This window comes from Massilia sp. UYP34 (genome assembly GCF_056279385.1).
On record NZ_JBWBRF010000019.1, the window covers coordinates 1 to 57,671 of the forward strand.

At 66.5% G+C, this 57,671-nt stretch carries 39 protein-coding genes and 1 other RNA gene (1 of these 40 running past the window's edge); 22 read left to right on the top strand and 18 right to left on the bottom strand.

Going from position 1 to position 57,671, the window contains the following annotated elements; all coding sequences use genetic code 11:
- Window positions 1–130: 130 nt before the first annotated feature.
- The gene (locus ACZ9AQ_RS20405; RefSeq protein ID WP_429206604.1) at window positions 131–3,058 is read right to left on the bottom strand and encodes an alpha-L-rhamnosidase-related protein; all 2,928 of its coding nucleotides are present in this window, start codon (window positions 3,056–3,058) and stop codon (window positions 131–133) included.
- Window positions 3,055–4,920: a glycoside hydrolase family 13 protein gene (locus ACZ9AQ_RS20410; RefSeq protein ID WP_429206603.1), complete on the bottom strand. Its 1,866-nt coding sequence runs from the start codon at window positions 4,918–4,920 to the stop codon at window positions 3,055–3,057. The genes ACZ9AQ_RS20405 and ACZ9AQ_RS20410 overlap by 4 nt, the downstream gene beginning before the upstream one ends.
- A gap of 433 nt (window positions 4,921–5,353) precedes the next feature.
- On the opposite strand from ACZ9AQ_RS20410, the gene ACZ9AQ_RS20415 reads away from it, so the two are divergent.
- The 13 genes from ACZ9AQ_RS20415 to ACZ9AQ_RS20475 all read left to right on the top strand — a co-directional run bounded on the left by ACZ9AQ_RS20415 (window position 5,354) and on the right by ACZ9AQ_RS20475 (window position 30,968).
- The gene (locus ACZ9AQ_RS20415; RefSeq protein WP_429206602.1) at window positions 5,354–8,227 is read left to right on the top strand and encodes a TonB-dependent receptor; all 2,874 of its coding nucleotides are present in this window, start codon (window positions 5,354–5,356) and stop codon (window positions 8,225–8,227) included.
- A 113-nt stretch (window positions 8,228–8,340) separates the two neighbouring features.
- The gene (locus tag ACZ9AQ_RS20420; protein WP_429206601.1) at window positions 8,341–9,852 is read left to right on the top strand and encodes a tryptophan halogenase family protein; all 1,512 of its coding nucleotides are present in this window, start codon (window positions 8,341–8,343) and stop codon (window positions 9,850–9,852) included.
- Window positions 9,853–10,285: 433 nt separating this feature from the next.
- On the top strand, window positions 10,286–11,521 hold the full coding sequence (locus ACZ9AQ_RS20425) for a dienelactone hydrolase family protein (RefSeq protein WP_429206600.1): 1,236 nt from the start codon (window positions 10,286–10,288) through the stop codon (window positions 11,519–11,521).
- Between the two features lie 168 nt (window positions 11,522–11,689).
- On the top strand, window positions 11,690–12,904 hold the full coding sequence (gene hmpA / locus ACZ9AQ_RS20430; RefSeq protein WP_429206599.1) for an NO-inducible flavohemoprotein: 1,215 nt from the start codon (window positions 11,690–11,692) through the stop codon (window positions 12,902–12,904).
- A 540-nt stretch (window positions 12,905–13,444) separates the two neighbouring features.
- On the top strand, window positions 13,445–16,114 hold the full coding sequence (locus ACZ9AQ_RS20435) for a TonB-dependent receptor (protein WP_429206598.1): 2,670 nt from the start codon (window positions 13,445–13,447) through the stop codon (window positions 16,112–16,114).
- Between the two features lie 212 nt (window positions 16,115–16,326).
- Window positions 16,327–18,189, top strand: a complete 1,863-nt coding sequence (locus ACZ9AQ_RS20440; RefSeq protein ID WP_429206597.1) for a DEAD/DEAH box helicase — start codon at window positions 16,327–16,329, stop codon at window positions 18,187–18,189.
- 424 nt (window positions 18,190–18,613) lie between these two features.
- On the top strand, window positions 18,614–19,948 hold the full coding sequence (locus tag ACZ9AQ_RS20445) for an MFS transporter (RefSeq protein ID WP_429206596.1): 1,335 nt from the start codon (window positions 18,614–18,616) through the stop codon (window positions 19,946–19,948).
- Window positions 19,949–20,084: 136 nt separating this feature from the next.
- Complete coding sequence (locus ACZ9AQ_RS20450) at window positions 20,085–21,716, top strand: alpha-D-glucose phosphate-specific phosphoglucomutase (RefSeq protein WP_429206595.1); 1,632 nt, start codon at window positions 20,085–20,087, stop codon at window positions 21,714–21,716.
- Window positions 21,717–21,751: 35 nt separating this feature from the next.
- On the top strand, window positions 21,752–23,437 hold the full coding sequence (locus ACZ9AQ_RS20455; protein WP_429206594.1) for an alpha-amylase family glycosyl hydrolase: 1,686 nt from the start codon (window positions 21,752–21,754) through the stop codon (window positions 23,435–23,437).
- 251 nt (window positions 23,438–23,688) lie between these two features.
- Entirely contained in the window at window positions 23,689–25,545 is a 1,857-nt protein-coding gene (locus tag ACZ9AQ_RS20460) for a putative bifunctional diguanylate cyclase/phosphodiesterase (protein WP_429206593.1), read from the top strand.
- Between the two features lie 78 nt (window positions 25,546–25,623).
- The gene (locus ACZ9AQ_RS20465; protein ID WP_429206592.1) at window positions 25,624–26,649 is read left to right on the top strand and encodes an alpha/beta fold hydrolase; all 1,026 of its coding nucleotides are present in this window, start codon (window positions 25,624–25,626) and stop codon (window positions 26,647–26,649) included.
- Between the two features lie 144 nt (window positions 26,650–26,793).
- On the top strand, window positions 26,794–28,671 hold the full coding sequence (locus tag ACZ9AQ_RS20470) for a glucokinase (RefSeq protein WP_429206591.1): 1,878 nt from the start codon (window positions 26,794–26,796) through the stop codon (window positions 28,669–28,671).
- A gap of 446 nt (window positions 28,672–29,117) precedes the next feature.
- The gene (locus ACZ9AQ_RS20475; protein WP_476108349.1) at window positions 29,118–30,968 is read left to right on the top strand and encodes a sensor domain-containing diguanylate cyclase; all 1,851 of its coding nucleotides are present in this window, start codon (window positions 29,118–29,120) and stop codon (window positions 30,966–30,968) included.
- A gap of 31 nt (window positions 30,969–30,999) precedes the next feature.
- On the opposite strand, the gene ACZ9AQ_RS20480 is transcribed toward ACZ9AQ_RS20475, so the two are convergent.
- The gene (locus ACZ9AQ_RS20480) at window positions 31,000–33,717 is read right to left on the bottom strand and encodes an alpha-1,6-glucosidase domain-containing protein (RefSeq protein WP_429206590.1); all 2,718 of its coding nucleotides are present in this window, start codon (window positions 33,715–33,717) and stop codon (window positions 31,000–31,002) included.
- Window positions 33,718–33,840: 123 nt separating this feature from the next.
- Window positions 33,841–35,421, bottom strand: a complete 1,581-nt coding sequence (locus ACZ9AQ_RS20485; protein WP_429206589.1) for a POT-type proton-dependent oligopeptide transporter — start codon at window positions 35,419–35,421, stop codon at window positions 33,841–33,843.
- A 257-nt stretch (window positions 35,422–35,678) separates the two neighbouring features.
- Here ACZ9AQ_RS20485 and ACZ9AQ_RS20490 point away from each other — a divergent pair, with 257 nt between their 5' ends.
- Window positions 35,679–37,319, top strand: a complete 1,641-nt coding sequence (locus ACZ9AQ_RS20490) for an alpha-glucosidase family protein (protein WP_429206588.1) — start codon at window positions 35,679–35,681, stop codon at window positions 37,317–37,319.
- Window positions 37,319–39,178 carry a glucokinase gene (locus ACZ9AQ_RS20495; RefSeq protein WP_429206587.1) on the top strand — a complete coding sequence of 620 codons (1,860 nt, stop codon included), beginning with the start codon at window positions 37,319–37,321 and terminating at the stop codon, window positions 39,176–39,178. The genes ACZ9AQ_RS20490 and ACZ9AQ_RS20495 overlap by 1 nt, the downstream gene beginning before the upstream one ends.
- 30 nt (window positions 39,179–39,208) lie before the next feature.
- Here ACZ9AQ_RS20495 and ACZ9AQ_RS20500 read toward each other — a convergent pair whose 3' ends face one another.
- On the bottom strand, window positions 39,209–39,679 hold the full coding sequence (locus ACZ9AQ_RS20500; RefSeq protein WP_429206586.1) for a hypothetical protein: 471 nt from the start codon (window positions 39,677–39,679) through the stop codon (window positions 39,209–39,211).
- Between the two features lie 336 nt (window positions 39,680–40,015).
- On the opposite strand from ACZ9AQ_RS20500, the gene ACZ9AQ_RS20505 reads away from it, so the two are divergent.
- Window positions 40,016–41,191: a PEP-CTERM sorting domain-containing protein gene (locus tag ACZ9AQ_RS20505; RefSeq protein ID WP_429206585.1), complete on the top strand. Its 1,176-nt coding sequence runs from the start codon at window positions 40,016–40,018 to the stop codon at window positions 41,189–41,191.
- A gap of 124 nt (window positions 41,192–41,315) precedes the next feature.
- Here the strand turns inward: ACZ9AQ_RS20505 and groL are convergent, their stop codons facing one another.
- Together groL and groES are read right to left on the bottom strand one after the other, a co-directional pair.
- Complete coding sequence (gene groL / locus ACZ9AQ_RS20510; protein ID WP_429206584.1) at window positions 41,316–42,962, bottom strand: chaperonin GroEL; 1,647 nt, start codon at window positions 42,960–42,962, stop codon at window positions 41,316–41,318.
- Between the two features lie 41 nt (window positions 42,963–43,003).
- Window positions 43,004–43,294: a co-chaperone GroES gene (groES, locus tag ACZ9AQ_RS20515; RefSeq protein WP_137171720.1), complete on the bottom strand. Its 291-nt coding sequence runs from the start codon at window positions 43,292–43,294 to the stop codon at window positions 43,004–43,006.
- A 377-nt stretch (window positions 43,295–43,671) separates the two neighbouring features.
- Here groES and ACZ9AQ_RS20520 point away from each other — a divergent pair, with 377 nt between their 5' ends.
- The 5 genes from ACZ9AQ_RS20520 (at window position 43,672) to ACZ9AQ_RS20540 (ending at window position 45,873) form a co-directional block, all read left to right on the top strand.
- A complete protein-coding gene (locus ACZ9AQ_RS20520; protein WP_429206583.1) occupies window positions 43,672–43,971 on the top strand; it encodes a hypothetical protein in 300 nt (99 codons plus the stop codon).
- The gene (locus ACZ9AQ_RS20525) at window positions 43,968–44,279 is read left to right on the top strand and encodes a cell division protein ZapA (protein ID WP_429206582.1); all 312 of its coding nucleotides are present in this window, start codon (window positions 43,968–43,970) and stop codon (window positions 44,277–44,279) included. Before ACZ9AQ_RS20520 ends, ACZ9AQ_RS20525 begins: the two co-directional genes overlap by 4 nt.
- A gap of 46 nt (window positions 44,280–44,325) precedes the next feature.
- Window positions 44,326–44,507: non-coding RNA, 6S RNA (ssrS, locus tag ACZ9AQ_RS20530), on the top strand.
- A gap of 91 nt (window positions 44,508–44,598) precedes the next feature.
- Window positions 44,599–45,069 (top strand): EVE domain-containing protein, encoded by a 471-nt coding sequence (locus tag ACZ9AQ_RS20535; protein WP_429206581.1) that lies wholly within the window; start codon window positions 44,599–44,601, stop codon window positions 45,067–45,069.
- On the top strand, window positions 45,070–45,873 hold the full coding sequence (locus tag ACZ9AQ_RS20540) for a sulfite exporter TauE/SafE family protein (protein ID WP_429206580.1): 804 nt from the start codon (window positions 45,070–45,072) through the stop codon (window positions 45,871–45,873).
- Here the strand turns inward: ACZ9AQ_RS20540 and ACZ9AQ_RS20545 are convergent.
- The 6 genes from ACZ9AQ_RS20545 to ACZ9AQ_RS20570 form a co-directional block, all read right to left on the bottom strand.
- Window positions 45,866–48,052: a xanthine dehydrogenase family protein molybdopterin-binding subunit gene (locus ACZ9AQ_RS20545; protein WP_429206579.1), complete on the bottom strand. Its 2,187-nt coding sequence runs from the start codon at window positions 48,050–48,052 to the stop codon at window positions 45,866–45,868. The two genes, ACZ9AQ_RS20540 and ACZ9AQ_RS20545, sit on opposite strands and share 8 nt — an antisense overlap.
- Entirely contained in the window at window positions 48,049–48,528 is a 480-nt protein-coding gene (locus ACZ9AQ_RS20550; RefSeq protein WP_429206578.1) for a (2Fe-2S)-binding protein, read from the bottom strand. Before ACZ9AQ_RS20550 ends, ACZ9AQ_RS20545 begins: the two co-directional genes overlap by 4 nt.
- On the bottom strand, window positions 48,525–49,823 hold the full coding sequence (locus ACZ9AQ_RS20555; protein WP_429206577.1) for a c-type cytochrome: 1,299 nt from the start codon (window positions 49,821–49,823) through the stop codon (window positions 48,525–48,527). Before ACZ9AQ_RS20555 ends, ACZ9AQ_RS20550 begins: the two co-directional genes overlap by 4 nt.
- Window positions 49,824–49,911: 88 nt before the next feature.
- Window positions 49,912–50,721, bottom strand: a complete 810-nt coding sequence (gene lgt / locus ACZ9AQ_RS20560) for a prolipoprotein diacylglyceryl transferase (protein ID WP_429206576.1) — start codon at window positions 50,719–50,721, stop codon at window positions 49,912–49,914.
- Between the two features lie 13 nt (window positions 50,722–50,734).
- The gene (locus ACZ9AQ_RS20565; protein WP_429206575.1) at window positions 50,735–51,637 is read right to left on the bottom strand and encodes a LysR substrate-binding domain-containing protein; all 903 of its coding nucleotides are present in this window, start codon (window positions 51,635–51,637) and stop codon (window positions 50,735–50,737) included.
- Window positions 51,638–51,717: 80 nt separating this feature from the next.
- Window positions 51,718–51,942, bottom strand: coding sequence for a TIGR04438 family Trp-rich protein (locus ACZ9AQ_RS20570; RefSeq protein WP_429206574.1), 225 nt, complete (start codon window positions 51,940–51,942; stop codon window positions 51,718–51,720).
- 181 nt (window positions 51,943–52,123) lie between these two features.
- Between ACZ9AQ_RS20570 and ACZ9AQ_RS20575 the strand changes: the two genes are divergently transcribed.
- Window positions 52,124–52,432 carry a c-type cytochrome gene (locus ACZ9AQ_RS20575; RefSeq protein WP_429206573.1) on the top strand — a complete coding sequence of 103 codons (309 nt, stop codon included), beginning with the start codon at window positions 52,124–52,126 and terminating at the stop codon, window positions 52,430–52,432.
- A gap of 138 nt (window positions 52,433–52,570) precedes the next feature.
- On the opposite strand, the gene ACZ9AQ_RS20580 is transcribed toward ACZ9AQ_RS20575, so the two are convergent.
- The 5 genes from ACZ9AQ_RS20580 to ACZ9AQ_RS20600 all read right to left on the bottom strand — a co-directional run.
- Complete coding sequence (locus tag ACZ9AQ_RS20580; RefSeq protein ID WP_429206572.1) at window positions 52,571–52,987, bottom strand: hypothetical protein; 417 nt, start codon at window positions 52,985–52,987, stop codon at window positions 52,571–52,573.
- A 288-nt stretch (window positions 52,988–53,275) separates the two neighbouring features.
- Window positions 53,276–54,412: a CHAD domain-containing protein gene (locus tag ACZ9AQ_RS20585; protein ID WP_429206571.1), complete on the bottom strand. Its 1,137-nt coding sequence runs from the start codon at window positions 54,410–54,412 to the stop codon at window positions 53,276–53,278.
- Window positions 54,413–54,516: 104 nt separating this feature from the next.
- The gene (locus tag ACZ9AQ_RS20590; RefSeq protein WP_429206570.1) at window positions 54,517–55,242 is read right to left on the bottom strand and encodes an SIMPL domain-containing protein; all 726 of its coding nucleotides are present in this window, start codon (window positions 55,240–55,242) and stop codon (window positions 54,517–54,519) included.
- A 110-nt stretch (window positions 55,243–55,352) separates the two neighbouring features.
- Window positions 55,353–56,894: an FAD-dependent monooxygenase gene (locus ACZ9AQ_RS20595; RefSeq protein ID WP_429206569.1), complete on the bottom strand. Its 1,542-nt coding sequence runs from the start codon at window positions 56,892–56,894 to the stop codon at window positions 55,353–55,355.
- Between the two features lie 113 nt (window positions 56,895–57,007).
- Window positions 57,008–57,671, bottom strand: partial view of an NHL domain-containing protein gene (locus ACZ9AQ_RS20600; protein WP_429206568.1) — the end only. It continues 1,478 nt past the right edge of the window; 664 of the gene's 2,142 nt are visible here — the last part of the coding sequence; the start codon falls outside the window, past its right edge — the gene reads right to left on this strand; its stop codon occupies window positions 57,008–57,010.

Consider the following 57,671-nt stretch of genomic DNA (forward strand, 5'->3'; position numbering starts at 1 on the left):
CGGGGGGGGGGGGCGCCCCCCCCCCCCCCCCCCCCCGCCCCCCCCCCCCCCCCCCCCCCCCCCCCCCCCCCCCCCCCCCCCCCCCCCCCCGACCGAAAATGCAACGCGCAGCAGGTTTTTCGACGTGCCCTTATTTCACCCGCAGCAGCCGCACGCCGTAGATATCGAACCGGTTCGACGGCTCGGCGCCGCCGGCGCCGCTGAAGCTGCGGTTACTCTCGAGATAACTCATATTGTAGAAGTCCGTCATCTCGAGACGGTAGCTGCCCGCCTCGACGCGCGCCGCCAGCGGCGTCGAATACACGCTCGGCGTGTCCTTCTGCAGCAGCGGCGCATGCGGCAGCTGGATCACGCCCTGGGCCACGACACGGCCGCTGCCATCCTTCAGCGCCAGCCATTTCACGCCGCCGCTGATGCCCAGGTTCACCTGGTTGGCGCCGTTGTGGTAACGCACCTGGATGCGGTAGTTGCCCGGCTGCTCGATGCGGATGTCTTCGACGGCGAAGCGGTCGCCGGGCTTGCCCCAGTCCTCGAGATGGGCCTGGGTGAAGCGCGCATCGGGCGCGGTCGCCTTCAGGTTTGAGGCGACGCGGGCGTCCAGCACGGAAATCCCGATGCCCGCGTCGACGCAGCGCGGCTGGCTGTGGTGGCTGACGTTGCCGCTGTCGGTGTACAGGGCCGCCACCGCATAACAGGAGGTGGCGCCGGCGCCGGGGTCAAGCCAGGCCCCGGCCGGCAGCTTGTCGGCCACCAGCTTGCCGTCGCGGTAGACGCGGTAGCGCACGTTGGCGGCGTTGCCGTTGGCGTCGATCTGCAGGGTGACCGGGCCAGATGCCGCGCGCGCCAGGCTGTCGATGGTCGGCTCGCGCGGGCCGAAGACGGCGCTCCCCTTGTCATGGGGATTGGCGTCGACGCGGCGGATGTCGTGCCGGCCGGGCACCAGCTTACCCAGCGTGATCTCGATGCGGTTGCTGTCGGTCAGATCGATCAGGCCGATGGTGCCGGCGGCGCCGGCGACCTGCCGGCCGTTCAGGACGATGCGCTCTACCTCGTAATAGCCATCGTGCTCGCTCGCGGCAGGCAGTCGCAGGCGCACGTCGATGCGCTTGCCGTGCAGGCGCAGGTCGTGCAGCGCGATCTCGTTCGTGCCGCCGAAGGTGTCGCGGCGCAGTTTCGCCGTCACGAACGGCCGCAACGCGATGCCGTCGTCCAGCATCTGCACGCCGAACACGTTGTTGACCACCATGCCGAGATAGCCGCCGACCGACCACAGCTGGCGGCGCGAATTGATTACCGGACCGCTCAGGTCCGGATCGTGTTCGTCGAGCAGCAGCGGCTGGCCGGACAGCCATTCGAGGTTTTCCATGTTCGACAGATTGACCGCCGCCCCGCGCATCAGGGAAGCATAGGCCACGTCGGCCACCGCCGCGTTCTTGCCCTGGGCCGCCGCGCGCAGGCCATACGCGGTCACGAACGGCCAGATCGAGCGGTTGTGATACACCGGCACCCCAATCTGCTGCGGCCAGATCGTCGGGGCGCCCAGCGGGCCGTGCGGATAGCGCGCCAGGATCGAGCGCGCCTGGTCGTCGTCGGCCACGCCGCTGACGATGGCAAGCGCCTGGCCCAGCCAGTCGAACTTGTGCAGCGGCGCGTCGTCCAGGTGGCCGGCGGTGAGGCTGCTGTACATGCCCGCGTCCTTCAGCCACAGGCGCGCGTTGATCGCCCGCTTCAGGTCTTGCGCCCAGCGCGCGTAGCGCTGCGCCTTGTCCGGCTGCTGGTGCTCGCGCGCCAGCTTCGCGGCCAGGTTCAGCGCCTGGTAAACCACGACGTTGGTCGACAGCGCCTTCGAGCTCGCCATCGAGGCCAGGTCGCCCGGGATCCAGGCGGCATAGGTCTGGTCGCGCCAGTCGAGGAAGGATTCCTCGCCCGTGTACAGGCCGGACACCGGATCGAAGGCCGCCACGCGGTCGATCTCGAGCGTGTTCGACAGCGCCTTCAGGGCGCGCGCGGCAAATTGGGCACGCTCATTATTGGCGCCATTATCGGTCTCATGAGCGGGCAGGGTGCGTAGCGTCTCCTCGGCCGCCAGGGCCCAGGTCAGGCGGTCGGTGCTGACCGGCCAGCTGCCGCCGCTGCCGGTGTCCTGCACGATCTGCAGGCCGTCCGGCGTGCCCGGGACCTGGGCCGCAGCGGTGATGCCCGGGCGCCAGCCCGAGAGCTTGAAGTCCAGCGAATTGCGCACCCGCCGCGGGTCGAGCAGGGCCAGGCCCAGGTCGGCCGCATACGCCAGGTCGCGGGTCCAGACGTAGGCCCACTTTTCTCCGGTGGCGAAGCAGTCGCAGTCGATCGCCTTGCCGCCGTTGTAGTTGCCGTCGTTGATCTGGCTGACCGAATTCTGGCGCATCTCGCGGCCGGCCAGCGCGAACAGGGCGTCGAAGGCCAGGTTGCCGCTGCGTACCCGCGGCAAGCCGTCTTCTTCGGCGTATTCGACGTGCTGCGGGCCCGGATCGCGCAGCAGCATGGTGCTCGACTGGACGTAGCGGCGCAGCAGCGCGTCCGCATCCGGCGTCGAGTAGCGCACGGTTTCTACCTTGCCGTCCCAGGTCGGCCATTGCTGCGACGCCTGGGCCGCGTGGCCGGCATGCGGATCGGGGCCGGCGCCGCGCTGGGCGTCGGCGATGCGCGCCACCTTGAGCACCGGCGTCGACTTGTCGCGCGCGTCGATCGTGAAGCGGTAGGTGCCCGGCTGGCGCACGAACAGGAAGGTCTCGGGACCGGACTGCGGCTTCAGGCGGTAGTCGGTGTCGGGCTTGACGCTCGTGCTTCTATCCGGATCGATCACCCATTCAACGCCCCAGTCGCCCGTCCCCAGCTTGAAGGCATGGTTGCCGGGCATGACCTCGACGTCGGCCTGGTAGACGCCATCGCCTTGCGCCGCCAGCGGGCTGGCGGTGCCCCAGCCATTGAAGGCGCCGCGCACGTACAGGCCGTCGACGTCCTGGGCGAGGACACCGCCGCAGGAGAGCAGGGCGGCCAGGGCGATGGCATGGCGCTTCATCGCGGCGTCGCCAGTTCGAGCACGATGGCCGCGCGGGCGGGAAGCACCAGCTTCTCGCGCAGGTCGTAGGTCTTGCCGGTCAGGGCGTCGGTGCCGCTGGCCACGCCGGAGAGCATCTCGCGGAAGCGCTCGACGTCGAGCGACATCTCCTTGGCGTTGTTGTTGAAGGCGACCAGCACCTTCTTTGCATCGCGCCGGTCATCCAGATAGCGGAAGTAGACCCAGGTGTTGTCCTGCGGGCCGTAATGCATCATCTTGCCGTGATGGATGACCGGCTGGCCCTTGCGCCAGTTGGCGAGCTTGCGCACGAACTCCTGCGCATTGCGCTGCTTCGTGCTCAAGCCGACGCCCTTGAACGCGTCGACCTTGTCGCCCGCCCAGCCGCCCGGGAACGGCGTGCGGTAGGTGGCGTCGTTGCGCTCGCCGACGGCGCTGGTCATCAGGATCTCGTCGCCCGTGTAGAACTGCGGGATGCGCGGCGCCGTCATCATGAAGATCATCGCCATGCGGTACTTGTCGAAGTCTTCGCCCACTTCGCTGTAGATGCGCGACATGTCGTGGTTGTCGGCGAACAGCACCAGGTTGCCCGGCTCCGGATACAGGTAGTCGAGCGACAGCGTCTCGTAGACGTCGGTGAAGACGTTGCCGCCTTTCTTGTCGGCCAGCGCACGGCGCATCGCCTCGGCCACCGGGAAGTCCATCAGGCTTGGCGTGTAGGCCTGGTAGCCGTCGAAGTTCTGCTTGCCGCGCTGCCAGTAGGCCACCACCGGCACCTTGGTTGACCATTCCTCGCCGACCAGGTTCAGGTTCGGGTATTCCGCCATCAGGCGCTTCGTGTACTCGCTCAGGAAGGCCTTGTCCGAATAACCGAAGGTGTCGATGCGCAGCCCTGACAAGCCCGCGTACTCGATCCACCAGATATTGTTCTGGATGAGGTAATTCGCTACCTGCGGATTGGACTGGTTCATGTCGGGCATGCTCTTGACGAACCAGCCGCGCGTGAAGTTGTCGGCGTCTTCCTTCGCGCCGTACGGGTCCTGCACCGCCGTGTGGTAGTGCTGGGTCGGAACGAACTTGTCGCCGTAGTTGATCCAGTCCGGTGCCGGCAAGTCCTTCATCCACCAGTGGTGGCTGCCGATGTGCGACAGCACCACGTCCTGGATGATGCCGATGCCGCGCTTTTTCGCTTCCTGCGACAGGCGCCTGAAATCCTCGTTGCTGCCGTAGCGCGGGTCGATCCGGTACAGGTCGGTGGCCGCGTAGCCATGGTAGGAGTAGCCCGGCATATTGTTTTCGACGAGCGGCGTCGGCCACAGCTGGGTGAAGCCCAGGCCGGCCACATAGTCGAGGCGGTCGATGATGCCCTTGATGTCGCCGCCGTGGCGGCCCAGGCCGCCCTTGCGGTCGAGCCGGTCGGGCATGCCGTCGACGCTGTCGTTGGACGGGTCGCCGTTGGCGAAGCGGTCCGGCATGATCTGGTAGATCGCGTCCTTGCTGGAAAAGCCCTGGCGTTCGGCGGACCCAGCCTCGCGTTCCAGCAGGCGGTAGGTATGGCTGGCGGTGCGGTTGGCGCCCTTGAAGGCGATCTCGAAGCTGCCGGGCTTGACCTTCGGGTCGAGCGCCAGGTCGATGAACAGGTAGTTGCGGTTCGGGGTGCGGGTCACCGAGGCGATGCGCACGCCCGGATACGCCAGCGACGGCTCCAGGTCGGCGATCCTGTCGCCATACACCATCAGCTGTACCTGGGGATGCTGCATGCCGGCCCACCAGAAGGGCGGCTCCATGCGGGCGATGTCGGGGGTCTGGGCGTGAACGGCGAATGCAGCGCCGCCGAGTACGATGCTGGCGAGGAGTTGTCTCATGATATAAGGCGTCGCACCGTCACTGCTGCATAGGTAGTAAGACTACAAACCCATGCGGCCGGCATACGGCGGGGTCGCTAAGTGTTGTTGTGTTGGCGAAAGAGTACTATAGAAACCAACCAGCGCCAATCCATACACCTGCTGCGCGCTCTAGGAGAACTACAGCGTTGGTGGCCTCGCAAATCTTAAGATTTCCTTTAGAAACAACCGGAATGTCTTATTGATATGTATAAATATGCGGATTTTTGTAGCTCGGCTACAACGAGCGCGCCGCTGTTTTTTCTGAAACCTGCGATCATTGTCGATACACACAGTTTTCCGGCCGCAACATCTAGTTTTAGTACAGTTGCTCAGCCGAAGCTGATAAAAATTGTCGAGGCAACGACCCCGGCAGCGCAATGCCGCTGAGGGCTGCCTTCCACCGAGGAGACACATGAAAGCTACCGCCACCAGGCGCGCCGGCAAGTCGGCGCGTACCGCATTTCCGTTGAACCCGCTCGCCGCGGGCTGCGCCGTCCTGCTGTCGGCACTGGCCGGTCAGGCCTTCGCGCAGGCATCCGGCAGCGAAGCGCAGACCGCCGTCGCGCCGAATACCCCGACCGCGGCCGCCACCAGCGAAGTCATCGCCACCCCGGCGCCAAGCGTGTCCACCGTCACCGTGACCGGCATCCGCCAGGGCATCGAGGCGGCGATCTCGGTCAAGCGCAATTCCAATTCCATCGTCGAAGCGATTTCGGCCGAAGACATCGGCAAGCTGCCCGATTCCTCGGTGGCCGAATCGATCGCGCGCCTGCCGGGCGTGACCGCCCAGCGCAGCCGCGGCTCGGGACGCGCGTCCGAGATTTCGGTGCGCGGCCTGTCGCCGAGCTTCAACGGCACCCTGCTCAACGGCCGCGAGATGGCCTCGACCGGCAATGCCCGCAACCCCGAATTCGACCTGTTCCCGTCCGAGCTGATGGGCGGCGTGGTGATCTACAAGACCCCGGACGCGAGCGTGATCGGCCAGGGCCTGGCCGCGACCATCGATCTCAAGACCGTGCAGCCGCTCGACTTCGGCAAGCGCGTCATCGCCGTCAACTACAAGAAGAGCCGCCTGGGCGTGCGCACCGCCGAAGAGGGCGACGGCGACCGCGTCTCGCTGTCCTACATCGACCAGTTCGCCAACCGCACCATCGGCCTGGCGGTCGGCCTGACTTCGTACGACGAGACCGGCGGCGAGCAGCGCAAGTACGACGCCTGGGGCGGCAGCATCGCCGAATTGCCGTACAACGGCCAGAACGTGCGCCTGCCGCTGGGCTTCACGGCCGACACCGAAACCGGCTACCACAACCGCGACGGCGCCTTCGCTTCGCTGCAATGGCGGCCGAACCGCAACTTCCGTTCGACGGTCGACCTGTTCTATTCGGCCGGCGAGACCGGCTTCAAGCGCAGCGGCCTGGAAGGCGCGGTGGGCGCCAATACCTCGGGCCTGTACGACCCGGCCGGCGTGCTGCAGAACGTGGTGGTGCAGAACGGCGTCGCCGCCAGCGGCACCCTGACCAACTACAAGGCGGTGGTGCGCAACCACATCGAAGCGGCGAAGGACGACCTCAAGACCGTCGGCTGGAAGAACGAGCTGCGCGTGGGCGACTGGGACACCAGCGCCGACATCACCTGGTCCAAGGCGACCAAGCTGAGCTCGCGCTACGAGACCACCGCCGGCCTGCCGGGCAATGCGGCCAACCTGGACACGATCTCGTGGACGGGCTTTAACGGCGGCAACTTCACCGACATCGCCTGGCGCACCGGCCTGAATTACGCCGACCCGAACGTCGCCCAGCTCACCGACGTGAACGGCTGGTCGGGCACGGCCGACAATCCGCTGGCCCAGGCCGGCTACCTGGCCCAGCCCTACATCGACGACAAGCTCAAGGCGATCCGCCTGAACGCCAAGCGCGACGTCGAATGGGGCCCGGTCTCGGCCATCCAGTTCGGCTACAACTACACCGACCGCGAAAAGACCCGCAGCGGCGAAGAAGGCCGCCTGATGATCGCCGGCGGCGACCGCTTCGGCGCCGTGGCGATGCCGGGCGCGTCCGCGAACACGGCCGGCACCACCGGCATCCCGATCGCCACCTGGAACCCGCTCGGCTCGCTCGGCTCCGTGTATGAACTGGCGCCGAAGGTGAATGCCGACATCCTCACCAAGATGTGGGACGTCAAGGAAACCGTGCAGACCGCCTATGTGATGGGCAACCTGAACGGCGAGCTGTTCGGCCTGGAATACCGCGGCAACGTCGGCACCCAGTTCGTGCACACCAAGCAGATGGGCGGCGGCTACAACAGCGGCAACTGCACCGGCGAGACCGCCGACACCTGCCCGGTGCTGCGCGCCGCCGGCGAACACGACTACTGGGACGTGCTGCCGAGCCTGAACCTGTCGTTCGACCTGAAGAACGACCAGCTGCTGCGCATGGGCGTGGCGCAAGTGCTGTCGCGTCCTACCCTGGACGACCTGCGCGGCGGCCTCGGCTTCAGCGTCAACACCGGCGTGGCCAATCCCTTCCTGAGCGGCGGCGGCGGCAACCCGATGCTGGAACCGTTCAAGGCCAAGTCGTTCGACCTGTCGTACGAAAAATACTTCGGCAAGAAGGGCTATGTCAGCGTCGCCGGCTTCTACAAGAAGCTCGACAGCTTCATCCTGCGCACCCCGTCGGAATACGACTTCGCGCCATGGGTCACCTCGACCACGCCGCTGCCGACCACGGGCCCGTACGCCGGTTCCACCATCGGCGTGCTGAACCGTCCTGAAAACGGCGAAGGCGGCAGCATCCGCGGCTACGAGCTGGCGGTGAACATTCCGCTGGAACTGGTGAGCTCGTGGCTGGACGGCTTCGGCATCCTGGCCAACCACTCCGACACCCGTTCGAAGATCGACCTGCCGGCCCTGGGCTTCGGCAACGTGCAGGTGCCGGCGCAGTCGATCCCGCTGCCGGGCCTGTCGCGCAAGGTCAGCAACCTGCGCCTGTACTACGAAAAGAACGGCTTCCAGATCGCCGCCGCGGCGCGCAAGCGCTCGGACTTCCTGGGCCAGTCGCCGGACTTCTCGGACACGCTGCAGTACACCTTCGTGAAGGGCGAGACCATCGTCGACTTCCAGGTCTCGTACGAGATCCAGTCAGGCTTCGCCAAGGGGCTGTCGGTGTTCGCCCAGGCCAACAACTGGAACAACGCGCCGTACCAGGAATACACGGTGAGCAGCGATTCGGTCACGCGCCGCGTGGAATACGGCCGCACCTACCAGTTCGGCGCCAACTACAAGTTCTGATCGCAGGCGCGCAGGACTACAGGGCACGTCGAACAGGTGCCCTACAATGCAACCCTCGCGGCCTTCGGCCCCGGGGGTTGTTTTTCTTGAAAGAGACGGCAGGAACACAGCATATGGAAAATCAGGCAATCAGGGACATCGTGATCGTCGGCGGCGGCACCGCCGGCTGGATGACGGCGGCGGCGCTGTCGAGCATGCTGGGCGGCCGCTACAACATCCGGCTGGTCGAGTCGGATGAGATCGGCATCGTGGGCGTCGGCGAGGCGACCATTCCGATGATCCAGCGCTTCAACCGCGTGGTCGGCATCGACGAGAACGAATTCATGCGCGAGACGATGGGCAGCTTCAAGCTGGGCATCGAGTTCGTCAACTGGGGCCGGCTGGGCGAGCGCTACATGCACGGCTTCGGACGCATGGGCCAGGACCTGGCCACCGTGCCCTTCGAGCAGTACTGGCACAAGATGCGTGCGCTCGGCAAGGCCGCGCCGCTCGAGGAATACTCGATCACGCGCATGGCGGCCAAGGCCGGCAAGTTCATGCCGGCGCGCCACGACGTGCCGAATTCGCCGCTGCGCGACATCGCCTACGCCTATCACTTCGACGCCAGCCTCTACGCGAAATACCTGAGAAAACTGTCCGAGGCGCGCGGCGTAGCGCGCATCGAGGGCAGGATTGCGCGCGCGATCCAGCGCGAGCCGGACGGCTTCGTCACGGCGGTGGAGCTCGACAGCGGCCAGCGCATCGAAGGAGAATTGTTCATCGACTGCTCGGGTTTTCGGGGCCTGCTGATCGAGCAGGCGCTCGCGACCGGCTACGAGGACTGGACCGGCTGGCTGCCGGCCGACCGCGCGCTGGCCGTGCCCTGCGAATCGGCGCCGGCCATCACGCCGTTCACGCGCGCCACCGCGCACAAGTCGGGCTGGCAGTGGCGCATCCCGCTGCAGCACCGTACCGGCAACGGCCACGTCTATTGCAGCCGCTTCATCAGCGACGACGAGGCGGCGGCCACGCTGCTGGCCAACCTCGACGGCCGCGCGCTGGCCGAGCCACGCCTGATCAAGTTCCAGACCGGCATGCGCAAGCAGGCCTGGAACCGCAACGTGGTGGCGATCGGCCTGTCGGGCGGCTTCCTGGAGCCGCTCGAGTCGACCAGCATCCACCTGATCCAGTCCAGCATCGCGCGCCTGGTCGAGCTGTTCCCGGACCGCCGTTTCAGCGACGTCGACCGCGATGAATTCAACCGCCAGTCGCGTTTCGAATACGAGCGCGTGCGCGACTTCATCATCCTGCACTACCACCTGAACCAGCGCACCGATTCGGCCTACTGGCTGGAATGCGCCAACATGGCGATTCCCGAGACGCTGCGCCAGAAGATGGACCTGTACCGTTCGCGCGGCAAGGTCGTGCGGGTCGATAACGAGCTGTTCTCGGAAGTCGGCTGGCTGCAGGTGTTCGAGGGGCAGAACATGCCGCTCGACGGATATCACCCGCTGGCCGACACCCAGTCCGAGGCCGACATCGCCGAGTACATGGAGAGCGTGCGCGAGGTGATTCGCAAGTGCGTGGACGTGATGCCGTCGCATGACGGGTACATCGCGCAGCATTGCGCGGCGCGCAAAGCCTGAGCCGCAGCCGGGCCGGCACGATCCGTGCATACGGGTCAGCAGGACTTGTGGACGTCCAGGGCGCCGCGCGCGCGTAAGCGCCCGACGCATGTGACCCGCTAAAAATCCGGCCAAGGCGTCAAGTGGCATCCTGCACTCGCCGCCGCCGTCCGCTGTGTAGTACAGCCCGCTGACCTTCCATCGCCGGCCCGTGTGAGGTCCTGCGCACAGTTTCGCACGTCAACATGAGAAGGTTGACAGGCAGCCATGGCTCTACCAACCCGCTTCGGCGGGTTTCTCATTTGTACTTTCGCAAGAGTGCATGCCTCGCCGGCCTGGTATCCGATTTCACATCCCTGTGCGGGCGATCGCAGGTAGTTTTTTGTCAACGCGTTTCTGTCACAATCTGATTGGAGGCAACTGCCCTGGTTCATCATTTTATGGAGTAATACGAATGGCGCATTACATCGATATCCCGGCCAAGGACGGCTCGGGAAGCTTCAAAGGCTACCTGGCGTTGCCAAGCGGAGGCAGCGGCCCCGGACTGGTGGTGGGGCAGGAAATCTTCGGCGTCAACCAGAACATGCGCGACGTGGCCGATATGTACGCCGAAGAAGGGTATGTAGCCCTGGTGCCGGACCTGTTCTGGCGCATGCAGCCGGGCGTCGACCTGGGCTATACCGAGGAGGACTTCAAGCTTGCGCTCGGCTACTTCACCCGGCTCGACGTCGACCGCGCGGTCGAGGATATCGCGGCGGCAATCGACGCACTGCGCGGGCTGCCGCAGGTGTCGGGGCCAGGCGTGGGTTATGTCGGCTTCTGCATGGGCGGCAAGCTGGCCTACATGACCGCGGCGCGCACCGATGTCGCCTGTGCGGTGGCCTACTACGGCATGGGGATCGAGGACATGCTGGACGAGGCCGTCAACATCAAGGGCAAGCTGGTGCTGCACTTCGCCGAGAACGATGCCTACTGCGACGCTGCTGCGCGCGAGAAGATCATCAAGGGACTGGCCGGGTTGCCGAAGGCTGAGTTTTACACCTACCCCGGCGCAGACCATGCGTTCGCCCGGGTCGGCAGTATGCACTTCGATAAACCGTCGGCGCTGATGGCGCATGGCCGAACCATCGCCGCGCTCAAGGCGACGATCGGCCCGGATTTCAATTTGTCGGACCTGTGGGAGCAGCACGTGTACCAGGAGTTCGTCAAGCGTGACGTGCCGGCGACGATGGCGACCATGGTCGCCGAGCCCTACGTGAATCATATCCCGACCCTGACGGGCGGTGTCGGGTCCAGGCAGCTGGCGCGCTTCTACCAGCATCATTTCGTGCATGGCAATCCGGCGGACATGCGCATGATCCCGATTTCGCGCACGGTCGGGGCACTCCAGGTAGTCGACGAATTCATCATGTGCTTCACCCATGATCAGGAGATCGACTGGATGCTGCCGGGGGTGGCGCCAACCGGCAAATACGTCGAGATCCCGATGATCGGCATCATCAGCTTCCGTGGCGACAAGCTGTACCACGAGCATATCTACTGGGACCAGGCCAGCGTGCTGGTGCAAATCGGCCTGCTGGACCCGGCGCTGTTGCCGGTGTCCGGGATCGAGCAGGCCCGCAAGCTGCTCGACGAGACCATTCCGTCGAACCGGCTGATGGCGCGCTGGAGCAGCAGCGAAGGGCTGTAACGGGAGCGTGTGCAAGACGGCCCGGTCTGATAGAGGCGCGGCCACGTGCCCCGCAGGCTGCCGGGCCGATTCGCATGAACAATCCTGTTCCCTGGTCTGGAGTATAGTGGCCTGCCATCAGCATGTAAGCGCGGGCGAGCCGGATCTCGCACAGAGGAGGGAACAGGCATGCTTACTCAACGGACGAAAGACATCGTCAAGGCCACGGCACCGGTCCTTGCGGCGCACGGTTATGACATCATCAAGCACTTCTACCGAAGCCTGCTGAGTGCCCATCCCGAGCTGAAGAACGTCTTCAACATGCGCCACCAGGAGCGCGGGCAGCAGCAGGAGGCCCTGGCGCGTGCGGTGTATGCCTACGCCGCCAACATCGAGGATCCATCCAGCCTTGCGGCGCTGCTGGAAGGGATCGCCAACAAGCATGCCAGCCTGGACGTCAGGCCTGAGCAGTACCCGATCGTCGGAGAGCACCTGCTGGCATCGATCAAGGCCGTGCTGGGCGATGCGGCGACTGCAGACATCATCTCGGCCTGGGCGCAGGCCTACGGCAACCTGGCCGACATCCTCATGGGACGGGAGAGCGAACTGCGCGAGCGCACGGCCGAAGCACCAGGCGGCTGGGTTGGCTGGAGGGAGTTTGTCGTCACCGCCAAGCAGCCCGAGAGCGATGTCATCACGTCGTTCGTGCTGGAGCCGGCTGACGGCGGGCCGGTCGTCAACTTCGAGCCGGGGCAGTACACCAGTGTCAACGTGCCAGTGCCGCGTCTCGGGCTGCGCCAGATCCGCCAGTACAGCCTGTCCGACGCGCCGAACGGGCGCAGCTATCGCATCTCGGTCAAGCGCGAGGATGGGGTCGATCCCGGGCAGAAGGGTTATGTATCGACCCTGCTGCACGACGAGGTGCAGATTGGCGACAGGATCCAGCTCGCTGCACCGCACGGTAATTTCTTCATCGATGTCACTGCGACGACACCGGTGGTCCTGATCAGCGGCGGGGTCGGCCTGACGCCCATGATCAGCATGCTCAACCGTGTGCTGCAATCGCCGGGACGCGAGATCGTGTTCGTGCACGGCGCGCGCAACAGCGGTGTCCATGCCATGAAGGATCGTCTGCGCGTGGCAGCGGCGCAGCATCCGAACTTCAAGACCTTTATCTTCTATAACGAACCTCTGCCCCAGGACCAGGCGGGCAGGGATTTCGACTATCGCGGCCTGGTCGACATCGGCACGATCGCGGCTTCGGTCCTGCTGCCCGACGCCGACTACTACATCTGCGGCCCGATCCCGTTCATGCGGCAGCAACATGATGCCCTGATCGCGCGCGGCATCGCGGAAACACGGGTGCATTACGAGGTGTTCGGTCCGGATCTGTTCGCGGAGTAGGACAAGCCCGGTCCCGTGCCCGCGCGGCAGGTGGGCGCGCGCGGCGCTATCCCGAGCCCACGCTATGAGTGGGAATGCCCTCAATTCCGGTAAATAACCGAATTCAATAGGTAATCTTACGGGCCGCTGATCATCTGGATGATCAGCGGCCTTTTTGTTGAGCATGACCCGCAGGTCATCACAGCTTGCTTTGTAGCAAATTTTCATGACGCGCCCGGCGATCCGGACGTTCTGAATGATTTACTACGTGATATGCACTGTAATGGTGCATTAAGGAAAATATACGCCGGTTTTTAGAGCATTTGTAGCGTGACTACAGAATCGGAGAAGTTGTCATGTAGCTCATATACAACGGGAAACCCTTGAATTTACGGCCTGCTAGGCGAAAACATGCCATGATCATTGCTGCAAGTAACTCCCGTTGACAGTGCATCTAGTTTTAATACAGAATCGCGACCAACGTTGATTTTGTCGCAAAAAGCCGATCCCGACCGGCCGAGGGCTGTTTTCGGGAATACATCGTTCTATCTGAGGGGACACATGAAAAACATCGCCACCAAGCGTGCCGCATTCCAGCTGAGCCCGGTTGCCGCCGGTTGCGCCATCTTCGTCACGGTCCTGGCCGGCAGCGCGCAGGCGCAGACCGCCAGTACCGGCGAAACCGCCAACCTGAACCCGGACGCGCCGGTGACCACCGTGACCGTGACCGGCATCCGCCGCGCGATCGAAGATGCGATCGCCGTCAAGCGCGAATCGACCGGCATCGTCGAAGCCATCTCGTCGGAAGACATCGGCAAGCTGCCGGACGTGTCGATCGCCGAATCGCTGGCGCGCCTGCCGGGCCTGTCGGCCCAGCGCGTCAACGGCCAGGCCCAGTCGATCAGCATCCGCGGCACCTCGGGCGACCTGTCGACCGCGCTGCTCAACGGCCGCGAGCAGGTCACCACCAGCTCGGACCGCACCGTCGAATACGACCAGTACCCGTCGGAACTGATCAGCGCCGTCACCGTGTACAAGACCGGCGACGCCAGCGTGATCGGCCAGGGCCTGTCGGGCACGGTCGACCTGCAGACCATCAAGCCGCTGTCGCTGCGCGAGCGCGTCGTCACCGTCAACGTGCGCGGCGAAAAGAACTCGAAGGGCTCGGTCAGCGCCGGCTCGCCGGACACCGGCAGCCGCATCAGCGCCTCTTACATCGACCAGTTCGCCGACCGCACGCTCGGCGTGGCGATCGGCTATGCGCGCCAGGACAAGCCGAACGTGCACCAGCAGTTCGAGACCTGGGACTGGGTGGACGACACCAATGTCGTGCCGGGCTCGACCGTTAAAGTGCCGAAGGGCATGAAGTCGATGGCCATCACCGGCGACCAGGTGCGCGACGGCCTGATGGGCGTGCTCGAATGGCGCCCGAACCGCAACTTCAGCTCGACCTTCGACGTCTATCACTCGCGCTTCGACCAGGAAGAAATCCGCCGCGGCATCGAGATGCCGCTGAAGGATGACGGCACGGTGCGCTTCTCGAACGCGACCGTGGTCAACGGCACCGCGATCGCCGGCACCGCCAACGACGTCAATCCGGTCGTGCGCAACAACCGCATGACGCGCGACGACAAGCTGACCGCCTTCGGCTGGAACAACCGCTACAGCTCGGGCGACTGGGTCGGTATCGTCGACATCAGCCGTTCCAAGGCTGACCACAAGGAACAGCTGATCGAGATCAACGCCGGCCGCGCCGCGCGCCAGACGCTGGGCTACAGCTACCACGGCGGCACCATTCCGCAACTGTCGCTGTCGGGCGTGTACGACGATCCGTCGCAGATCGCCATCGGCGGCCAGTTCGGCGAAGGCTACGTGAACGCCCCGAACATGACCGACAAGATGACCTCGTTGCGCGTCAGCCTCGAGCGCAAGTTCGCCGACGGTCCGTTCAGCAGCCTGGAAGTCGGCTACAACCACTCCAAGCGCGAGAAGGAAAAGGAACACCTGGAGACCGGCTTCTCGAAGCTTGGCGACGGCACCTTCGCACCTAACGTGCTGAACGGCTCGCAAGGCTTGTATGCGCTCCAGAACTCGCTGAGCTGGGACATCGACGCCGTGCTGGCCAACAACTTCGGTCCGTTCACCCCGACGGTCCTGGTGCCATGGGGCGCGACCAAGAACTGGTCGATCGAAGAAAAGGTCAAGACCGGCTACGCCAAGCTGAACATCGACACCGAATTGATGGCGATGCCGCTGCGCGGCAATATCGGCATCCAGGTGATCGACACCGACCAGAGCTCGACCGCGAACACGCTGCGCGCCTGGCCGTTCGCCGATCTGGTGCCGCTCACCGACGGCAAGAAATACACCGACTACCTGCCGAGCCTGAACCTGGCCTGGAGCCTGCCCGACCAGCAGTTCATCCGTTTCGGCGCCGGCAAGACACTGGCGCGCGCCAAGCTGAACCAGCTGAACGCCGCCCTGGAAGTGGGTCTGACCGCACAGACCACCGGTACCCCATGGGGCAACGGCGGCAACGCCCAGCTCGATCCATGGCGCGCCAAGCAGGTCGACCTGTCGTACGAAAAATACTTCGGCAACAAGGGTTACATCTCGGCCGCCGGCTTCTACAAGGACCTGTCCTCGTACATCTACAGCGTGACCGTGCCGCGTGACTTCTCGGAGTACAACCTGCAGGGCGCCCTGACCAATATCGGCACCATGACCCAGCCGATGAACGGCGAAGGCGGTACCCTGAAGGGCCTGGAGTTCGCGGCCTCGGCCCCGCTGGACATGATCCACCCGATGCTGGACGGCTTCGGCATCACCGCCAACGCCTCGTTCACCAGCAGCGAAATCTCGATCGTCGACCAGCGCTTCGGCAGCCTCGCGATCCCGCTGCCGGGCCTGTCCAAGCGCGTGTTCAACGTGACCGCCTACTACGAGAAAGACGGTTTCTCGGCCCGCGTCAGCCAGCGCTACCGCAGCGACTTCGTGGGCGAAATCGGCGGCATCGGCGGCGCAACCGAGCTGACCTACGTGAAAGCTGATAAAGTAGTCGACCTGCAGCTCGGTTACGACTTCAAGCAGATCGAGGGCCTGTCGGTGCTGTTCCAGGTGAACAACCTGACCGATACCGCCTTCCGCAGCTACGCCGGCACCGAAGACCGTCCGCGCGGCTACAGCAAGTACGGCCGCCAGATGCTGCTCGGCCTGAACTACAAGCTGTAAGACACGCTGTATCATCGGCACGCCGCCCAGCGCGGCGTCTGCCAGCCCTTGCAGGTTTTGCCTGCAAGGGCTTTTTGTTTTGTTCGGATTCTGTGGTTTTGGCCCCATAATCCACGCCTGTTTAGTCCGCGCATCGTCCTATTTGGCGCCTTGCGCGGGGCGACGGTGTAAACTATCGCTTTCGTTTCTACTTATTTAAGAGCAACTCCTTTATGTCCGACACCCCAATCCCATCGTTTTCCGACCTCAATCTTTCGGCACCTGTACTGAAAGCATTGAAAGACGTCGGCTACGAAACGCCGTCGCCGATCCAGGCTGCCACCATTCCTTTGCTGCTGGAAGGGCGCGACGTGTTGGGGCAGGCCCAGACCGGGACCGGCAAGACCGCGGCCTTCGCGCTGCCGATCCTGTCGAATATCGACGTCAAGAAGACCGTGCCGCAAGCGCTGGTGCTGGCGCCGACGCGTGAACTGGCGATCCAGGTCGCCGAAGCCTTCCAGAGCTACGCTGCCCACATCAAGGGCTTCCATGTGCTGCCGATCTACGGTGGCCAGAGCTATGGCCCGCAGCTGTCGAGCCTGCGCCGCGGCGTGCACGTGGTGGTAGGCACCCCGGGCCGCGTCATCGACCACATCGAAAAGGGCTCGCTCGACCTGTCGCAGCTGACCACCCTGGTGCTCGACGAAGCCGACGAAATGCTGCGCATGGGTTTCATCGACGACGTCGAGCAGATCCTGCAGCAAACCCCGGCAGGCCGTCAGACCACGCTGTTCTCGGCGACGATGCCGCCGGCGATCAAGCGCATCGCAAAAACCTATCTGCGCGATCCGTCCGAAGTGACCGTGGCGGCCAAGACCGGCACCGCCGACAACATCAAGCAGCGTTACTGGCTGGTGGCCGGCATGCACAAGCTCGACGCGCTGACCCGCATCCTCGAGGCCGAGCCGTTCGACGGCATGATCATCTTCGCGCGCACCAAGCTGGGCACCGAAGAACTGTCGACCAAGCTGCAGGCGCGCGGCTTCGCGGCCACCGCCATCAATGGCGACATGGCCCAGCAACAGCGCGAGCGCACCATCGAGCAGCTCAAGAACGGCAAGATCGACATCCTGGTGGCGACCGACGTCGCCGCGCGCGGCCTCGACGTGGAGCGCATCAGCCACGTGATCAACTACGACGTGCCGTCCGATCCCGAGAGCTACACCCACCGCATCGGCCGCACCGGCCGGGCGGGACGCAGCGGCGACGCGATCCTGTTCATCACCCCGCGCGAGCGCGGCCTGCTCAAGGCGATCGAGCGCGCCACCCGCCAGCCGGTTGCTCCGCTCGAGCTGCCGACCGTCAAGGCGGTCAATGAAGTGCGCATCACCCGCTTCAAGGACCAGATCCGCGCTACGCTGGCCGAAGGCGGCCTGGACGTGTTCCGTTCGCTGATCGAAGACGTCGAGCGTGAAGACAATGTGCCGGCGATCGATATCGCGGCCGCGCTGGCCAAGCTGGCGCGCGGCGACGAACCGCTGCTGCTGCAAAAGCCCGACCGTGACGCGCGTCCTGAGTTCGTGCCGTCGCAACGCGAATTCGGGCAAGAGCGCAGTGGCGGCCAGGAGCGTGCGCCGCGCGCGCCGCGTGGCGACTGGGAAGAGCGTCCGGCGCGTCCCGCACGCGAACCGGGCTTCAAGAAAGAGCGGGTGATGCGCGACCCCGAGCCGGGCATGGCCACCTTCCGCATCGAAGTCGGCTTCGCCCATGGCGCCAAGCCGGGCAATATCGTCGGCGCGATCGCCAACGAAGCCAATATCCCGTCCAAGCATATCGGCCGCATCGAGATCTATGACGATTACTCGACACTGGACCTGCCGGACGACATGCCGAAGGACCTGGTGGATCACCTCAAGACCGTCTGGGTCGCGGGCCGCCAGCTCGCCATCACGCGCGACGGCGAAACGCCGGCCGGGGCCGGCAATGCCGCGGCGCCGAAAAAACCGTACGCCGCCAAGAAGGGCGTCGAACGTCGTCTGAACGAAAAAGCGGCGCCCGGCAAGAAGCCGCATCGCAAGGGGCCGAGCCAGGGCTGACCTTGTCACCCGCTGCTCGAACACGTCGTTCCCGCGAAGGCGGGAACCCAAGCACGTCGAATCGCTGCAAGTGCCTAACGCCGGCGGTCTGCATGCAAACTGGGGTTCCCGCCTTCGCGGGAACGACGTGCGTGGGCGGGAGGCCAGGATTCCAGTCACGGTGTTCTGTTGTTTGACTACAAAACCCTGTATTTACCGTTAGGTGGCGCGGCGTTCGCACTATGGGAACGTCGCGATTGACACCTAGAAATCACCATGTTATTTTGCTACAGATTCGCTAGCCGGACTGTAGTCGTCGTTTTTCGTCCCTTCCGGCCCCGCGCCGCATCCTGCACAAGGCATCATTGGCACGCTCATGATCGGGCGGCCATGCAGTCACATACGAAAAAAGCCCGCTGACGTCGGGCCAGATTGGGGACACACAATGGATATGCAACCGGCCGTGCTCAAGCCACGCCTGTCGTTCTGGCAACTGTGGAACATGAGCTTCGGTTTCTTCGGCATCCAGTTCGGCTTCGCGCTGCAGAACGCCAACACCAGCCGCATCTTCGCCACGCTCGGCGCCGACCCCGACAACCTGGCCCTGTACTGGCTGGCCGCGCCGGTCACGGGCCTCCTGGTTCAGCCCATCATCGGCTACCTGAGCGACAATACCTGGCACCCGAAATGGGGCCGCCGCCGTCCGTTCTTCTTCATCGGCGCCGTGCTGGCCGCGATCGCGCTGTTCCTGATGCCGAACTCCACCGCGCTGTGGATGGCGGTCGCCGTGCTGTGGATGATGGACGCGGCCATCAACGTGTCGATGGAGCCGTTCCGCGCCTTCGTGGGCGACAAGCTCGACCCGGCCCAGCAGACCGCGGGTTACGCGATGCAGACCTTCTTCATCGGCTGCGGCGCCGTCATCGCGTCCTTGCTGCCGACCTTCTTCGAAAGCATGGGCGTGTCCAACGCCGCCGTCGGCGGCGTGATCCCGGACACCGTGCGCTACTCGTTCTACGCCGGCGGCCTGGTGTTCTTCCTGGCCGTGAGCTGGACCGTGCTGTTTTCGACCGAACTGCCGCCGCCCGACATGGACGCCTTCCACAAGGAGCGCAAGGCCTCGCGCGGCATGGGCACGATGTTCGTCGAGATCCTGGGCGGCTTCGGCAAGATGCCGCGCACCATGGTGCAGCTGGCCTTCGTGCAGTTCTTCACCTGGATCGCGCTGTTCGCGATGTGGATCTATACCGGCACTGCGATCGCCGACAACGTCTACGGCACCCTTGATGCGCAATCGAGCGCCTATCAGGACGCCGGCAACTGGGTCGGCATCATGTTCGCGGTCTACAGCGGCGTGTCGGCGCTGGCCGCCTTCATCCTGCCGGTGTTCGCCCGCGCCACCAGCCGCAAGACCGTGCATGCCACCTGCCTGGTCATCGGCGGCCTGTCGCTGGCCAGCATGTTCCTGATCACCGACAAACAGACGCTGGTGCTGCCGATGATCGGCATCGGTATCGCCTGGGCCTCGATCCTGACCATGCCGTATGCGATCCTGGCGGGTTCCCTGCCGGCCAAGCGCATGGGTTACTTCATGGGCCTGTTCAACTTCTTCGTCGTGATCCCGCAGATCGTCAGCGGCCTGCTGCTGGGCAGCATCACCAAGCACCTGTTCGACGGCCATGCGGTGCTGACCCTGGTGCTGGGCGGCGTCTGCATGCTGATCGCGGCGGTGCTGACCCTGTTCGTCACCGACAAGGCGGCGCCGGTCGCGAAGGCCTGATCCACGCTGTTTCCAGCACTGCGCGCCGTCATTTTCGCGGCTGTCGTATCGTAATGTTTTACTAACATATTCACCCGCGGCCGAGCCGGCCCCGGGTGCTTGTGTGAGCACAAACTTACCCAGACAGGAGCACAGCATGACCATCCAGACCGTCGCGACCACCCCGTTCGCCGGGCAGCGTCCCGGCACCTCGGGCCTGCGCAAGAAGGTGTCCGAATTCCAGCAGCCCGGCTACCTCGAGAATTTTGTCGAATCCATCTTCCTGACCCTGGGCGAGGGCAAGTGCCGTCACCTGGTGGTGGGCGGCGACGGCCGCTATTTCAATCGCGAGGCGATCCAGACCATCCTGCGCATGGCCGCCGCGCACGGCGTCGAGAAGGTGCTGGTGGGCCGTGGCGGCATCCTGTCGACGCCGGCGGTGAGCTGCGTGATCCGCAAGCACGCCTGCGACGGCGGCATCGTGCTGTCGGCCAGTCACAACCCGGGCGGTCCCGAGGGCGACTTCGGCATCAAGTACAACATCGAGAACGGCGGCCCGGCGCCCGAAAAGATCACCGACGCCATCTACGAGCACACCAGGACGCTGACGCAATACCGCATCGTCGATGCGCCGGCGGTGGATCTCGACAAGCTGGGCAGCGCCCGCATCGGGAACATGACGATCGAGGTGATCGATCCGGTGGCCGATTACGCCGAGCTGATGGCGCGCCTGTTCGACTTCGGTGCGATCCGCGCGCTGTTCGCGAGCGGCTTCCGGATGCGCTTCGACGCCATGCACGCGGTCTCGGGACCGTACGCCAGGGCGGTGCTGGAAGACATGCTCGGCGCGCCCGCCGGCACGGTGGTCAACGGCCAGCCGCTGGAAGATTTCGGCGGCGGCCATCCCGACCCGAACCCGGTCAATGCGGCCGACCTGATCGCGGCGATGGCGGGGCCGGATGCGCCCGACTTCGGCGCCGCCTCGGACGGCGACGGCGACCGCAACATGATCGTGGGCCGCGGCATCGCCGTCACGCCGTCGGACAGCCTGGCCATCATCGCCGCCAACGCCACCGTGGCGCCGGGCTACGCGGGCGGCATCAAGGGCATCGCACGCTCGATGCCGACGTCGCAGGCGGCCGACCGCGTGGCCGATGCGCTCGGGATTTCCTGCTTCGAGACGCCCACCGGCTGGAAGTACTTCGGCAACCTGATGGACGCCAACCTCGTTACCCTGTGCGGCGAGGAGAGCTATGGCACCGGCTCCATCCACATCCGCGAGAAGGACGGCCTGTGGGCGGTGCTGTTCTGGCTCAACCTGCTGGCCGTTCGCCGCCAGTCGGTCGAACAGATCCTGCGCGCGCACTGGGCCCGCTTCGGCCGCAACTATTACTCGCGCCACGATTACGAGGCGGTCGACGCCTCGGTGGCGGCCGACATGATGGACGCCCTGCGCGCGCGCCTGCCAGAGCTGGCCGGCCAGAAGCTTGACGGCCACCACGTGGCGCAGGCCGACGACTTCGAATACAACGACCCGGTCGACAACTCGCGCTCCACCGGACAGGGCGTGCGCATCATCATGAGCGACGGTTCGCGCATCGTGTTCCGGCTGTCCGGCACCGGCACCGAGGGCGCCACCGTCCGTCTCTACCTCGAACGCTACGAAGCCGATCCGGCGCGTCACGACCTCGACACCCAGCAAGCCCTGCAGGGCTTGATCGCCGTCGCCGAGGACGTGTCCGGCCTGCGCCGGCGCACCGGCCGCAACGAACCCACCGTCATCACCTGACACCCACCCACCTCGATCCACCTACAGGAAACCGCATGAAACTACCCGTCCTTGCCGCCTCCATGTTGCTCGCCTTTGGCGCAATGTCGTCCGCAGTGGCGCAGACCCCTGCCCAGACCAGCGCTCCGGCCGGAAAACCCTTCGTCTGGGAGAACGCGACCGTCTATTTCCTGCTGACGGACCGCTTCAACAACGGCAATCCGGCCAACGACAACGCATATGGCCGCAAGGATGACGCCGCGACGATGCGCGGCTTCATGGGCGGCGACATCGCCGGCATCACGGCGAAGATCAAGGAAGGGTATTTCAGCGACCTGGGCGTGAACGCGATCTGGTTCACGCCGGTCGTCGAGCAGATCCACGGCTCGACCGACGAGGGCACCGGCAAGAGCTATGGTTTCCACGGCTACTGGGCGAAGGACTTCACCGCGCTGGACGCGGCCTTCGGCACCGAGGCCGAGCTCAAGGAGCTGGTCGACACGGCGCATGCGAACGGCATCCGCATCGTGTTCGACGTGGTGATGAACCACACCGGCCCGGTGACGCCGCAGGATCCGGTGTGGCCGGCTTCGTGGGTGCGCACCGGCCCGCAGTGCACCTACAAGGACGCGCGCACCACGGTCGATTGCACGCTGGTGGCGAACCTGCCGGACTTCCTCACCAACAGCAATGCCGGCGTCGCGCTGCCGCCGCACCTGGCGGCGAAATGGAAGAAGGAAGGGCGCTACGAGCGCGAGGTCAAGGAACTGGACGACTTCTTCAAGCGCACCGGCTATCCGCGCGCGCCGCGCTACTACCTGATGAAGTGGCAAGCGGACTGGGTGCGCAAGTACGGCATCGACGGTTTTCGCGCCGACACCGTCAAGCACACCGAGCCTGGCCTGTGGAAGGAACTCAAGAAAGAGGCCAGCCTCGCGCTCGAAGACTGGAAGCGCGCCAATCCGGACAAACGCCTGGGCGACGACAAATTCTGGATGGTGTCCGAGGTCTACAACTACGAGATCAAACACGCGCGCAAGTTCGACCTGGGCGGCGGACAGTACGTGGACTACCTGGATCAGGGCTTCGACAGCATGATCAGCTTCAGCCTGCGCAGCGACGCGAAGCAGCCTTACGAAAAGATCTTCTCGGATTATTCGAAGATCCTGCAAGGCGAGATGAAGGGCTATTCGGTGCTGAACTACATCAGCTCGCACGACGACGGCAGCCCCTTCGATCCGCTGCGCGAGCGTCCGTTCGAATCGGCCAACAAGCTGCTGCTGGCGCCGGGCGCCGCCCAGATCTACTACGGCGACGAGACCGCGCGCATCCTGCGCGTCGACGGCGCCGTGGGCGACGCCACCCTGCGTTCGTTCATGAACTGGGACGAGCTGAAGTCGAACGCGCAGCGCGGCATGCACCGCGTGGCCGACATCCGCGCGCACTGGGCGCGCCTGGGACGCTTCCGCGCCGCCCATCCGGCGGTTGGCGCGGGCGTGCACCAGATGATCAGTCACAGCCCGTACACCTTCAAGCGCACCTGGGAAAAGAACGGCGTGAGCGACCGCGTGGTGGTGGCGCTCGACCTGCCGGGCGGCCAGCCGGCGCAGATCCAGGTCGGCGGCGTGTTCCATGACGGCGCCACCGTGCGCGACTGGTACACCGGCAAGACCGCGGTGGTCAAGGGCGGCAAGGTGCAGTTCGACACCGCCGCCCCGGTGGCGCTGATCGCCCAGGACTAATCTCCCCCCCGGAGGGGCGCGCGGCGACGCCTGTCGCCGTGCGCCTTCCCGGCGCATTGCGTCATGCACGCTGCATGATTTCCTGCCGCGCGGAATTCCCGGCGGCGCCGCGTTGCCTGCGCGCGAATACTGCTAAGCTGACAACATATTCATGTTTCGTGGACCAGCCGCCAATGAGCGCGCGGCCGCGGCGCGTCGATGCCAATCGACGCGAGAGGGGAGGGAATGTGCGCAGCATGAGCAGAGCAGGAATGTTTTATCGCCTGGTGCGGGGCCGGGAGCACCAGCGGGCAGAGAGCGGCGCGCCGCCACCGGGCCTGGATCCGCTGGGCGACGACGATGGCGACGTCTTGAGCGAATCGCCCGACCCCAAGCTCGACTACATTACGCGCCTGGCCGTGCAGGCCTGCGGCGCCGAGATCGGCGGCATCAGCCTGATGTTCAAGTCGCGCATCTGGCTGCCGTCGCGCATCGGCATCCAGGACAGCTTCTTTCCGCGCAAAGGTTCGTTCTGCGAACGCGCGGTGGACCAGGGCGGCGGCTGGTTCGAAGTGACCGACGCCAGCCGCGATCCGCGCTTCGCGTCCAATCCGCTGGTGGCCGGGACGCCGTACTGCCGCCACTACGCCGCCATTCCCCTGCGCGGCGAGAGCGAGAATCTGCTGGGCAACCTGTGGGTGATGGGCGCCGCCCCGCGCGCACTCGACCTCGCCCAGGTTGCCCAGCTGCGGCTGCTGGGACGCATCGCGGCCGACCTGCTCGAACTGCGCTACTGCGATCCCATCACCGGCATGTTCAACCGCGCGGTGTTCCTGCATCACCTGGAACGCCTGCTGCTGGAAGAAGATGGCGCGCGGGTCACTGTCGGCATGGTCGACCTGATCGGGTTTCGCCAGGTGAACGACCTGTTCCGGCGCGAGACGGGCGACCGTATCCTGCGCCTGATGGGCAAGCGCATCGAACACTGGGCCGACGGCGCGCTGCTCGGCCACCTGGGGGGCGACCAGTTCGCGTTCGCGCTGGCGTCGCCCGCGGGGACGCCGCCCGGGGAGCACGCGACTCGCGTCGAACGGCTGTGCGCCACCATCGACCTGCCGTTCGAGGTCGAGCCGGGCTGCATGCACACCCTGCATGCGCGCATCGGCATCCGGCGCCAGTACCTGCCGTGCGAAGAAAGCGCCGACGGCCTGCTGGATGCCGCCGACATCGCCGTGTCTTCGATCCGCCGGCAGCATGGATCGAGCGCCGTGCACGAATACGACGCGACGCTGATGGCGCGCGCGCGCCTGCGCTACGAGCTGCGCGAAGCGATCCGCGGCGCGCTGCGCTTCGGCTGTCTGGAAGTGCATTACCAGCCGCAGGTCGACATCGCCCGCGGCCGCCTGATCGGGCTCGAGGCGCTGGTGCGCTGGCGCCATCCGGCGTACGGCCTGGTGGGGCCGGCGATGTTCGTGCCGCAGGCCGAGAGTTCGGGCCGCATCTTCGAGCTCGACATGCACGTGCTCGAACTGGTCTGCCACGACCTGATGGCCTGGCGCGCGCGCGGCCTGGCGCCGCCGCCGGTGGCGCTGAACTTCTCGCGCGCCTCGCTGATGCACACCCAGATCTTCGCGCGCCTGGCCGAGATCCTGCAGGCGACCGGCGTGCCGGGCGAGCTGCTCGAATTCGAGGTCACCGAGAGCCTGCTGCTCGATTCGCCGCAATTGCTGCACCAGCGCGTGTCGGCGCTGCGCGCGCTCGGCGTGCGGGTCGCGGTCGACGATTTCGGCACCGGCTATTCGAACCTCGATGCGCTCACCAGCTTTCCCTTCGACCGCCTCAAGGCCGACCGCCGCTTCGTGCACGGCGTGGCGAGCGACGCCCGCACGGCCGGCGTGTTCGCCCTGATCCAGGGCGTGGCCGCGGTGTTCGACGCCGAGCTGCTGTGCGAGGGCCTGGAGGACGAGGCCGACCTGTCGTGGCTGGCCGAGCGCGGCGTGCACTGCGTGCAGGGCTGGTACTTCAGCCGCGCGCTGCCGGTCCAGGCGATCGAGCGCGTCCTGCGGCGCTTCCAGGAGGCGCAGGATGCGCCGCTGTCGGTGCCCGCGATGCGCGCCTTGCTGGCTTGACGATGGCCTGGCCTGCTGCATGGCGAATCGGCGGCGATCCGGTAGACTGGTGGTTCCGTCAACTTTGCATCGATCGCCATGCCCGTCTTTACACGTATCGCCCGCGCCGTCGCGGGAATGGGGCTCGCGCTGGCGCTGCTGCCGGCCCAGGCCCTTGCCCAATCCGCGTCCGAGCCGGTCTACGGCCCCGAGCTGGAAGAGTTCGCCTACCCCGAACCGACGCAGCAATACCGCTTCACGTCCCAGGGCGTCGATCTCCAGATGACCTATATGGACGTCAAGCCGGCCAGCCCGAATGGCCGCACCGTGGTGCTCATGCACGGCAAGAACTTCTGCGGCGCAACCTGGGAAGGCACCACCAGGGCCCTGGCCCAGGCCGGTTACCGCGTCGTGGTGCCCGACCAGATCGGCTTTTGCAAGTCGACCAAGCCGCGCCACTACCAGTACAGCTTCCAGCAACTGGCCGACAATACCCGCAAGCTGCTCGAGTCGATCGGCGTGAAAAAGGCGATCGTCATCGGCCACTCGACCGGCGGCATGCTCGCCACGCGCTATGCGCTGATGTACCCGGACGCGACCGACCAGCTGGTGATGGTGAACCCGATCGGCCTGGAAGACTGGAAGACCCTGGGCGTGCCGTCGCTGGGGGTGGACAAATGGTACGAGCGCGAGCTGAAGACCTCGGCCGAGCGCGTGCGCGAATACGAGCGCACCACCTATTACAACGGCCAGTGGAAGCCGGAGTACGAGGTGTGGGTGCAGATGCTCGTCGGTATGTACCGCGGCAAGGGCAAGGAGATCGTGGCCTGGAATTCGGCGCTGATCTACGACATGATCTATACGCAGCCGGTGGTCTATGAGTTTCCGCTCATCAAAGTGCCGACCTTCCTGTTGATGGGCCTGAAGGACACCACCGCGATCGGCAAGGACGCGGCCCCGGCCGGGATCCGCCCGAAGCTCGGCAACTACCCGGTGCTGGCCCGGAAGACGAAGGAAGCGATTCCCGGCGCGACGCTGGTGACCTTCCCCGAGATGGGACATGCGCCGCAGATGCAGGATCCGGTCAAGTTCCACAAGGCGCTGCTCGAAGGGCTGGTGCGCTGAGCGAGCCGGTGCCGCCCTGGGCGGCCTGGTGACAGGAACCCGGGTATCCGCACAGGCGGGTAGCCGGGTTCGCTCCTGCAACAGCCCCCTTCGCAGTGCCCACCGCCCATTCGCCTGCATTTCGTTCAATGGTATCCTTGCGCGATGACCGTTGATCCAGATACCAAACTGAAACCCGCGCGCGCCGCCTTTGCCGACGGCCCGCGCCTGCTGGCCGACATCGGCGCCACCCATGCGCGCTTCGGTCTCGAGACCGCGCCCGGCGTGCTGAGCCAGGTCACCGTGCTGCGCTGCGACGACTACGACGGCATCGTCCCGTTGCTGCACGCCTACCTGGCCGATCATTCGAGCCAGCGCATCAGCCACGCGGCCTTCGCGCTGGCCAATCCGATCAGCGGCGATTTCATCCGCATGACCAATCGCGACTGGCAGTTCTCGACCGACGAAGTGCGCCGCGCGCTGGGCCTGTCGACGCTCCTGATCGTGAACGATTTCACCGCGCTGGCGATGGCGCTGCCTGGCTTTCAGCCGAAGGACTTGCTGCAGGTCGGCGGCGGGCAGGCGCAGACGCACGCGGTGTCGGGCGTGCTCGGTCCCGGCACGGGCCTGGGCGTGTCGGGCGTGATCCCGACCATTGACGGCTTCGTCACCCTGGGCAGCGAGGGCGGTCACGTCAATTTCGCGCCGAGCGACGAGCGCGAATTCGCGATCCTGCAATATGCCTGGCGCGAATGGAAGCACGTCTCGAACGAGCGCCTGATCTCGGGCCCCGGCATCGAACTGATCTACCGCGCGCTGGCGCAACGCAACGGCAAGGCGCCTGGCGCCGACGTCCCGGCGCGCAGCACCGCCGAGATCATGAGCGGCGCGCTCGACGCCGGCGACGCCCTGTGTCTGGAGGTGCTGGAAACCTTCGCCGGCATGCTGGGCAGCGCCGCCGCCAACCTGGCGGTGACCCTGGGCGCGTTCGGCGGCATCTTCATCGGCGGCGGCATCGTGCCGCGCATGGGCGAGTGGTTCGCCACGTCGCCGTTCCGCGCCCGTTTCGAGGCCAAGGGGCGCTTTTCCGACTACATCGCCCAGATCCCGACTTTCGTCATCATGACGCCGAACCCGGCCCTGTACGGCGTCTCGGCGATCCTGTCGGAGCACCTGCGCGGGCGCAGCGGCGCCAATACGCTGATGGACCGCGTGCAGCAGCTGCGCCACGAGCTGTCGCCGGCCGAGCAGCGCGTGGCCAGCCTGGTGGTCGACCATCCGCGCAAGGTGCTGTCCGAACCGATCGCCGAGATCGCGCGCCTGGCCGACGTGAGCCAGCCGACCGTGATCCGCTTCTGCCGTTCGCTGGGCTTCCAGGGCCTGGCCGAATTCAAGCTCAAATTCGCCGGCAGTCTGACCGGCACCATCCCCGTGCGCCACAGCCAGGTGCGGGTCACCGACAGCACCCACGACCTGTCGGCCAAGGTGATCGACAACACGGTGTCGGCGATCCTGAAGTTTCGCGATGCGCTCGACGTGCATGCGATCGACCGCGCGATCGAGCTCTTGCGGCGCGCGCGCCGGGTCGAGTTCTACGCGATGGGCAATTCGCGCGCGGTGGCGCTGGACGGCCAGCACAAGTTCTTCCGCTTCCGCATCCCGGCCGCGCTGTACGGCGATTCGCACCTGCTCAACCTGGCGGCCGGCCTGCTGGGGCCGGGCGACGTGGTGATCGCGATCTCCACCGGCGGTCAGCTGCCCGACCTGCTGGAGGCGGTGGACACGGCGCGCGCGCAAGGCGCCGACGTCATCGCCATTACCAGCAGCAAGTCGCCGCTGGCGAAGAAGGCCAGCGTGTGCCTGGCGGTCGACCACAGCGAAGACAGCACGACGTTCCTGTCGATGATCTCGCGCATCCTGCAACTGCTGCTGATCGACATCATGTCGGTCGGGATCTCGCTCGGCGCGCAAGGGGAGGGCGGCCAGGATAGCCAGAACGACATCGAGCAGCGCCGTCTCCTGATCTCGCACCTGGACGTCTAGGGAAGCACTGATTTATTCTGGCGCGCTGCAATCGGTCACTAAAATTGTGCCCAGCAAGGCCTCGCCGGCCGCGCGCACACCGCAGCGATTCCCCGTGGTATCGCGCGGTTTTGCAACCCTGCACGGCGCATTTTCTCGTAGCAGGGTATCGGGAAATTTATCTGGGATATCTATTCTTGCATGTCGAGGGCTGGGGTGGCCCGCTGTATTGACCACCTGCCAGCCGACGCGTAAAAACGTCTACCGCACGCAACGCTCACTGCGGAAACAGTAGTTTCCGCCAGGAACCCAATGTAAGATTCGTCCCTGGGCGCCGCCGTTTCCGGCGTCTCCTCATCGTCCCGGCCTCGACCCGCCGCCCCGGAACCGGTATTAGGAAGAGCACCATCATCGTCACCTACGCACACAACGAGCAGGCCCGCCTTGCCGCGCTGGCCGAGCTTGAAATCCTTGAAACGCCCGCGGAGACGCGCTTCGATCGGTACACCCGCCTTGCCGCGATGACCTTCGGCGTGCCGATCGCGCTCGTCTCGCTGGTCGACGCCGAGCGCCAATGGTTCAAGTCGCGTGCCGGGCTCGATGCGCAGGAGACGCCGCGCTCCGTCTCGTTCTGCAGCCACGCGGTGCAGGCGCGCGAGATGCTCGTGGTGGAGGATGCCGCGCGCGATCCGCGCTTCGCCGCCAATCCGCTGGTGACGGGCGCGCCGCACATCCGTTTCTATGCCGGCCAGCCGGTCTACAGCCAGGGCGAGGCAGTGGGCACGCTGTGCGTCATCGGCCACGCGCCGCGCAGCTTCAGCGACGAAGAGCGCCAGGTGCTCAGGGACCTGGCCGAACTGGTCGAAGTCGAACTGAATCAGATGCGGGCGGTGATGGCGCGCATGCTCGCCGAGCAGGCGCTCAAGTCGCTCAACAAGGAGCTCGAGCAGCGCATCGCCGCCCGCACCGCCGAGCTGGAGGAGCGGGTCGCCGAGGCCATGCGCATCCGCCAGCAACTGGAGGAAAAGCAGGAGCTGCTGGACGCGGTGCTGGAATCGATCGACGTCGGCATCGTCGCCTGCGACGCCATCGGCAACCTCACGCTGTTCAACCGCAGCGCGCGCGATCTGCATGGCCTGGACCTGAAGGCGGTGGCGCCGGCCGAATGGTCGCAGTACTACTCGCTGCACCACGCCGACGGCCGCACGCCGATGGAAATGGACGAGATTCCGCTGGTACGCGCGCTCAAAGGCGAGGTGGTGCGCGACGGCGCAATGGTGATCGCGCCGAGCGGACGGGCGCCCTACACCCTGATGGCCAGCGGCCGTCCGCTGCGCAATGCCCAGGGCAAGACCCTGGGCGCGGTGGTGGCGATGAAGGACATCACCGAACTGAAGGCGTCGAAGGACCGGTTGGCCGAAAGCGAGGAGCGGCTGCGCACGATCACCGACAACCTGCCGGTGCTCATCGCCCATCTCGACCAGGACCACCGCTACGTGTTCGCCAACGTGGTGCACAAGTCCTGGCTCGGCAAGGCTGGCGAGCAGGTGACTGGCCGGACCATGGCCGAGGCCTTCGGCGAGGAATACTGGTCGCAGCAGCAGGAAGCCCTGAAGGATGCCTGGGACGGCAAGGCCTCGCAGTGCGAGCACGACATCGTGCGCAAGAAGCACATCCGCATCGTGCACTCGACCTTCTTGCCGCACCTGCGCGACGGCCAGGTGATCGGCGTCTACATCCTGACCACCGACGCCACCGCGGCGCGCATGCACGAGCGTAACCTGCACGCGCTGGCCCACACCGACGCGCTGACCGGCATTCCGAACCGGCGCCAGTTCGAGCTGGCGCTGCAGGCGGCGGTGCAGCGCGCGCCGCAACGCGAGCGCGCCTTCGCCCTGCTGTACCTGGACGTCGACTACTTCAAGCAGATCGACGACAGCTACGGCCACGCGACGGGCGACATGGTGCTGGTGGAGTTCGCGCGCCGCGTGCGCAACGTGGTGCGCAGTTCCGACCTGGTGGCGCGCCTGGCCGGCGACGAATTCACGGTGCTGCTCGACGAAGTCGGCTCGCCGCGCGACGTCGAGCTGGTGGCCAAGAAGATCTTGCAGGCGATGGAAGCGCCGTTCCTGGTCGGCAGCCATGCGATTCCCGTGGGCGCCACCATCGGCGTCGGCCTGGCCGACGCGCCGGGCGTCACGACGCAGTCGATCAGCGAGCTGGCCGACGGCGCGCTGTACGAGGCCAAGGGCATGGGCCGCAATACCTTCGCCATCGCGCGCTTGGCCAACACGCCGGCGCTCGAAGCCACGGCCTGACCGACCCATCGGGTCGGCGCGGCCGCAGACCTTACTCCACGAATACGACGGCCGTGCGCGCCGGCACCGTGAAGGCGCCGCGGGCACTGTCGAAACGCGCCTCGCGCGCGCGCTGGTCCGCCGCGCCGCCTGCCGCATGCACCGGATGCAGGCGCAGCTTCTTGCCGCGTAGTAGCGTGGCGTCGATGGTGTGCGCCTTCTTGTCCACGTTCACCAGGTAGCCCAGGCCGGCGAAGTTCGCGCCCGGATAGCCCTGGCCGTCGATCCAGGCCGCCAGCACAGTGGGCGTCTGCTCCGGGCCGGTGTTGAAGAAGCGCAGGCGCGCATTGATGTCCTCCGCGCTGCGCAGGCGCAGCAGCGTGGAGCTGGCGCGGATCTGCAGCAAATCGCGGAAGGCGTCGCGCGCGAACGCGATGTCGGCGGGCGCCGGCTTGAGCGCGGCATTGGCCAGCAGCGGCTTGAACAGCGGCCAGTCCTTCGCATTGTCGGCGGCGGGCGGCAGGCCGGTGCCGAAGAAGTTGTCCTGGTAGGTCCAGTCGAGACGGTTGAACCAGTCGCCCGAATTGAAGCTGTTGCGGTCCAGGGACTTGGAGCGCAGCACGTCGATGCCGGCGTGGTAATAGGCCACGCCCTGGCTGAAGGCATTGATCGCCATGCCCAGCGCCTGCACCCGGGCGCGCTCAAGGGTGCTGGTCGCCACCGGCAGCTTGAGCGCATTGATGTCGTACAGCGTCTGGTTGTCGTGGTTCTCGACGTAATTCACGGCCTCGTGAGGCTGGCTCGCATAGCCGGCCGGCTGGATGCCGCCGTAGACGATGTCCTGCAGCTGGCGCACCTTGCCGTCGAAGGTCTGCATGGAATAGCTGCGCACCGAACCGGCCAGGCCGACGCGGATCAGGTCGGCCGCGCGCAGCAGCGCATCGGGCGCGTGCTCGCGGCCCAGCGCATTCGGGTCGTACACCAGGCCATTGATGTAGCCCTGCTGGCGGACGACGATCTCGCCCGAGTCGCCCGGCGAACCGCCGCGCACGGCGTCGCGCGCGCGGTCACTGAAGGTGCCGATGCCGGTGCCGTTCAGGGACAGCTGCGAGGCCTGCACGAAGCGCGCGCCGTCGGCGACCTCGCCGAAGTTCCAGCCTTCGCCGATCAGCTGCACGTGGCGGCCGGCGGCCTCGTTCACCTCCTTCTGCAGGCGTTCCATGGCCGCGCGCGGCTGGTGGCCCATCAGGTCGAAGCGGTACGAGTCGATCTTGTAGTGGCGGGTCCACAGCACCGACGAATCGATCATCAGCTTGGCCATCATCGTGTTCTCGGTGGCCGTGTTGAAGCAGCAGGTCGAGGTCTCGATGCCGCCTTTCGCATCCAGGCGGTGGTAGTAGCCGGGCACCACGCGGTCGAGGATCGACTTTTCTTCCTGGCCGGCGATGAAGGTATGGTTGTAGACCACGTCCGTGCCGACCCGCAGGCCCGCGTTGTGCAGGTTCATCACCATCTCGCGGAACTCGACGATGCGGCGCGCGCCATCCTGCGGGTCGCTGGCGTAGCTGCCCTCGACCGCATTGAAGTGCTGCGGGTCATAGCCCCAGTTGAAGCAGTCGGCATGCGCCGTCTTGCCGATCAGCGCCTGCTGGCTTTCGCCGTCCGGCGCGCCGGATGGTTGCGGCATCGCGCAGCCGACCTCCGGGATGCTGCCGATGTCGTACACCGGCAGCAGGTGCACGTCGGTCAGGCCGGCTTTCGCCAGCGCGCGCAGGTGCTTCATGCCGTTCGAGCCGGTCTCGGAGAAGGCGGCGTACTTGCCGCGCTTGGGCGCTGGCACGGTCTCGTCGATCAGCGAGAAGTCGCGCACGTGCAGCTCGTAGATGACCATGTCGGTCGGGGCCTGCACCGTCGCTGGCGGACGGGTCTCGTCCCAGCCCCGCGGCTTGAGGTGCGGCGCATCGAGGTCGGCGATGTAGCTGCGCTTCGAATCGGCGTTCAGGCTGACCGAATACGGATCGGTGACCAGGTTGCGCACCAGGCCGGCGCCGGGCACGACGACGTCGACCGCATATTTGTAATAGGCGCCCGACAGGTCGCGCGGCAGGCTGGCCGACCAGGCGCCGGTCTTCTCGTCGAGCTTCATCGCATGCACGGCGTTCGCCGTGGCCGTCGGGCCGTCATAGGTGCACAGCGCCACCTGGCGCGCGGTCGGCGCCCACAGCTTGAAACCGGTCGTCTTCGCGGCAGGCATGGCGCCGAGGTCACGGATGCCTTCGGCGGCGGCGTACAGGTCGTCGAGCGCGCCGGCCGACTGGATGCGGGTGGCGGCGACCACCATGCCGCGCGCGTCTTCCTGCACCAGCACCAGCTGTTCGCGCTGCAGGGCAGGCAGGCGCGCGAGATCGGCGTCCGCCACGCGCAGGGTCGGACCGGCGGCGACCCACTTGAAGCGCTCGGCGGCCGCCTGCGGGACGGCGGTGAGGGAGGTGTCGAGCTTGATCGAACCGGCGGCGCCGGCGACCTTGCCGCCGACCCTGGCAACGACCGAGGCGGCAGGGGAGTGGTACAGGCGATAGGCGCCGTCAGCGGGCGCGCCGGGCCAGCGCACCAGGCGCTTGTCGAGCCAGACGGCGCGCGCGTCGAGCTGTTCGCCATTGGCGTGCAGGACTTCCTGGAAGAGCGCGCCATTGCACGTTTCAAGTGGAACCGCGGCGTAGGCGGACGTCGAGAGTGAGGCGGCCGCGAGGGCGAGATGAAGTTTGCGCATGTTGGGTGGACGGGCCCCCGTGCACGCGTTCAGGCGGCCGGAAAACCCCGCCATGATAGACAGGTTGGAAGGAGTTGAACCCGTGGACGGCAAAGCCGTCCACACGTCCAGTGCAGCGGTCGATCAGGCGGCGTTGCCGCGATAATGGTCGACCATCTTGTAGCGCGTCGCATACCAGCCGAACGCCAGCGCCGACAGCAGCGCGAAGCCGGCGAAGAAATACATCTGCGCCGCCATCACGCCCATGCCGGTGCCTTCGATATAGCCCACCACCGACTCGTTCTTGACGCTCGCGTTCACGATCAGCACCCACAGGTTGCCGACCGTGACGGCCAGGTACCACAGGGCCATGATCACACCCTTCATCGAGGCCGGGGCCTGGCTGTAGGCGAATTCGAGGCCGGTCGCCGAGACCAGCACCTCGCCCAGGGTCAGCAGCGCGTAAGGCGCGATCTGCCAGGCGATCGAGACGGCGTCGCCGGCGTCGAGCGCGACCTGCAGGTTGCCGACCACGATCCAGGCGGCGGCCGACAGCACGATGCCGGCGGTCATGCGGCGTAGCGGCGACGGCTCGATGCCGAACTTGCGCAGCATGGGGAACAGGAGCAGGTTGTTCACCGGGATCAGGATCATCACCAGCAGGGGATTCAGGGCCTGCATCTGGGCCGGGATGACGTCGAAGGTCCAGCCCAGGAAGCTGACCTGCGTCGTCATTTCGTTGGCCTGCACGATCCAGGTCGAGGCCTTCTGGTCGAACAGCGACCAGAACGGCGTCACCAGCGCGAACACGATCAGGATGCGCAGCACGGCGCGCACGCCGTCCACCGCCTCTTGCGGATGCAGGCCGCGCGCGCGGTCCAGCTGCATCGAGGCGCCGATGCCCCCGAAAGCCATCAGCAGCACCAGCGCGGTGCAGGCGCCGATCACGAAGCCCCACTGCGCCGACATCGCCAGCGAGACCACGGCGCCCGCGGCGCCGATCAGGGCCACGTTCAGGCCCGGACGGCCCTGGCCGGGTTGCTTGGCCAGCAGCGCGGTCCTGGCCACCCGCATGAAGGAGTGCGGATTCGGCGGCGCCGGCGGCACGTGCACGTATTTCTTCTTGCCGCTCCAGAACACCATGGTGGCGATGAACATCAGGATGCCGGGCACGCCGAAGGCCCAGGCCGGACCGTAGTCGCGCAGCAGCAGCGGCATCAGCAGCGAAGCGAAGAACGAGCCGAAGTTGATGATCCAGTAGAACGCATCGAACACGACCTTGGCCTTGTCCTTGTTGGTCTGGTCGAACTGGTCGCCGACGAAGGAGGCCACCAGCGGCTTGATGCCGCCCGAGCCGAGCGCGATCAGGAACAGGCCGAAGTAGAAGCCGTGGACGTTGTCCTCGAAGATGGCCAGGCAGGCGTGGCCCGCGCAGTACACGAGGCTGAGCCAGAACACCGTGTTGTACTTGCCGAAGTAGCGGTCGGCCAGCCAGCCGCCCAGCAGCGGGAAGAAGTACACGCCGATCACGAACGTGTGGAACACGTGCTTGGCTTCGCCGGTGCGCATGTCTTCCGGCAGGAACATCAGAAGCGTCGTGATCAGGAAGGGCGTCAGGATGTTGCGCATCCCGTAGAAGCTGAAGCGCTCGCAGCCTTCGTTGGCAATGATGTAGGGGATTTGCCGCGGCATGCGCCCGGAACCTGGTTTTGCTAGATCAGTCATCGACCGCTTCCTTGAAATGTCAAACAGACGCGATGCTATGACGAGGGGGTATCACTTTGCAATAAAAATATTGATGCGAAACAAACGAGAAACATATCGACGTAGTTTAGTTACGAACGCATTGCCGGTGGAAACGATTTCGAGATGCCAAGCCGTTGAATCATAACGATAAATCATTAATTTTTAGAAAACTTCCGGAATTGTCAAGTTTTGTTGCGTCCTGTATATTGCCTAGAATTCCAAACCACGGACCAGCCATGACCCAGATCCCGACCACGACGAATTCGCACTGGTGGCGCGACGCCATCATCTACCAGGTGTATCCGCGCAGCTACCTCGACACGAACGGCGACGGCATCGGCGACCTGGCCGGCATCACCGAGAAGCTCGACTACATCGCGAGCCTGGGCGTGGACATCGTGTGGTTGTCGCCGTTCTTCAAGTCGCCGATGCGCGACTTCGGCTACGACATCGAGGACTATTGCGACGTCGACCCGATGTTCGGCACCCTGGCCGACTTCGACCGCCTGGTGGCCAAGGCGCACGGCCTGGGCCTGAAGATCATGATCGACCAGGTGATGTCGCACACCGCCGACACCCACCCCTGGTTCGCCGAGAGCCGCGCGAACCGCGACAATCCGAAATCGGACTGGTACGTCTGGGCCGATCCGCTCCCGGACGGCAACCCGCCGAACAACTGGCTGTCGGTGTTCGGCGGCTCGGCCTGGCAATGGGATACCCGCCGCAAGCAGTACTACATGCACAACTTCCTGGTAAGCCAGCCGCAGCTGAACTTCCACAATCCCGAAGTGCAGAAGGCCCACCTGGCGGCCCAGCGCTTCTGGCTCGAGCGCGGCGTCGACGGCGTGCGACTGGACGCCTGCGTGTTCCACTTCCATGACCGCCAGCTGCGCAGCAATCCACCGGCGCTGGTGCGCGACACCTCGACCGTGACCGACGTGAACCCGTACGGCATGCAGGCCCACATCTACGACAAGACCCAGCCCGAGAACATCGCCTTCCTCGAGCAGCTGCGCGCCCAGCTGGACGAATTCGGCGCGGTCTCGATCGGCGAGATCAGCTCCGACGACGCGCTGGCCCAGATGAACGAGTACATGGCGGGCGGGAACAAGCTGCACATGGCCTACAGCTTCAACTTCCTGACGCCGGTGTTCACGGCCGCCCACATCCGCGCGCAAGTGGAAGACTTCGAGCGCCGCGTCGAGGAAGGCTGGGCCTCCTGGTCGGTGGGCAACCATGACGCGATCCGCGTGATGACGCGCTGGGGCGGCCCGCACGCCACCGCCGGTTTTGCCAAGATGGTGCTGGCGATGCAGCTTTCGCTCAAGGGCACGCCCTGCCTGTACCAGGGCGACGAACTGGCCCTGCACGAGGCCGACGTGCCGTTCGAACTGCTGCAGGATCCGTACGGCATCACCTTCTGGCCCGAGTTCAAGGGCCGCGACGGCTGCCGCACCCCGATGCCGTGGCAGGCCGGCGCGCCGCACGCCGGCTTCACCGCGGGCCAGCCGTGGCTGCCGGTCGAGCCCTCGCACGCCGCCGCCGCGGTCGACCTGCAGGACGCCGACCCCGATTCGATGCTGAACTTCCAGCGTCGCTTCATCGCCCTGCGCCGCACCATGCCGCAGCTGACGCGCGGCGACATCGCCTTCATCGACGCACCGGAGCCGGTGCTGGCCCTGCGCCGCGAACTGGAGGGCGAGCCCAGCGTGCTGGCGGCCTTCAACCTGTCGAACCAGGAAGCCGTGTTCGACTGGCCGGCCACCGAGGCCGCCGACCGCCTCGCGGTCGACGGCCTGGCCGGCGAAGCCCGGCATGGCCGCGTGACCCTGCCGCCATTCGGCGCCTGGTTCGGCCTGGCCCGCGCGGAGGGCTGATGATTCCTCAGCAGGAGCCGGAAAAGTTCGCGCGCACGGCGTTCGCCGACGGGCCGCGCCTGCTGGCCGACATCGGCGCGACCCATGCGCGCTTCGCGCTGCAGACCGCGCCGGGCGTGTTTCGGTCGGTCCAGGTGCTGCGCTGCGACGACTTCGAGGGCATCGTCGCGCTGCTGCGCCACTACCTGCGCGACCATGTCGACCACCAGAACGTGCGGCTGAACCACGGCGCGTTCGCGGTCGCCAATCCGATCAACGGCGACTACGTGCGCATGACCAACCGCGCCTGGGAGTTCTCCACCGACGCGGTGCGGCGCGAGCTGGGCCTGTCGACCCTCCTGATCGTCAACGATTTCACCGCGCTGGCCACCGCGCTGCCGGGCTTTGCGAAAGAAGACCTGATGCAGGTGGGGCCGGGCACGCCCGTGCCGGGCGCCGTCATCGGCGTGCTGGGGCCGGGCACGGGCCTGGGCGTGTCGGGCGGGATTCCGACCGCGGACGGTTTCGTCACCCTCGGCAGCGAGGGCGGCCACGTGAATTTCGCGCCGGCCGACGAGCGCGAGTTCGCCATCCTGCAGTACGCGTGGCGCGAATGGCCGCACGTGTCGAACGAGCGCCTGATCTCGGGCCCCGGCATGGAAGTCATCTACCGCGCGCTGGCCCACCGCAACGGCGTCAAGGCCGAAGAGCGCAGCGCGGCCGCCATCGTGGCCGGCGCGCTGGAGGACGACGACCCGCTGTGCCTGGAAACGCTCGAATGCTTCTGCGGCATGCTGGGCGGCGCCGCCGCCAACCTGGCGGTGACCCTGGGCGCCTTCGGCGGCATCTTCATCGGCGGCGGCATCGTGCCGCGCCTGGGCGAATGGTTCGCGCGCTCGCCGTTTCGCACGCGGTTCGAGGCCAAGGGACGCTTTTCCGACTACCTGGCGGACATCCCCACCTATGTGATCACCGCGCCGAACCCCGCCTTCCACGGCGTGGCGACCATCCTGGCCGAGCACCTGCGCGGTCGCAGCGGCGCCAACACGCTGATGGAACGCATCGGGCAACTGCGCGAAGAGCTGTCGCCGGCCGAGGCGCGCGTGGCGACGCTCGTGCTCGAGCATCCGCGCACGGTGCTGAACGAACCGATCGTCGAGATCGCGCGCCTGGCCGACGTCAGCCAGCCGACCGTGATCCGCTTCTGCCGCTCGCTGGGCTTCCAGGGCCTGGCCGAATTCAAGCTCAAGTTCGCGAGCAGCCTGACCGGCGCGATCCCCGTGCGCCACAGCCAGGTGCGCATGAGCGACAGCACCCACGATCTGTCGGCCAAGGTGATCGACAATACGGTGTCGGCCATCCTGCGCTTCCGCGACCAGCTCGACGTGCGCTCGCTCGACCGCGCGATCGAACTGGTGAGCCGCGCGCGGCGCGTCGAGTTCTACGCGCTCGGCAATTCGCGCGCGGTGGCGCTGGACGGCCAGCACAAATTCTTCCGCTTCAGGATTCCGACCGCGCTGTATGGCGACGCCCACCTGTTCACCCTGGCGGCGGGCTTGCTGGGGCCGGGCGACGTGGTAATCGCGGTCTCGAATTCAGGCGGCTTGCCGGAGCTGTTGCAGGCGGTGGACATCACGCGCGCCGCCGGCGCCGACGTGATCGCCATCAGCAACAGCCAGTCGCCGCTGGCGCGCAAGGCCAGCGTGTGCCTGGCGGTCGATCACAGCGAGGACAGCACCAGCTTCCTGTCGATGATTTCGCGCATCCTGCAGCTGCTGCTGATCGACATCATGGCGGTGGGGATTTCGGTCGACGGCCAGCACGGGCCGGAGGCAGGCACGGATCCGCGCCGGCTGCTCATCTCGCACCTGGACGGTTGAAGATGCGCCGACATCGTCGGCGCGGCGTCGTCAGTCGGCGCTCTTGAGGTCCACGCGCTCGATGGTGCGGCGCCATTCCTGGAGGCTGAGCAGGGTGTCCGAGCCGGCGTCGTCGACCAGGATCTCGCTGCCGTCCTGGGCCACCAGGAAGCTCTCGCGGCGGCGCGCATCTTCAGGGCGGTTCTCGACGAAACTCAGCTGGTAATACTTCTTGCCGTTGACTTCGCGCGGGACCGGATCGTCCTCGATCACGGCGCCGTGCGCCTTGCCCTTGCTGCGTTGCTCGATCTGGCGCGACCAGGCCTGCAGTTCCGGCAGCGCCAGCAGCGACTCCATCGCCTCCTGTTTCGTGTGCGCCGGCGCTTGAACGCTGGGCGCGGACGGCGCCGGCGCCGGCGGCGCTTCGCGTTCGGCGCGCTTGCAGCCGGCGATGGCGCAGCACAGCATCAGTGCGGCAACGGTCAGACGCAGGGGAGAACAAGAGGCGGCGCGTGGGGACATGGCAGGTCTCGTAAGGGCAGGCGATCATGGTAAACCATGCGTGTTCGACCAGCAATACGGGATGCCGGTCGCCGGCAGCCTGGATTGCGCGAACAGCAAGGGCGTTGCAACCAAAGCTTGATCCTGTCGCCGAAAATATTTCTATGAGGAAAGTAATTCGTGGTTTTCGCCACGGGATCACCTTTTTTGCCAAGGAGCCGGAATTTATTTGTAGAAATAATGCTATTCTGTAGGACCACTCCTACTTTTGTCCCCCCAATGGACCCCCGCCGCTCTGCCTACAGTCGTCGCCTCGCCAGAGCGTCGCAACGCGAAAGCCGCCTCGGCGCCCTCGCCATGCTGGGCCTTGCCGCGAGCGTTGCCGGCGTCCTTGCGCCGCCGCTGGACATCGACTGGATGCGGGCGGACGGCACGCGTGACATCACCCAGGTCGGCGCGAACTCCCCTGTCTCCCATGTCGCACCGGCGCCGGCGGCCACCCGCACGGCGGCGCCGGCCGAACAGGGCGCCGCGCGGCGCATCTATCCGTTTTCGATCATTCCCGGCGGCGTCGCGGACAAGGACGAACTGGCGCGCGTCATCCGCAGCGACGCCGTGGTCGCGGCGCACTACGCCGGCTTCGACGTCGCCAACGCGCGCGCGGTCACCGTCACCGCGCCGCGCGCGGTGTACGTCTCTTACCGCAAGGGCGACCGGGTGTACTGGACCAGGAAGACACTCATGCTGGCGCCGGGTGAAACCTTGCTCACCGATGGCAAGAACGAGATGCGGGCGCGCTGCGCCAACCGGATCTCGGACGTGCCGATGTACCCGGTCGAAGCCAATGGTCCGACCGAGTCGGAACTCGATTCCTTCGTCATCGAGGATGGCGGCGGCCTGATGGCGGTGGCGGCCGGCGTGGAGGGGCTCGATGACGGTCCCGCGGTGGAACTGGGCTACGGCAGTGAGATCTTCCCGGACGGCGCCGGCCTGTTGAGGGGCGTCGCGCCGGCCGCGCAGCCGCGCCTGGCCGACCTCATGGGCCCGCCTGCGCGTTACGGCTCGGGCATCTCGAACGGCGGCACGCTGGGCGATGGCAGCGGCGATGGCAGCGGCGATGGCGCGGTGTCGCCGCCGGCCGGCGACGGCAGCGGTACTGGCGATCCCGGCGGTACCGGCGATCCCGGCGACAGGGGCGGCCGCGGCGAAGACGGCCCCGGAGGCGGCCAACCGGAGACGCCGGCGCCGTCGACGCCCACGCCGGAGACCGCAACCGGTCCGGGCCCCGATCCCGGCCCGGGGCCCAACCCGGGGCTGCCGCCGTCCACGCCGGGCGTGCCCGGCACGCCAGGTGGTCCCGATACGCCGGGCGCCCCCGGCAGCCCCGGCAACCCCGGCCTGCCCGCGGACGATACCGAAGTCGCGCCGAACGATCCGGTCGAGGTGCCGGAGCCAGGCACCCTGTGGCTGGGCGGCGCGGCCATGGCGGCCATGCTGTGGCTGCGCCGCAAGGGGCCGCGCGCCGGGCGCTGATCCTCCGCCGTTTTTTCAGAAATAACGGACAGCAAAAAGCCCGCGAGGCGTGAACCTCGCGGGCTTTTTGTCGTGGAAGACTGGCGCGCCGGCGTTGCCGCGGCGCGCCAGGCGACCGGCTCGATTACATCATGCCGTCCATGCCGCCCATGCCACCCATGCCGCCCATGCCACCCATGCCGCCGGCTGGCTTGTCTTCGGCGAGTTCCGAGACCATGCAGTCGGTGGTCAGCATCAGGCCGGCGATCGAGGCCGCGTTCTGCAGCGCCGAGCGGGTGACCTTGGCTGGATCCAGCACGCCCATTTCGACCATGTCGCCATAGGTGCCGTTGGCGGCGTTGTAGCCGTAGTTGCCGGTGCCGGCCAGGACGGCTGCGACCACGACCGATGGCTCGTCGCCCGCGTTCTGGACGATCATGCGCAGCGGCTCTTCCATGGCGCGCAGGACGATCTTGATGCCGGCGTCCTGGTCAGGGTTGTCGCCCTTGACGTTCAGGGTCGAGCGGGCGCGCAGCAGGGCCACGCCGCCGCCTGGCACGATGCCTTCTTCCACGGCAGCGCGGGTGGCGTGCAGCGCGTCTTCGACACGTGCCTTCTTCTCTTTCATCTCGACTTCGGTGGCTGCACCGACGCGGATCACGGCAACGCCGCCGGCCAGCTTGGCCACGCGCTCTTGCAGTTTTTCGCGGTCGTAGTCCGAGGTCGCTTCTTCGATCTGGGCGCGGATCTGCTTGACGCGGGCTTCGATCGCTTCAGGCTGGCCGGCGCCATCGATGATGATGGTGTTTTCCTTGCCGACTTCGATGCGCGACGCCTGGCCCAGTTCCGCCAGGGTGACTTTTTCCAGGGTCAGGCCGACTTCTTCGGCGATGACCTGGCCGCCGGTCAGGATGGCGATGTCTTCCAGCATGGCCTTGCGGCGGTCGCCGAAGCCAGGCGCCTTGACGGCGACGGTCTTCAGGATGCCGCGGATGTTGTTGACGACCAGGGTCGCCAGCGCTTCGCCTTCGATGTCTTCGGCGATGATGACCAGCGGACGGCCGGCCTTGGCGACTTGCTCCAGTACCGGCAGCAGGTCACGGATGTTCGAGATCTTCTTGTCGCACAGCAGGATGAACGGCTGCTCATGGACGGCGACTTGCTTGTCCGGGTTGTTGATGAAGTACGGCGACAGGTAGCCGCGATCGAACTGCATGCCTTCCACGATGTCCAGCTCGTCGTTCAGCGACTTGCCGTCTTCCACGGTGATGACGCCTTCCTTGCCGACTTTTTCCATCGCCTCGGCGATGCGCTCGCCGATCGAGGTTTCCGAGTTGGCCGAGATCGCGCCGACTTGCGCGATTTCTTTCGTGGTGGTGGTCGGCTTGGCGATCTTCTTCAGTTCTTCGACGGTCGCAGCGACGGCCTTGTCGATGCCGCGCTTCAGGTCCATCGGGTTCATGCCGGCGGCAACGAACTTCATGCCTTCGCGCACGATGGCTTGTGCCAGCACGGTCGCGGTGGTGGTGCCGTCACCGGCGTTGTCGCTGGTCTTGGAAGCGACTTCCTTGACCATCTGCGCGCCCATGTTCTGGAGCTTGTCTTTCAGTTCGATTTCTTTTGCGACCGAGACACCATCCTTGGTGACGGTCGGGGCGCCGAACGAGCGCTCGAGCACGACGTTGCGGCCTTTCGGGCCCAGGGTGACCTTGACTGCGTTGGCCAGAATATTGACGCCTTCAACCATCTTGGCGCGCGCTGCGTCGCCGAACACTACTTCTTTAGCTGCCATTTGTTATTTCTCCGAATGTTTTCGTGAATGGGGTCAGGGAATTACTGCTGGACGACGGCCATGATGTCTTCTTCGCGCATCACGAGCAGTTCTTCGCCATTGACCTTGACGGCCTGGCCGGAGTACTTACCGAACAGCACGCGGTCGCCGACTTTTACTTCCAGCGGGCGGACCTGGCCGTTGTCTTGCACTTTGCCGTTACCGATGGCGAGGACTTCGCCCTGGTCTGGCTTCTCTGCCGCGGCATCAGGGATGATCAGGCCGGACGCAGTCTTGGTTTCCTGGTCGAGGCGCTTGACGATTACGCGATCGTGCAGAGGACGAAGGTTCATGCAAAACTCCTTAATATTCAGTGGTTTAACTAGCGTTTTTTGACATCGCCGCAGTTTTGTGTGAAACGCGACGGCGATCTGCAAAGAGTTGTTAGCACTCTCTACTAACGAGTGCTAATTATAGGGACGATAATTTGCCTTTTCAAGCAGCAAAGTTGATAAATACTTTCGGGTGCTTGAGCTAGCACAAGCTTTCAGGGCTCATATAATGTGTTTTTGGCATCTCGCGCCAGTGGCTGCGAATATGGCAAGAGGCGGGCAGCGTACACCCCCTGGCGCTTTCCTGCCGCACGCCAGGCAGCCCTGGGTGGGCGCGGCATGCCGCATTGCCGCGCGATTCGGTTGACGGAAAATCCATCTCGATCCTATAGTGTCGGATGATTTCCGAATTCCAAGACCTCTCAGACAAAATCGATCGGCTCGCCCAGCTGACCCAGTCATTGCGCGCAGAGAACTATTTGCTGCGGCAGGCCAATACCCTGCTCAGTGCCGAGAACCTGGCGTTCAAGGAACGCCTGGTCGAAGCCCAGCGGCGGGTCGAGGCCCTGCTCGACGAATTGCCCAAGCCGCCGGGAACGGATGGCGAAGCGGGCGGGGAAGACGACGCGGCAGACGCCACGCAACCAACGGCTGGCGCGGCGGCCGGCGCACCAGGCAATAGTGAGGCAGCACGATGATCCATCTCGACGTCACCATCATGGGCCAGCCGTATCGCCTGGCCTGCCGCGACGGCGAAGAGCGCACCCTGCGTGAGGCGGTGAGCTACCTCGACGGCAAGATGTGTCAGCTGCGCGATTCGGGCAAGGTGAAGGGCACCGACCGCATCGCCGTGATGGCCGCGCTGAGTGTCGCCGCGGAATTCCTGTCGGTCAAGTCGCCGCAGGGACCGCTGTCGGACATGTCGATTCTCGAAGTCAAGCAAAAGCTGGAAGCGATGCACACCGTGCTCGACAAGGCCCTGGCGCCGCAGGAAAATGTTTTCTGAAAAGCCGAATCCGTTTGACATGCCGCTTTAAAAGAGTAAACTGCGCTCTACCCTGCGGTGTTCGAGATTTGCCATATATTCCTTGAACCATTCTTACGCATAGGTCGTGGAACAAGGTCGATGGGAGTGAGCGTCACTCGTTTGACGAACCCGAAATTGATCTGACCGTGACCGCCTTGAACCGTTTTGGTTCAGGATGCCGGCAAAAACGGCACTGGCGGGGGCTAGGATCCACAAGCGGTTGCGCACTCTGTACGCAGCCGCTTTTTTTTGTGCGCGCGTCCATCGTGACGGTGCACCTTGCAGGGAGAACGGCGCGATGCGCTATTGGTTGATGAAATCCGAACCGGACGAAGTCAGTTTCGACGACGTCCTGTCCGCGCCCGGCCAGACCGTGGCCTGGTTTGGCGTGCGCAACTACCAGGCGCGCAACTTCATGCGCGATGCGATGGCCGTCGGCGACGGCGTGTTGTTCTACCACTCCAGCTGCGCCGTGCCCGGCGTGGCCGGGCTGGCCGAGATCGCGAGCGCTCCCTATCCCGACGCCACCCAGTTCGACCCCGCCAGCCCTTACCACGATCCGAAGGCCACCCGCGAAACGCCGCGCTGGATCTCGATCGACGTGCGCGCGCTGGAGGCGGGGCGCCATGTGCCGCTGGCCGAGCTGCGGGCCAATCCCGCGCTGGAAGGCATGGCGTTGCTGCAGAAGGGCAGCCGGCTGTCGATCACGCCGGTCGCCAGATCCGAATGGGATGCGGTCGTCAAACTCATGCGCGCCAAGGGAGCCTGAATGGATCCCTGGCTGATCCTGGCCCTGCTGGCGATGGGCACCTTCGGCGGCTTCGCGGCCGGCCTTCTCGGCATCGGCGGCGGCATGGTGCTGGTGCCCTTCATCACGATGATCTTCACCGCGCGCGGCTTCCCCGACGAACTGGTGGTCCACATGGCGATCGCCACCGCGCTCGGCGTCATCCTGTTTACCTCGATGTCCTCGGTGCGCGCCCACCACAAGCATGGCGCCGTGCTGTGGCCGGTGGTGCGCCTGCTGGCGCCGGGCATCCTGATCGGTTCCTGGATCGGCCCCTGGATCGGCAAGCAGATGAATACTTCGGTGCTGGCCTTCTTCTTCGGCTGCTTCGTCGCCTTCTCGGCGACCCAGATGCTGATCGGTAAGAAACCGGCGCCGGCGCGCGAGTTGCCGGGCCGGGCCGGCATGTTCGCCACCGGCGGCCTGATCGGGATCCTGTCGGGACTGGTGGGGGCCGGCGGCGGCTTCGTCTCGGTGCCGTTCATGACGCGCTGCAACGTGCGCATCCATAATGCGGTGGCAACCAGCGCGGCGCTGGGCTTTCCGATCGCACTCTCGGGGACGCTGTCGAATATGTATTATGGCTGGGGCGAGCCGGGCTTGCCGGCATGGTCGCTGGGCTTCGTCTACCTGCCGGCGCTGGCCATCATCGTGCTGGCCAGCATGACCATGGCGCCGCTCGGCGCCCGCGCCGCGCACCGGATGCCGGTGCGCCAGCTGCAGCGCATCTTCGCCGTGATCCTGTATGCGCTGGCGGCCTATATGTTCTGGAAGGCCTTCAACTAGCCTTTCTCACGCGCGCGCGGTCCAGCGGCAGGTCGCGCATGCGCAGTCCGCAGGCATCGAACACCGCGTTCGCGATCGCCGCCGCGGCCGGGCCCTGCGCCGCCTCGCCGGTGCCCAGGAAGGGCTGGCCGGGGCGGTCGATCAGGTGCACGTCGAGCTTGTCGGGGGCCTGGCCGAAGCGCAGGATCGGATACGAGGCCCAGTCCACGGTGAGCACGCGCGTGGCGTCGAAGCGCACCTGTTCGAGCAGGGTCCAGCTGGCCGACTGCACGATGCCGCCCTCGATCTGGTTGCGCACGCCGTCCGGGCTGACGATCTCGCCGCAATCGACGGCGCTCGATACGCGCGTCACGCGCACCAGCCCCGTTTCGCGCGCCACCTCCACCTCCACCGCCAGCGCGCAATAGGCCGCCAGGTTCTTGTAGCGCGCAAATGCAAAACCGCGGCCGCGGCGCGCAGGCTTTTTATAACCCTCCCAGCCGAACTTCTCCGCCGCCAGCCTGACCACGTCGATGGCGCGCGGATCTTCCAGATGGCGCAGGCGAAACGCGACCGGGTCGAGCTTCGCCGCGCGCGCCAGTTCGTCCATGAGGCTCTCGATCGCGAACACATTGAAATAGGCGCCCAGGCCGCGCATGGCCGAGGCGCGCAGCACCGCCTGCGGCTGGAAATGGTGGGTCACGCGCGCGTTCGGCAGCCGGTAATAGGGGATCGCGTTGCGGTCGCCGCCGCCTTCCGGCTGAGGGATCGGTTTCGGCCTTGGCGGCGTAAAGGGCTTGGCGAGATGCGTGGCCGGCAGCAGGCTGCCGGCGGGGCCGGGACGGATGTTGTGCGACGGCGTGAAGACGTCGTATTGCCAGTCGGCGATGCGGCCGTCGGGATCGAGGGTGGCCGCGACCCGCGCCACCATCGCCGCGCCGAACGGCTCCCATGCATGCTCGTCCTCGCGCATCCACTGCACCCGCACCGGCCGGCCCGGGAAGGCGCGCGCCAGCAGGGCGGCGTCGGCCGCCACGTCGTCGGCGCCGTTGTGGCCATAACAGCCCGAGCCCTCGACGTGGATGCAGCGGATCGCGTCTTCCCGGGTCGCCAGCAGTTCGGCCAGCGCGCCACGCAGCGGGAACACGCCCTGCGAATGGGTCCAGACCGTGTAGCGGCCTTCCACCAGCTGCGCCACCGCGCAGGATGGGCCGATGGAGCCGTGCAGCTGCAACGGGCGGGTATAGGTGGCCTGCAAGTGCACGCCTTCCCGCATCCGCGCGCCGCGTGCGACGATGGTGGTCGGTTCGGCCGGCTGCGCCAACACCAGCGCCTCGACGTTCGGGTGGGCCGGCAGCGCGGACGGCGTTTCCCAGCGCGCGGCGCGCGCGAGAAGCGCGGCGGCCTTCACGGCGCGGTATTCGCCATCGGCGATCACGGCCAGGAAGCGGCCGTCGCGCACGACCTTCAACACGCCCGGCAGGCGCATGACGGCGGCCGTATCCACGTCGGTCAAGGTCGCCGCCGGCGCGGGCGGACGCACCACGCGCGCATGCACCATGTTTGGCAGGCGCAGGTCTTGCACGTAGGCGCGTCCGCCCGTGACCTTGGCCGGGATGTCGACGCGCGGCAGGGATTGGCCGATCGTGGTCTTTGGGCCGGGCGCGGGCGGCGCCGGCCGCGGCGTGGCGCGCAGGTGCAGCTCCCGGCCGGTGACCAGCTGGCCGAAGCTGGCGCGGCGGCCGTCGGGGGCGATGAAGGCGCCGTCCTTCAATGCCAGGCTGGCCGCGGGCGCCCCAAGGCGCGTCGCCGCCAGTTCGCCCAGGCGCATCCGCACCTGGCCCGCCGCATGGCGCAGCGCGGCGCCGCTGTCCTTCATCGAGTTGCTGCCGGCGGTCAGGCCTTCGTCCGGCGTGCGCGCGGTGTCGGCGGTGACGATCGTCAGGCGTCCGGGCGCGATGCGCAGCTCGTCGGCCGCGACCTGCAGCAGCGCGGTCTTGATGCCTTGACCCAGCTCGGCCTTGCCGGTGAAAACCGTAATGCGTTCATCGGCGTCGATGCGGATCCAGGCGTCGAGCCAGGGCGTCGTATCGAGGCTTTTCGGTAATGCATCCTGCGCCGACCACGCCGGCATGGCGAACGACAGCGTCAGCGCGCCGCCGGCGGCCAGGAAGTGGCGCCGACCCTGATCGAGGCTCATCGCTTGCCTCCCGCCGCGAGCTGGTCGGCCGCGCGCCGCACCGCGCGCAGGATGCGCATATGGGTGCCGCAGCGGCACAGGTTGGGCGACATGTGGGCGCGGATCCGGGCGTCGCTCGGATTCGGTTCGCGCTCGAGCAGCGCGGCGGCCTGCATGATCATGCCCGCGATGCAGTAGCCGCATTGCGCCGCCTGCTCGTCGATGAAGGCCTGCTGCAGCACGCCGGGCTTGTCGCTGCTGCCCAGGCCTTCGACGGTGCGTACCGCGCGCGCGCCGACGTTCGAGACCGGCACCATGCAGGACATCACGGGCTGGCCGTCCATGATCACGGTGCAGGAGCCGCACTGGCCCAGGCCGCAGCCGAACTTGGCGCCATTCAGGGCCAGGTCGTTGCGCAGCACGTACAGCAGCGGGGTGTCGGGGTCGGTATCGACGGCGTGGCTCTTGCCGTTTACCTGCAGGCGGTAGGTCGTCATGGTGCTCTCGCTTTGCTCACTTGCTCGTCCAGTTCCGGCCAGGCTGGCTGGCCGGCGCCATACTTGCGCAGGTAGGCGGCCAGCGCGCCGGCCTGTTCATTGCTCAGGATCGCCTTGAAGCCGGGCATCCAGCGTCCCGCTTCGCCGTCCGGCGGCAGGATGCCGTCGTCGACGATATGGATCAGGCTGCGCGGGTCGGGGTCGTACAGGGCGATCGCCTTCTGCAGCGGCAGGGCGGTGCCCGAGCTCGGGGCGCGACCGACGTCGTGGCAGCGCGCGCACGAGTTGGCGTACAGCTCGTAGCCGAGGCGCATGCGCGGCAGTTCGGGGTCGTCGGCGGCGGGTGGGGGCAGCGGACCGTCCTGCTGCGCCGGCGTCGCGCGCAACGGGGCTTGCGACAGGTGGCTGTGGGTCCACGCGGCCAGCGCGGCGACGTCGCCTTCATCGGCCTGGGCCAGGTGCATCACCACGTCCTGCATCGGGCCGCCGGCGACCGCGTGGTCCTCGGCCATGCCGGTGCGCAGGTAGGCCTGCAGCTGTTCGCGCGTCCACGGCAGCGGCGACGGCGATTTCGCGTTCAGGGCCGGCGCGTACCAGTCATCGGCTTCGCCGCCATCGAGCTGGCGTTTCAGGTCCGGACCACCCAGCTTCGTGCGCGGCGTGTGGCAGGCGGCGCAGTGGGCGACGGCGTCGGCCAGGTAGGCGCCGCGGTTCCATTCGGCCGACTGCTTCGGGTCGGGCTGCCACGGCGCATCAATCAGGTACAGCACGTTCCAGAAACCGACCAGCGGCCGGAAACCGAAGGGGAAGGTCATCTCGTTGTCGGGCGCCGGCGCGGCGATCGCGGGCCGGGTCATGAAGTAGGCGTACAGGTCGTCGATGTCGGCCTGCGTCATGCGCACGTAGTGGTTGTAGGGGAAGGCCGGATACAGCAGGTGGCCGTCGCGCGAGACGCCCTCGCGCATGGCGCGGGTAAAAGCGTCAGGGCTCCAGGCGCCGATGCCGGTGTCGACGTCGGGCGTGATATTGGTGCTGTGGACGGTGCCGAACGGCGTCTCCATCGGCTTGCCGCCGGCGAAGGGGCGCGCCAGGTCGGCCGTGTGGCACGAGGCGCACATGCCGAGGCGCGCGAGGTTGGCGCCGCGCTCGATGCGCGCATCGTCAAAAGCGGGGATAGTGTTGTGCGGCGCCAGTGCGGGGCGCCACATGATGGCAAAAGCGATGCCTGTCAATACGACGATGGCGGCAAGTAGCAGCCACCATCGGGTACGCCGCTTGCGCCTGGTGTGATCCATATGGGCTCCGATCCGTGGAGCCTCATTGTCGGGCGTAAAGGACGAGCGCTCTGTGCGCTCGCCCACTCACGCATGCGACATACCGCGATCAGGCGGTCACGGGCCGGCCCGGCGGCTGGCGGTAGGCCCAGGCCAGCATGACCAGGGCGGCGACGATCATCGGCAGCGACAGCACCTGGCCCGACGTGATGGGCAGGCCGAACACGGTAGTTTCCCAGTCCGGCACGCGGAACCACTCGGTGAAGAAGCGCGCGCAGCCGTACAGCAGGGTGAACATGGCGCCGACCGCCAGGCGTGGACGCGCCTTGCGCGCGAACAGCCACAGGAGCACGAACACCAGCACGCCGTCGACCAGCGCCTGGTACAGCGGCGATGGGTGGCGCGGGCCTGCCACGCCGGGCCACAGCATGGCCCATGGCAGGTTCGGGTCGGCCAGGCGGCCCGGCAGCTCGGCGTTGATGAAGTTGCCCATGCGGCCGGCGGCATAGCCGAGCGGCACCAGCGGCGCGATGAAGTCGTAGACGTCGAGCAGGTTGCGCTTGCGCTTGCGCGCCCACAGCGCCATCGCGATCAGGACGCCCAGGAAGCCGCCGTGGAAGGACATTCCGCCCTTCCAGATCATGAGGATCTCGAGCGGGTGTTCCAGGAAGTACAGCGGCTGGTAGAACAGCACTTCGCCCAGGCGGCCGCCGACGATCACGCCCAGCATCCCGTAGAACAGCATGTCGTCCAGGTCGTCGCGGGTCCAGCCCTGCGCCGCCACGTGCGGCATGCGGATGCGCACCCGGCCCAGGATGATGAACAGGGCGAAGGCCACCACGTACATCAGGCCATACCAGTGGATTTGCACCGGGCCGAGCGCAATCGCGATCGGGTCCGGCTGCGGATGAATCAGCATAGTCAGTCTCTCTTCAATTCTTCAATAAATCCAGGAAGCCCCTCAGGACGGGCGAATCGTTATCGCGCCGCCAGGCCAGGCCGGTTTCGGCCAGCGGCGCCGGGTCGTGCAGGGCACGGTATTCTACGCCGGGTCGCATCAGGTTCGACACGGATTGTGGCACAAGTGCCAAGCCCATGCCGCCGGAAACCAGGCCGACGATGGTCTGCATCTGGATCGCTTCCTGGCCGATGGTGGGCAGCACGCCCGCCGCGCGAAAGCAGGCCAGGATCGCATCGTGCAGGCTGGGCGCCACCGCGCGCGGGAAAATCACCAGCGGCAGCGGCGGCAGGTCGCGCAGGCGCACCGGGCCCGGGCTCTCCAGCGCCGCCAGGCCGCTCGGCGCGCACAGCACCAGCGGCTCGTCGACGATCTTCAGGTAGTCGAGGGCGCCGTCGGCCATGCCGCCGGGGGCGCCCGGTTGCGGCGGAATCACGAAGCCGGCGTCGATGCGGCCCGAAAGCAGTTCTTCGAACTGGACGTCGGAGGTCGCTTCCTGCAGCACCAGGCGCACGGCCGGATAGGCGGCGCGATAGCGGCGCAGCACGTCGGGCAGCAGCCCCAGGCCGGCGGTCGAGACGAACGACAGGGCCAGGCGGCCCGCTTCGCCGCTGGCCGCGCGCCGCACCAGCTCGGGCAGCGCGGCGGCTTCTTCGAGGATGCGGCGCGCCTCCGGCAGCAGGGTCGCGCCGGCCGCGGTCAGGCCGACCATGCGCCGGTTGCGCACGAACAGCGGGGCGTTGAACAGTTCTTCGAGGTTGGCGATGCTCTGCGACAGCGGCGGCTGCGTCATGTGCAGGCGGCGCGCGGCGCGGCCGAAATGCAGCTCTTCGGCCACGGTGACGAAATGGCGCAGCTGGCGCAGTTCGGGATGCATGAGGGATGAGTGGATCAGACTGTGATACGCGCAATGTATCACAGCCCATACTCACAGGCCCCACGCGGGCAGGACTTGGTTCAGCGGCGCTTGTCGAGGGTCTTCTTGACGCGCTCGTTGCGGCGCTTGTCCTGGAGAGCGTGTTCTTTTTTCTTGTCGAGCCCAAGCATCTTCTCGATGTACTCGAACCAGATGAAGGCAGCGACGAACAGCCCGGCGATGACCCACCAGGACAGCTCGGCAAAACGCCAGACCTCGAAAAAGCGCAGGGCGGCCAGGGCGACGATCAAGAGGATGAGTGGCATGATGTAAGAAGCTCCTTCAGACGCCCATCTTACAAAGAAAAGAATGCCTGCGGGCAAAAGTTGCTATTTTTCTGTTACAGGATAGGGGGAAACGTGGCGATCGCGTTACAGAGTGTATCGCCCCCATTCCCTTGCGGGGATTGGCGGTAGAATCCAATCAGTCATGAATCTGGAGAAACAAATGAAGCGGTCCCTGATGTTGTGTGTGGTGTTGTCGGCCTTCGCGTCGCCGGGTGCATTCGCCCAGGCCGACCTGGCCAAGGCCAAGAATTGCATGGCTTGCCACACCGTCGCCACCAAGCTGGTCGGTCCTGCCTACAAGGACATCGCGCAGAAGTATGCGGGCCAGAAAGGCGCCGAGGACAAGCTGGTGCAGAAGGTGCTCAAAGGCGGCGCCGGCACCTGGGGGCCGATCCCGATGCCGGCCAATCCGCAGGTGAGCGAGGCCGAAGCGCGCTCGCTGGTCAAGTGGGTGCTGGCGACCAAGTAAGCGCCTGGAAAGACGCCCGAAACAAGACGCACGAAACGAGACGCACGAAACGAGACGCACGAAACGAGACGCACGAAACGAGACGCACGACTAGCGCGCCCGCGTGAGCATGGCGCGCTTTTTGTTGTCCAGCGCCGTTCAGGGCCCGGGCAGGCGTGACTGCAGGGCTGCTGCGGGCAGGGCTGTCTCGGGCACCTGCGCGTCGGAGAAGAACAGCCAGTCGTGGTTGCCCAGCCTGAGGCCGACGCCCGGCACCTGGAAGTGGCTCGACAGGTCGGGCGTGAAGAAGATCTGCGGCGTGTCGTCGAGCGCCGCGCCGCCCAGCATGACCAGCAGGGTGGAGCCGCCGGCGTCGATCGTCAGCGCCATCTCGCCGAGCGTGACGATGCGCCCCCGGCCCGATTGCATCAAGCCGCCCAGGGAACGGGCATACAGGAAGAACAGGACGCTGCCGGCCGCATGCCAGCGGCGCAGGCGCGCCACGATGTCGCCGCCGCCGCCGTCGCTGCGCGGGGAATGTGGAACCAGTTGGTGCGGTGCGGTGAGCATGCCCATCGTCGTTCTCCCTCGTCGTTCTCCCTTGTCGTTCTCCCTTGTCGTTCTCCCGTGACTGCCCGGTCAGGTGCGTCCAGCCGACCGTCTCGGCGCATCCCCGTCACGCCCTGTGGCGGATCGTCTCGGGTTCTGGCAGGTACGTCGCCGGCCCGGCCGGTTTCGCCTTCTGCATTGCCGCCGCCATCACCATGCCGGATCGATCCCGGATCGTCTACGCAGGGCGCGTACGGCTGCAGAGCAACGTTACCGCAAATCGCGATTGTCGAAAAGCGGTACAGACAGCTTCGCTCAGCGCGTGAGGCGCCGCCTGGCGACGTCCGCCAGGGGCCTGGACAGGTTGCGGGCGCCGGCCTCGCTGCTGGCGGCCAGGTAGCCGCGCACGTAGGCGGCCTGCCTGGCGACCTGGCTGCTGCCGCCCTTGAGTTCGTCGAGCAGATGATCGGCCACCGCCATGTCGTTCAAGAGGCCAAGGCGGTCCTGCAGCTTTTCCAGGTGGCCGACGTAGCGCTTGACGCGGCGCGCCGGCAGCAGGTCGCGGAAAAATTCGGCAGCGTAGCGCGCCTTCTTGGCGGCGATGCGCACCCGGTGGCGGCCCGGCGCGTCGTTCTTGTCCAGGCCGTCGATGCGCTTGGCCAGGCGCTTCTCGGCCTTGCGCAGCAGGGGCAGGGCGGCCTTGGCGGCGCGCCCGGCCAGGGGCGAATCCTGGTCCAGCGCGGCGTCAGGACGCCAGCGGCGTTCGCCGAGCCATTCGTTCAGCTGCGTCATCAGCGCGACGTAGCGCGGCTGGCGCAGCACGTCCAGGACGTGCGCGTGATGGGCATCGGCACGTTCGTGCGCGGCCTGGCGCAGCGCCGAGGCGTCGAAGTCCCGGACCCGGTCGAGGGTGGCGTCGGCCAGCACGTCCCAGTCGCGCGCCGGTCCCAGTTCGCCGGACAGCCATTCGATGTCGGCGTGCAGCGCGACCGGCGGCGCGGCCAGGTCCTCGAACATGGCCAGCAGCGCGCGCAGGCGGCGCAGGCCGACCCGCATCTGGTGCAGGCTCTCGGCCTGTTGCCTGAGCACGCCCGGCAGGTTCGCTTCGATCTGGCGGACGCAGTTCAGGCCGATGGACTGGAAGGCGTCTTCCAGCGTCATGCGCCCGCGCAGGCGCACCGGTTCGGCCTTGACCGGCCGGATCGGTTCTTCTTTCGGCAGTGGCTGGTCCTGTTTCGGATCCTGCGCGCCCGCCGGGGCGGCGACCGCGGCTTGCAGGTCCAGCTTGGGGCCCGGTTCCGGCTTCGGTTCTGGGCTCGGTTGCGGGCTCAGTTCCTGGTCCAGCTGCTGGAACGACTCCAGGCCGCTGGCCGCGGTTCCAAGCGGCTTGGCGGCCGCCGGTGCGGGGTCCTTCGGCGCGGGCTGCGCCGGTTTTTGTTGCTTGGCCATCATGGTCCTTTCACTGACGAGACGTCGATGACACGAGCATACGCTTGCCCGCCATCCGGCACGCCCGATCATGACAAGAAGGTGACATCGACAGCGCGGACCGGCGCCTACCTGGCGATCCGATAGATCACGTCCACGCCCTGCACCAGCTTTTGCACGCCCACCAGGAGCGGATCGCGCACCGTGGCCATCGAGGTATGGCGCGGGCCGTCGGCGGCCAGTCCCATCGAGTTCGACAGGTTCTTCAGCGGCGCCAGCGCCACGCCGTTCGCCGGTCCCAGCCTGGCGCCGATCCCGCGCGCGATGTTCAGCGCCTTCCGGCGCGCCGCGGCCAGGGCCTGGCTCACCAGCTCGGCCTCGATCTCGTCGGCGTCGCTGCGGCTGAAGGCGACGGCCAGCGACTCGACGTTCGGCATCGTCATCAGGGCCTGGATCAGCGCCGTCCAGCCATCCAGGTTGCGCACCGTGGCGTGGAGCGCGGCGCGGGTCTCGATCGTGTGCACCGTATCGCCTTGCATATCGGCCCGCATAAGCGGGCGGCGCAGCAGGTCCTGCACCGAGATGTCCTCGACCGCGACGCCATGCTGCGCCAGCAGCGCGCGGCTCGCCTCGAGCCGTTCGCCGACCAGCTTCCAGGCCGCTTCCAGGTCGGGGTCCAGGCTGACGATCTCGACATCGATCTCGCCCGTGTCCGGCATCACGTGCAGGTCGGCGGCGGCGTTCACGTGGATGAAGGGGTAGGCCGGCAGGTCGGCCGCCTGGACGGGGGCGAATGCGGTGCACGAAGCGATGGCGAATGGGACGGCAAACCTGGCGGCGAGTTTCTTCAGCATGACGGTCCTTGTGAGGCGGGAGGATTCCCGGCGACAGCCAGCTTAGGCGATCTAGACATCGATGTCTAGAAGCGCGATGGCATTTCATGCCGGGTGGGTAGGGCGGGCCATCAGTCGCAGAAGCGCCGGTAGGCACGGTCGCGGAAATAGTGGGCCAGGGCATCGGGTCCTGGGCCCGGGTCGCACAGGGCGACGTGGCCGTCCGGCCGCACGAGGTAGTGGGCGTGGTGCGCGAAGCCGGCTGCTTCGTGGCGCGCGCTCCAGGCGAATTCGCGCAGGGGCATGCCGTGCAGCAGGCACCAGGCGCGCAGGCCGTCGCCCGCCTCGCCATAGACCTGCACCTGCCAGTCGATGTTCGCGAGCGGCGCGTGGTTGTCCATGCCGTCTTCGTCGTCACCCCCGACCCAGGGCAGCCTGTCGCCGGCCTTGATGTTCCCCGCGCCGCCGATGCTGAGCGGGCTGTCATGGTAGCTGATCGTGATCTGCGAGATGATCTTGAAGATCAGTTCGCGCACCGGGTCGACGCTGTAGGCGACCGTGGCGAACAGCGGCGCAATGTGCATGCGCACGAAGTCGGCGAAGTTGCCCTCGGCCGTGATGAAGTTGAACATGCGGTCGGTGGTGTCGACCAGCTTGCGCGCGAACGCCAGGCGCTCGGTCTCGTAGCTGTCGAGCAGGCTGTCAGGCGCTTCGTGGCGCACCACGGCGGCCAGCTTCCAGGCCAGGTTGACGGCGTCGCCGATGCCGGTGTTCATGCCCTGGCCGCCGGCCGGGCTGTGCACGTGGGCGGCGTCGCCGGCCAGGAATACCTGGCCGCTGCGGTAGTGGCTGGTGATGCGGTGGTGCACGCGGTAGGTCGAGAACCAGTGCACCTGGTCGACCCGCAGGCCCAGGCTCGACAGGGCGCGGTGGCCGACGTCGTCGAAGGTGAGGGGGGCGGCGTGGCTGTCGTCGGAGGGGCGGTGCACGGTGCCGATCAGGCGTCCGCGGCCGCTGTCGGTATAGGGCAGCATGATGACGAAGTCGGACGTCTCGAGCGAGACGTGCACCTCGCCGTCGGCCGCCACGCCGGCGGCCTGGACGTCGGCCACGTAGAACAGGTGGGCGTAGGTGCCGCCCGGGAACCCGGCGCCGAGCTTCTGGCGCACGGTGGAACTGGCGCCGTCGCAGCCGGCCAGGAAGCGCGCCTCGCATTCGCGCAGGCCGCCGTCCGGGTCGCGCAGGCGCGCCACCACATAGTCTTCGCGGTCCTCGAAGGCGACCAGCTCGACCGGTCGCTGGACCTGGACCCCGGCCAGCTCGAGATGGCGCAGCAGCAGCCGCTCATGCAGGTCTTGCGGATACACCAGCACGAAGGGGTAGGGCGTGAGCTTTTCGCCCGCGTCCTGGAACGACAGGCGCGCGCGGCGCTTGCCCCGCACCCACATATTGAGGGCGACGTTGCGCTTGCCGGCGGCAATCGTTTCGTCGGCCAGGCCCAGCTGGCGGTACAGTTCCAGCGTGCGTGCCTGGACCACCATCGCGCGCGACGTGGTGCCGGGCTGCGCCGCCTTGTCCACGAGCGCGACCTTGACGCCCTGGCGCGCCAGCCACAGGCCCAGCACCAGGCCGGTCGGCCCCGCGCCGGCGATGAGCACGTCGTACCTGTCCACGGGCTTCTCCTTCATCCGTCCTACTCAGATGCCGGCGTGGCGCAATGGTTCCACGTACTTCAGCCCCCGTATTTCAGCTGGATACTTCAGCCGAATACTTCAGCCGGGGCGCGTTACTCCACCACCTCGAACGCCAGGTCGCGCCCCTCCCGCGCCAGGTTGCCGGCGAAGTCGGCGGCGTGGATGCGCAGGGTGTAGCGGCCGGGAGTGAGTTCGCCGATGCGCCAGCTGCCGGTCTCGATCTCGCCGTCCTGCAGGCGGTTGCCCAGCGCATAGTCGAACTGGGTCGACTTGCTGCCATAGACCGTGATGCCGCTGGTCGGCGCGTAGACGGCCTTGACGGCGTCCTGGTTGCGCGGCAGGCGGTCGAAGACCTGGGTGATGAGCGGCTGCCCGAAGCCGGGCAGGGGCGTGCCGTCGGCCTGCAGCAGCTGGTAGCCCAGCTCGTACAGGCCGAGCTTGCGGCGCGCCAGGTTGCCGTTCACCTGGTCGTAGGCGTTCACGACCACCTGGACCTCGCCCAGGCTGCGGCTCAAAAGCACCGGCTGGCCCTTGTTCGCCGTGATGCGCTTGCCGGCGCCGTCGTACAGCGCGATGCGCTGGATGAACGGCGGCACGGTGTCGGTAAAGCCGACGAAGGGCAGCGTGAGCGGATTGACCACCATGCCGCCCTGGTAGTAGTCGAGGTGGACGTGGGCCATGCCATTGATGGTGCCGAGCGCATCGCCCACCGCGAAGCGGGTGCCGCGCGGCACCCGCACGCGTTCGGCTTTCCCT

Coding starts and splice junctions, on each gene's coding strand:
- groL (WP_429206584.1), bottom strand. CDS start 42,962: ATGGCAGCTAAAGAAGTAGTGTTCGGCGACGCAGCGCGCGCCAAGATG.
- ACZ9AQ_RS20460 (WP_429206593.1), top strand. CDS start 23,689: ATGTTTTATCGCCTGGTGCGGGGCCGGGAGCACCAGCGGGCAGAGAGC.
- ACZ9AQ_RS20585 (WP_429206571.1), bottom strand. CDS start 54,412: ATGATGGCCAAGCAACAAAAACCGGCGCAGCCCGCGCCGAAGGACCCC.
- ACZ9AQ_RS20440 (WP_429206597.1), top strand. CDS start 16,327: ATGTCCGACACCCCAATCCCATCGTTTTCCGACCTCAATCTTTCGGCA.
- ACZ9AQ_RS20590 (WP_429206570.1), bottom strand. CDS start 55,242: ATGCTGAAGAAACTCGCCGCCAGGTTTGCCGTCCCATTCGCCATCGCT.
- ACZ9AQ_RS20540 (WP_429206580.1), top strand. CDS start 45,070: ATGGATCCCTGGCTGATCCTGGCCCTGCTGGCGATGGGCACCTTCGGC.
- ACZ9AQ_RS20495 (WP_429206587.1), top strand. CDS start 37,319: ATGATTCCTCAGCAGGAGCCGGAAAAGTTCGCGCGCACGGCGTTCGCC.
- ACZ9AQ_RS20580 (WP_429206572.1), bottom strand. CDS start 52,987: ATGGGCATGCTCACCGCACCGCACCAACTGGTTCCACATTCCCCGCGC.
- ACZ9AQ_RS20490 (WP_429206588.1), top strand. CDS start 35,679: ATGACCCAGATCCCGACCACGACGAATTCGCACTGGTGGCGCGACGCC.
- ACZ9AQ_RS20535 (WP_429206581.1), top strand. CDS start 44,599: ATGCGCTATTGGTTGATGAAATCCGAACCGGACGAAGTCAGTTTCGAC.
- lgt (WP_429206576.1), bottom strand. CDS start 50,721: ATGCTGATTCATCCGCAGCCGGACCCGATCGCGATTGCGCTCGGCCCG.
- hmpA (WP_429206599.1), top strand. CDS start 11,690: ATGCTTACTCAACGGACGAAAGACATCGTCAAGGCCACGGCACCGGTC.
- ACZ9AQ_RS20550 (WP_429206578.1), bottom strand. CDS start 48,528: ATGACGACCTACCGCCTGCAGGTAAACGGCAAGAGCCACGCCGTCGAT.
- ACZ9AQ_RS20405 (WP_429206604.1), bottom strand. CDS start 3,058: ATGAAGCGCCATGCCATCGCCCTGGCCGCCCTGCTCTCCTGCGGCGGT.
- ACZ9AQ_RS20455 (WP_429206594.1), top strand. CDS start 21,752: ATGAAACTACCCGTCCTTGCCGCCTCCATGTTGCTCGCCTTTGGCGCA.
- ACZ9AQ_RS20445 (WP_429206596.1), top strand. CDS start 18,614: ATGGATATGCAACCGGCCGTGCTCAAGCCACGCCTGTCGTTCTGGCAA.
- groES (WP_137171720.1), bottom strand. CDS start 43,294: ATGAACCTTCGTCCTCTGCACGATCGCGTAATCGTCAAGCGCCTCGAC.
- ACZ9AQ_RS20415 (WP_429206602.1), top strand. CDS start 5,354: ATGAAAGCTACCGCCACCAGGCGCGCCGGCAAGTCGGCGCGTACCGCA.
- ACZ9AQ_RS20520 (WP_429206583.1), top strand. CDS start 43,672: ATGATTTCCGAATTCCAAGACCTCTCAGACAAAATCGATCGGCTCGCC.
- ACZ9AQ_RS20500 (WP_429206586.1), bottom strand. CDS start 39,679: ATGTCCCCACGCGCCGCCTCTTGTTCTCCCCTGCGTCTGACCGTTGCC.
- ACZ9AQ_RS20410 (WP_429206603.1), bottom strand. CDS start 4,920: ATGAGACAACTCCTCGCCAGCATCGTACTCGGCGGCGCTGCATTCGCC.
- ACZ9AQ_RS20525 (WP_429206582.1), top strand. CDS start 43,968: ATGATCCATCTCGACGTCACCATCATGGGCCAGCCGTATCGCCTGGCC.
- ACZ9AQ_RS20555 (WP_429206577.1), bottom strand. CDS start 49,823: ATGGATCACACCAGGCGCAAGCGGCGTACCCGATGGTGGCTGCTACTT.
- ACZ9AQ_RS20420 (WP_429206601.1), top strand. CDS start 8,341: ATGGAAAATCAGGCAATCAGGGACATCGTGATCGTCGGCGGCGGCACC.
- ACZ9AQ_RS20570 (WP_429206574.1), bottom strand. CDS start 51,942: ATGCCACTCATCCTCTTGATCGTCGCCCTGGCCGCCCTGCGCTTTTTC.
- ACZ9AQ_RS20485 (WP_429206589.1), bottom strand. CDS start 35,421: ATGACTGATCTAGCAAAACCAGGTTCCGGGCGCATGCCGCGGCAAATC.
- ACZ9AQ_RS20435 (WP_429206598.1), top strand. CDS start 13,445: ATGAAAAACATCGCCACCAAGCGTGCCGCATTCCAGCTGAGCCCGGTT.
- ACZ9AQ_RS20565 (WP_429206575.1), bottom strand. CDS start 51,637: ATGCATCCCGAACTGCGCCAGCTGCGCCATTTCGTCACCGTGGCCGAA.
- ACZ9AQ_RS20545 (WP_429206579.1), bottom strand. CDS start 48,052: ATGAGCCTCGATCAGGGTCGGCGCCACTTCCTGGCCGCCGGCGGCGCG.
- ACZ9AQ_RS20470 (WP_429206591.1), top strand. CDS start 26,794: ATGACCGTTGATCCAGATACCAAACTGAAACCCGCGCGCGCCGCCTTT.
- ACZ9AQ_RS20505 (WP_429206585.1), top strand. CDS start 40,016: ATGCTGGGCCTTGCCGCGAGCGTTGCCGGCGTCCTTGCGCCGCCGCTG.
- ACZ9AQ_RS20575 (WP_429206573.1), top strand. CDS start 52,124: ATGAAGCGGTCCCTGATGTTGTGTGTGGTGTTGTCGGCCTTCGCGTCG.
- ACZ9AQ_RS20425 (WP_429206600.1), top strand. CDS start 10,286: ATGGCGCATTACATCGATATCCCGGCCAAGGACGGCTCGGGAAGCTTC.
- ACZ9AQ_RS20450 (WP_429206595.1), top strand. CDS start 20,085: ATGACCATCCAGACCGTCGCGACCACCCCGTTCGCCGGGCAGCGTCCC.
- ACZ9AQ_RS20465 (WP_429206592.1), top strand. CDS start 25,624: ATGCCCGTCTTTACACGTATCGCCCGCGCCGTCGCGGGAATGGGGCTC.
- ACZ9AQ_RS20480 (WP_429206590.1), bottom strand. CDS start 33,717: ATGCGCAAACTTCATCTCGCCCTCGCGGCCGCCTCACTCTCGACGTCC.